The sequence below is a fragment of the Hymenobacter humi genome (assembly GCF_042665855.1).
GTDB lineage: Bacteria > Bacteroidota > Bacteroidia > Cytophagales > Hymenobacteraceae > Hymenobacter > Hymenobacter humi.
The window spans coordinates 1-53,159 of record NZ_JBHTEK010000006.1 but is presented as its reverse complement, the minus strand read 5'-3'; the positions used below and the strand labels follow the sequence as shown (position 1 = coordinate 53,159).

At 63.9% G+C, this 53,159-nt stretch carries 67 protein-coding genes and 7 pseudogenes (1 of these 74 running past the window's edge); 36 read left to right on the top strand and 38 right to left on the bottom strand.

Going from position 1 to position 53,159, the window contains the following annotated elements; all coding sequences use genetic code 11:
* From ACFQT0_RS29965 to ACFQT0_RS29950, 4 genes are all read left to right on the top strand, one after another.
* On the top strand, positions 1-1,261 hold the 3' portion of the coding sequence (locus ACFQT0_RS29965) for an ATP-binding protein (RefSeq protein WP_380207088.1). The gene continues 419 nt to the left of window position 1, outside the view; only the last 1,261 of its 1,680 coding nucleotides appear in the window; the start codon falls outside the window, past its left edge; the stop codon is at positions 1,259-1,261.
* A gap of 479 nt (positions 1,262-1,740) precedes the next feature.
* A complete protein-coding gene (locus ACFQT0_RS29960) occupies positions 1,741-2,496 on the top strand; it encodes a PAS domain S-box protein (RefSeq protein WP_380207086.1) in 756 nt (251 codons plus the stop codon).
* Positions 2,403-2,945, top strand: coding sequence for a sensor histidine kinase (locus tag ACFQT0_RS29955; RefSeq protein ID WP_380207328.1), 543 nt, complete (start codon positions 2,403-2,405; stop codon positions 2,943-2,945). The genes ACFQT0_RS29960 and ACFQT0_RS29955 overlap by 94 nt, the downstream gene beginning before the upstream one ends.
* Complete coding sequence (locus ACFQT0_RS29950; protein WP_380207084.1) at positions 2,927-3,034, top strand: ATP-binding protein; 108 nt, start codon at positions 2,927-2,929, stop codon at positions 3,032-3,034. The genes ACFQT0_RS29955 and ACFQT0_RS29950 overlap by 19 nt, the downstream gene beginning before the upstream one ends.
* 161 nt (positions 3,035-3,195) lie before the next feature.
* Here the strand turns inward: ACFQT0_RS29950 and ACFQT0_RS29945 are convergent, their stop codons facing one another.
* The 3 genes and pseudogenes from ACFQT0_RS29945 to ACFQT0_RS29935 all read right to left on the bottom strand — a co-directional run.
* Positions 3,196-5,739: a type IIL restriction-modification enzyme MmeI gene (locus tag ACFQT0_RS29945; protein WP_380207082.1), complete on the bottom strand. Its 2,544-nt coding sequence runs from the start codon at positions 5,737-5,739 to the stop codon at positions 3,196-3,198.
* Between the two features lie 49 nt (positions 5,740-5,788).
* Positions 5,789-6,580 (bottom strand): annotated as a pseudogene (locus ACFQT0_RS29940) (DNA methyltransferase); the annotation flags it as partial.
* 64 nt (positions 6,581-6,644) lie between these two features.
* A pseudogene (locus ACFQT0_RS29935) lies at positions 6,645-7,073 on the bottom strand (type IIL restriction-modification enzyme MmeI); the annotation flags it as partial.
* A gap of 258 nt (positions 7,074-7,331) precedes the next feature.
* Between ACFQT0_RS29935 and ACFQT0_RS29930 the strand changes: the two are divergent.
* Complete coding sequence (locus ACFQT0_RS29930; protein WP_380207080.1) at positions 7,332-8,249, top strand: magnesium transporter CorA family protein; 918 nt, start codon at positions 7,332-7,334, stop codon at positions 8,247-8,249.
* Between the two features lie 242 nt (positions 8,250-8,491).
* Here ACFQT0_RS29930 and ACFQT0_RS29925 read toward each other — a convergent pair whose 3' ends face one another.
* From ACFQT0_RS29925 to ACFQT0_RS29910, 4 genes are all read right to left on the bottom strand, one after another.
* Positions 8,492-8,716, bottom strand: a complete 225-nt coding sequence (locus tag ACFQT0_RS29925; RefSeq protein ID WP_380207078.1) for a hypothetical protein — start codon at positions 8,714-8,716, stop codon at positions 8,492-8,494.
* Complete coding sequence (locus ACFQT0_RS29920) at positions 8,713-9,066, bottom strand: hypothetical protein (protein WP_380207077.1); 354 nt, start codon at positions 9,064-9,066, stop codon at positions 8,713-8,715. Before ACFQT0_RS29920 ends, ACFQT0_RS29925 begins: the two co-directional genes overlap by 4 nt.
* Before the next feature lie 333 nt (positions 9,067-9,399).
* Positions 9,400-10,332, bottom strand: a complete 933-nt coding sequence (locus ACFQT0_RS29915) for an alpha/beta hydrolase (protein WP_380207075.1) — start codon at positions 10,330-10,332, stop codon at positions 9,400-9,402.
* Between the two features lie 27 nt (positions 10,333-10,359).
* Positions 10,360-10,854, bottom strand: a complete 495-nt coding sequence (locus tag ACFQT0_RS29910; protein ID WP_380207073.1) for a hypothetical protein — start codon at positions 10,852-10,854, stop codon at positions 10,360-10,362.
* Between the two features lie 615 nt (positions 10,855-11,469).
* On the opposite strand from ACFQT0_RS29910, the gene ACFQT0_RS29905 reads away from it, so the two are divergent.
* The 8 genes and pseudogenes from ACFQT0_RS29905 to ACFQT0_RS29870 all read left to right on the top strand — a co-directional run bounded on the left by ACFQT0_RS29905 (position 11,470) and on the right by ACFQT0_RS29870 (position 17,987).
* The gene (locus ACFQT0_RS29905) at positions 11,470-12,267 is read left to right on the top strand and encodes a PAS domain-containing protein (protein ID WP_380207071.1); all 798 of its coding nucleotides are present in this window, start codon (positions 11,470-11,472) and stop codon (positions 12,265-12,267) included.
* On the top strand, positions 12,213-13,856 hold the full coding sequence (locus tag ACFQT0_RS29900; protein ID WP_380207069.1) for a PAS domain-containing protein: 1,644 nt from the start codon (positions 12,213-12,215) through the stop codon (positions 13,854-13,856). Before ACFQT0_RS29905 ends, ACFQT0_RS29900 begins: the two co-directional genes overlap by 55 nt.
* Complete coding sequence (locus ACFQT0_RS29895) at positions 13,802-14,479, top strand: sensor histidine kinase (protein WP_380207067.1); 678 nt, start codon at positions 13,802-13,804, stop codon at positions 14,477-14,479. The genes ACFQT0_RS29900 and ACFQT0_RS29895 overlap by 55 nt, the downstream gene beginning before the upstream one ends.
* A complete protein-coding gene (locus tag ACFQT0_RS29890; RefSeq protein ID WP_380207066.1) occupies positions 14,368-14,769 on the top strand; it encodes a response regulator in 402 nt (133 codons plus the stop codon). Before ACFQT0_RS29895 ends, ACFQT0_RS29890 begins: the two co-directional genes overlap by 112 nt.
* Before the next feature lie 258 nt (positions 14,770-15,027).
* A pseudogene (locus ACFQT0_RS29885) lies at positions 15,028-15,453 on the top strand (PAS domain-containing protein); the annotation flags it as partial.
* A gap of 202 nt (positions 15,454-15,655) precedes the next feature.
* Positions 15,656-16,210, top strand: a complete 555-nt coding sequence (locus ACFQT0_RS29880; RefSeq protein ID WP_380207064.1) for a sensor histidine kinase — start codon at positions 15,656-15,658, stop codon at positions 16,208-16,210.
* 95 nt (positions 16,211-16,305) lie between these two features.
* Complete coding sequence (locus ACFQT0_RS29875) at positions 16,306-16,824, top strand: response regulator (protein WP_380207062.1); 519 nt, start codon at positions 16,306-16,308, stop codon at positions 16,822-16,824.
* Positions 16,825-17,092: 268 nt separating this feature from the next.
* A pseudogene (locus ACFQT0_RS29870) lies at positions 17,093-17,987 on the top strand (cation diffusion facilitator family transporter).
* A 95-nt stretch (positions 17,988-18,082) separates the two neighbouring features.
* On the opposite strand, the gene ACFQT0_RS29865 reads toward ACFQT0_RS29870, so the two are convergent.
* From ACFQT0_RS29865 to ACFQT0_RS29840, 6 genes are all read right to left on the bottom strand, one after another.
* Positions 18,083-18,688: a 3'-5' exonuclease gene (locus ACFQT0_RS29865; protein ID WP_380207061.1), complete on the bottom strand. Its 606-nt coding sequence runs from the start codon at positions 18,686-18,688 to the stop codon at positions 18,083-18,085.
* Positions 18,685-19,269: a hypothetical protein gene (locus ACFQT0_RS29860; RefSeq protein ID WP_380207060.1), complete on the bottom strand. Its 585-nt coding sequence runs from the start codon at positions 19,267-19,269 to the stop codon at positions 18,685-18,687. Before ACFQT0_RS29860 ends, ACFQT0_RS29865 begins: the two co-directional genes overlap by 4 nt.
* Positions 19,229-20,020, bottom strand: coding sequence for a hypothetical protein (locus ACFQT0_RS29855; protein WP_380207058.1), 792 nt, complete (start codon positions 20,018-20,020; stop codon positions 19,229-19,231). The genes ACFQT0_RS29860 and ACFQT0_RS29855 overlap by 41 nt, the downstream gene beginning before the upstream one ends.
* A 188-nt stretch (positions 20,021-20,208) precedes the next feature.
* Positions 20,209-20,607: a cupin domain-containing protein gene (locus ACFQT0_RS29850; RefSeq protein WP_380207056.1), complete on the bottom strand. Its 399-nt coding sequence runs from the start codon at positions 20,605-20,607 to the stop codon at positions 20,209-20,211.
* Positions 20,608-20,917: 310 nt separating this feature from the next.
* Positions 20,918-21,403: a hypothetical protein gene (locus tag ACFQT0_RS29845; protein WP_380207054.1), complete on the bottom strand. Its 486-nt coding sequence runs from the start codon at positions 21,401-21,403 to the stop codon at positions 20,918-20,920.
* Between the two features lie 387 nt (positions 21,404-21,790).
* On the bottom strand, positions 21,791-22,585 hold the full coding sequence (locus ACFQT0_RS29840) for a phosphatase PAP2 family protein (RefSeq protein ID WP_380207052.1): 795 nt from the start codon (positions 22,583-22,585) through the stop codon (positions 21,791-21,793).
* Between the two features lie 384 nt (positions 22,586-22,969).
* On the opposite strand from ACFQT0_RS29840, the gene ACFQT0_RS29835 reads away from it, so the two are divergent.
* The 15 genes from ACFQT0_RS29835 to ACFQT0_RS29765 all read left to right on the top strand — a co-directional run bounded on the left by ACFQT0_RS29835 (position 22,970) and on the right by ACFQT0_RS29765 (position 33,505).
* Positions 22,970-23,665, top strand: a complete 696-nt coding sequence (locus ACFQT0_RS29835) for a molybdopterin-dependent oxidoreductase (protein WP_380207050.1) — start codon at positions 22,970-22,972, stop codon at positions 23,663-23,665.
* Positions 23,658-24,479 (top strand): molybdopterin-dependent oxidoreductase, encoded by an 822-nt coding sequence (locus ACFQT0_RS29830; RefSeq protein ID WP_380207049.1) that lies wholly within the window; start codon positions 23,658-23,660, stop codon positions 24,477-24,479. The genes ACFQT0_RS29835 and ACFQT0_RS29830 overlap by 8 nt, the downstream gene beginning before the upstream one ends.
* Positions 24,391-25,275, top strand: coding sequence for a molybdopterin oxidoreductase family protein (locus ACFQT0_RS29825; protein ID WP_380207047.1), 885 nt, complete (start codon positions 24,391-24,393; stop codon positions 25,273-25,275). Before ACFQT0_RS29830 ends, ACFQT0_RS29825 begins: the two co-directional genes overlap by 89 nt.
* Positions 25,276-25,306: 31 nt before the next feature.
* Positions 25,307-25,762, top strand: coding sequence for a molybdopterin oxidoreductase (locus tag ACFQT0_RS29820; RefSeq protein ID WP_380207046.1), 456 nt, complete (start codon positions 25,307-25,309; stop codon positions 25,760-25,762).
* A 238-nt stretch (positions 25,763-26,000) separates the two neighbouring features.
* Positions 26,001-26,369: a YgaP family membrane protein gene (locus tag ACFQT0_RS29815; protein WP_380207045.1), complete on the top strand. Its 369-nt coding sequence runs from the start codon at positions 26,001-26,003 to the stop codon at positions 26,367-26,369.
* 198 nt (positions 26,370-26,567) lie between these two features.
* Entirely contained in the window at positions 26,568-27,116 is a 549-nt protein-coding gene (locus ACFQT0_RS29810) for a TetR/AcrR family transcriptional regulator (RefSeq protein ID WP_380207043.1), read from the top strand.
* Positions 27,117-27,154: 38 nt separating this feature from the next.
* A complete protein-coding gene (locus ACFQT0_RS29805) occupies positions 27,155-27,574 on the top strand; it encodes a hypothetical protein (RefSeq protein ID WP_380207041.1) in 420 nt (139 codons plus the stop codon).
* Positions 27,565-28,569: a hypothetical protein gene (locus ACFQT0_RS29800; RefSeq protein ID WP_380207040.1), complete on the top strand. Its 1,005-nt coding sequence runs from the start codon at positions 27,565-27,567 to the stop codon at positions 28,567-28,569. Before ACFQT0_RS29805 ends, ACFQT0_RS29800 begins: the two co-directional genes overlap by 10 nt.
* Positions 28,570-28,765: 196 nt before the next feature.
* A complete protein-coding gene (locus ACFQT0_RS29795; protein WP_380207039.1) occupies positions 28,766-29,290 on the top strand; it encodes an HlyD family secretion protein in 525 nt (174 codons plus the stop codon).
* Positions 29,291-29,408: 118 nt separating this feature from the next.
* A complete protein-coding gene (locus tag ACFQT0_RS29790) occupies positions 29,409-30,362 on the top strand; it encodes an ABC transporter ATP-binding protein (RefSeq protein WP_380207037.1) in 954 nt (317 codons plus the stop codon).
* Positions 30,359-31,141 (top strand): ABC transporter ATP-binding protein, encoded by a 783-nt coding sequence (locus ACFQT0_RS29785; RefSeq protein ID WP_380207035.1) that lies wholly within the window; start codon positions 30,359-30,361, stop codon positions 31,139-31,141. Before ACFQT0_RS29790 ends, ACFQT0_RS29785 begins: the two co-directional genes overlap by 4 nt.
* A 7-nt stretch (positions 31,142-31,148) precedes the next feature.
* Entirely contained in the window at positions 31,149-31,544 is a 396-nt protein-coding gene (locus ACFQT0_RS29780; protein WP_380207033.1) for an ABC transporter permease, read from the top strand.
* Positions 31,541-32,260: an ABC transporter permease gene (locus tag ACFQT0_RS29775; protein ID WP_380207031.1), complete on the top strand. Its 720-nt coding sequence runs from the start codon at positions 31,541-31,543 to the stop codon at positions 32,258-32,260. Before ACFQT0_RS29780 ends, ACFQT0_RS29775 begins: the two co-directional genes overlap by 4 nt.
* 127 nt (positions 32,261-32,387) lie before the next feature.
* The gene (locus tag ACFQT0_RS29770; protein ID WP_380207030.1) at positions 32,388-33,389 is read left to right on the top strand and encodes an ABC transporter permease; all 1,002 of its coding nucleotides are present in this window, start codon (positions 32,388-32,390) and stop codon (positions 33,387-33,389) included.
* Entirely contained in the window at positions 33,377-33,505 is a 129-nt protein-coding gene (locus tag ACFQT0_RS29765; RefSeq protein WP_380207028.1) for a hypothetical protein, read from the top strand. The genes ACFQT0_RS29770 and ACFQT0_RS29765 overlap by 13 nt, the downstream gene beginning before the upstream one ends.
* Positions 33,506-33,629: 124 nt before the next feature.
* Here the strand turns inward: ACFQT0_RS29765 and ACFQT0_RS29760 are convergent, their stop codons facing one another.
* The 21 genes and pseudogenes from ACFQT0_RS29760 to ACFQT0_RS29660 form a co-directional block, all read right to left on the bottom strand.
* Positions 33,630-33,878: a hypothetical protein gene (locus ACFQT0_RS29760; protein WP_380207026.1), complete on the bottom strand. Its 249-nt coding sequence runs from the start codon at positions 33,876-33,878 to the stop codon at positions 33,630-33,632.
* Positions 33,851-34,414 carry a hypothetical protein gene (locus tag ACFQT0_RS29755; RefSeq protein ID WP_380207024.1) on the bottom strand — a complete coding sequence of 188 codons (564 nt, stop codon included), beginning with the start codon at positions 34,412-34,414 and terminating at the stop codon, positions 33,851-33,853. The genes ACFQT0_RS29760 and ACFQT0_RS29755 overlap by 28 nt, the downstream gene beginning before the upstream one ends.
* A complete protein-coding gene (locus tag ACFQT0_RS29750; RefSeq protein WP_380207022.1) occupies positions 34,305-34,748 on the bottom strand; it encodes an NAD(P)/FAD-dependent oxidoreductase in 444 nt (147 codons plus the stop codon). Before ACFQT0_RS29750 ends, ACFQT0_RS29755 begins: the two co-directional genes overlap by 110 nt.
* Before the next feature lie 503 nt (positions 34,749-35,251).
* Complete coding sequence (locus tag ACFQT0_RS29745) at positions 35,252-35,689, bottom strand: MFS transporter (protein WP_380207020.1); 438 nt, start codon at positions 35,687-35,689, stop codon at positions 35,252-35,254.
* The gene (locus tag ACFQT0_RS29740; RefSeq protein ID WP_380207018.1) at positions 35,638-36,132 is read right to left on the bottom strand and encodes an MFS transporter; all 495 of its coding nucleotides are present in this window, start codon (positions 36,130-36,132) and stop codon (positions 35,638-35,640) included. Before ACFQT0_RS29740 ends, ACFQT0_RS29745 begins: the two co-directional genes overlap by 52 nt.
* A gap of 23 nt (positions 36,133-36,155) precedes the next feature.
* Positions 36,156-36,407 carry a hypothetical protein gene (locus tag ACFQT0_RS29735; protein WP_380207016.1) on the bottom strand — a complete coding sequence of 84 codons (252 nt, stop codon included), beginning with the start codon at positions 36,405-36,407 and terminating at the stop codon, positions 36,156-36,158.
* A gap of 22 nt (positions 36,408-36,429) precedes the next feature.
* Positions 36,430-36,546 carry a hypothetical protein gene (locus ACFQT0_RS29730; RefSeq protein ID WP_380207015.1) on the bottom strand — a complete coding sequence of 39 codons (117 nt, stop codon included), beginning with the start codon at positions 36,544-36,546 and terminating at the stop codon, positions 36,430-36,432.
* Positions 36,547-36,648: 102 nt separating this feature from the next.
* Positions 36,649-36,912, bottom strand: a complete 264-nt coding sequence (locus ACFQT0_RS29725) for a hypothetical protein (protein ID WP_380207013.1) — start codon at positions 36,910-36,912, stop codon at positions 36,649-36,651.
* Positions 36,913-36,952: 40 nt separating this feature from the next.
* Entirely contained in the window at positions 36,953-37,636 is a 684-nt protein-coding gene (locus tag ACFQT0_RS29720) for a hypothetical protein (protein WP_380207011.1), read from the bottom strand.
* Positions 37,633-38,019, bottom strand: a complete 387-nt coding sequence (locus tag ACFQT0_RS29715) for an OprD family outer membrane porin (protein ID WP_380207010.1) — start codon at positions 38,017-38,019, stop codon at positions 37,633-37,635. The genes ACFQT0_RS29720 and ACFQT0_RS29715 overlap by 4 nt, the downstream gene beginning before the upstream one ends.
* Positions 38,016-38,258 (bottom strand): hypothetical protein, encoded by a 243-nt coding sequence (locus ACFQT0_RS29710; RefSeq protein ID WP_380207009.1) that lies wholly within the window; start codon positions 38,256-38,258, stop codon positions 38,016-38,018. The genes ACFQT0_RS29715 and ACFQT0_RS29710 overlap by 4 nt, the downstream gene beginning before the upstream one ends.
* Positions 38,255-38,401: a hypothetical protein gene (locus ACFQT0_RS29705; RefSeq protein WP_380207008.1), complete on the bottom strand. Its 147-nt coding sequence runs from the start codon at positions 38,399-38,401 to the stop codon at positions 38,255-38,257. Before ACFQT0_RS29705 ends, ACFQT0_RS29710 begins: the two co-directional genes overlap by 4 nt.
* A gap of 12 nt (positions 38,402-38,413) precedes the next feature.
* Positions 38,414-38,893, bottom strand: a complete 480-nt coding sequence (locus tag ACFQT0_RS29700) for a c-type cytochrome (RefSeq protein ID WP_380207006.1) — start codon at positions 38,891-38,893, stop codon at positions 38,414-38,416.
* Positions 38,872-39,468, bottom strand: a complete 597-nt coding sequence (locus ACFQT0_RS29695; protein ID WP_380207005.1) for a c-type cytochrome — start codon at positions 39,466-39,468, stop codon at positions 38,872-38,874. The genes ACFQT0_RS29700 and ACFQT0_RS29695 overlap by 22 nt, the downstream gene beginning before the upstream one ends.
* A gap of 119 nt (positions 39,469-39,587) precedes the next feature.
* Positions 39,588-39,997, bottom strand: a pseudogene (locus ACFQT0_RS29690) (DUF6691 family protein).
* 288 nt (positions 39,998-40,285) lie between these two features.
* Positions 40,286-40,642 (bottom strand): annotated as a pseudogene (locus ACFQT0_RS29685) (class I SAM-dependent methyltransferase); the annotation flags it as partial.
* Positions 40,643-40,660: 18 nt separating this feature from the next.
* Positions 40,661-41,218: pseudogene (locus ACFQT0_RS29680) on the bottom strand (YeeE/YedE family protein).
* A gap of 30 nt (positions 41,219-41,248) precedes the next feature.
* A complete protein-coding gene (locus ACFQT0_RS29675) occupies positions 41,249-41,545 on the bottom strand; it encodes a rhodanese-like domain-containing protein (protein ID WP_380207003.1) in 297 nt (98 codons plus the stop codon).
* Positions 41,546-41,682: 137 nt separating this feature from the next.
* Positions 41,683-43,038, bottom strand: a complete 1,356-nt coding sequence (locus tag ACFQT0_RS29670) for an MBL fold metallo-hydrolase (protein WP_380207001.1) — start codon at positions 43,036-43,038, stop codon at positions 41,683-41,685.
* 56 nt (positions 43,039-43,094) lie between these two features.
* The gene (locus ACFQT0_RS29665; protein ID WP_380206999.1) at positions 43,095-43,913 is read right to left on the bottom strand and encodes a sulfite exporter TauE/SafE family protein; all 819 of its coding nucleotides are present in this window, start codon (positions 43,911-43,913) and stop codon (positions 43,095-43,097) included.
* A 71-nt stretch (positions 43,914-43,984) separates the two neighbouring features.
* Positions 43,985-44,275, bottom strand: a complete 291-nt coding sequence (locus tag ACFQT0_RS29660; protein WP_380206998.1) for an ArsR/SmtB family transcription factor — start codon at positions 44,273-44,275, stop codon at positions 43,985-43,987.
* A gap of 183 nt (positions 44,276-44,458) precedes the next feature.
* Here ACFQT0_RS29660 and ACFQT0_RS29655 point away from each other — a divergent pair, with 183 nt between their 5' ends.
* From ACFQT0_RS29655 to ACFQT0_RS29625, 7 genes are all read left to right on the top strand, one after another.
* Positions 44,459-45,676: a bifunctional metallophosphatase/5'-nucleotidase gene (locus ACFQT0_RS29655; RefSeq protein WP_380206996.1), complete on the top strand. Its 1,218-nt coding sequence runs from the start codon at positions 44,459-44,461 to the stop codon at positions 45,674-45,676.
* Positions 45,676-46,059 carry a 5'-nucleotidase C-terminal domain-containing protein gene (locus tag ACFQT0_RS29650; protein ID WP_380207326.1) on the top strand — a complete coding sequence of 128 codons (384 nt, stop codon included), beginning with the start codon at positions 45,676-45,678 and terminating at the stop codon, positions 46,057-46,059. The genes ACFQT0_RS29655 and ACFQT0_RS29650 overlap by 1 nt, the downstream gene beginning before the upstream one ends.
* Positions 46,060-46,170: 111 nt before the next feature.
* Complete coding sequence (locus tag ACFQT0_RS29645; RefSeq protein ID WP_380206995.1) at positions 46,171-46,791, top strand: VIT1/CCC1 transporter family protein; 621 nt, start codon at positions 46,171-46,173, stop codon at positions 46,789-46,791.
* Positions 46,792-47,092: 301 nt separating this feature from the next.
* Positions 47,093-47,407 carry a hypothetical protein gene (locus ACFQT0_RS29640; protein ID WP_380206993.1) on the top strand — a complete coding sequence of 105 codons (315 nt, stop codon included), beginning with the start codon at positions 47,093-47,095 and terminating at the stop codon, positions 47,405-47,407.
* Between the two features lie 237 nt (positions 47,408-47,644).
* A complete protein-coding gene (locus tag ACFQT0_RS29635; RefSeq protein WP_380206992.1) occupies positions 47,645-47,776 on the top strand; it encodes a hypothetical protein in 132 nt (43 codons plus the stop codon).
* A 253-nt stretch (positions 47,777-48,029) separates the two neighbouring features.
* Positions 48,030-48,197, top strand: coding sequence for a hypothetical protein (locus tag ACFQT0_RS29630; protein WP_380206990.1), 168 nt, complete (start codon positions 48,030-48,032; stop codon positions 48,195-48,197).
* Entirely contained in the window at positions 48,188-48,640 is a 453-nt protein-coding gene (locus ACFQT0_RS29625) for a TlpA family protein disulfide reductase (protein WP_380206989.1), read from the top strand. Before ACFQT0_RS29630 ends, ACFQT0_RS29625 begins: the two co-directional genes overlap by 10 nt.
* Positions 48,641-48,839: 199 nt before the next feature.
* On the opposite strand, the gene ACFQT0_RS31820 is transcribed toward ACFQT0_RS29625, so the two are convergent.
* The 4 genes from ACFQT0_RS31820 to ACFQT0_RS29600 all read right to left on the bottom strand — a co-directional run bounded on the left by ACFQT0_RS31820 (position 48,840) and on the right by ACFQT0_RS29600 (position 52,611).
* On the bottom strand, positions 48,840-50,552 hold the full coding sequence (locus tag ACFQT0_RS31820) for a cation:proton antiporter domain-containing protein (RefSeq protein WP_449272103.1): 1,713 nt from the start codon (positions 50,550-50,552) through the stop codon (positions 48,840-48,842).
* Positions 50,553-51,060: 508 nt separating this feature from the next.
* Positions 51,061-51,498, bottom strand: coding sequence for a PAS domain-containing protein (locus tag ACFQT0_RS29610; protein WP_380207322.1), 438 nt, complete (start codon positions 51,496-51,498; stop codon positions 51,061-51,063).
* A 66-nt stretch (positions 51,499-51,564) separates the two neighbouring features.
* Entirely contained in the window at positions 51,565-51,852 is a 288-nt protein-coding gene (locus ACFQT0_RS29605; RefSeq protein ID WP_380206987.1) for a hypothetical protein, read from the bottom strand.
* Between the two features lie 474 nt (positions 51,853-52,326).
* A complete protein-coding gene (locus tag ACFQT0_RS29600; protein WP_380206985.1) occupies positions 52,327-52,611 on the bottom strand; it encodes a hypothetical protein in 285 nt (94 codons plus the stop codon).
* A 206-nt stretch (positions 52,612-52,817) separates the two neighbouring features.
* Here ACFQT0_RS29600 and ACFQT0_RS29595 point away from each other — a divergent pair, with 206 nt between their 5' ends.
* Positions 52,818-53,027 (top strand): hypothetical protein, encoded by a 210-nt coding sequence (locus tag ACFQT0_RS29595; protein ID WP_380206983.1) that lies wholly within the window; start codon positions 52,818-52,820, stop codon positions 53,025-53,027.
* Positions 53,028-53,159: the final 132 nt, after the last annotated feature.

Sequence of the window (53,159 nt, the reverse complement as noted above, 5' to 3'; positions counted from 1 at the left end):
TCTGAACCTGGTGAGCAACGCCGTTAAATTTACCAGCGAGGGCAAAATCACCGTGGGCGTGCGCCTGCTGGTGCAGGATAAGGAGAAAGTCATCCTGGAGTTTGCCGTGACGGATACCGGCATCGGCATCGAAGAGGCGAAGCTGGACACCGTGTTCGACAATTTCCAGCAAGCCACCAGCGGCACCAGCCGCCTGTACGGCGGCACGGGCCTGGGCCTCGCCATCGTGAAGAACCTAGTGGAGCCGCAGGGCGGCACGGTGAACGTGCGCAGCCGGGTGGGGGAGGGCTCCACGTTCAGCTTCATTCTGAGCTTTCCGAAAACCAGCGAAAAAGCCGCCGCCGACCTGGGCCTGCACATCGACCTGGAAGCGGGCTTCAAAAACGTGAAGGTGCTGGTGGTGGAAGACATTGCCCTGAACCAGCTGCTGATGAAAACGCTGCTCGAAGACTTTGGCTTTGACATGGAGGTGGCCGGCAACGGGCAAATTGCCCTGGAGAAGCTGCGCACCACCGCCTACGACATCGTGCTGATGGACCTGCAGATGCCGGTGATGAACGGCTTTGAGGCCACCGAATACATCCGGAAGGAGCTCAAGCTGAAGGTGCCCATCATTGCCCTCACGGCCGACGTGACCACCGTGGACGTGGACAAATGCAAGGCCGTGGGCATGAACGACTACATCTCCAAACCCATCGACGACAAGCTGCTTTACAGCAAAATCATCAAGTACGTGAAGCTGGCGGGCAGCGACTCGCTCCCCTCCGACGGGCCGGAGGACAGCCCCCAGCCCCCGGCCTTTACCTGCGTGAACTTCGACTACCTGAAGCGCATCACCAAGAGCGAAGCCCGGATGGCCGAAATGATTCGCCTGTACCTGCAGGAGATTCCGCAGGCTGGTGCAGACCATGAAAAAGAGCATAGGCGAGCGCAACTGGGTGGCGCTGAAAATGGCGACCCATTCCATCATCCCCACCTTTGCCACCATGGGCATCGACCCGCAGTACGAGGACATCGCCAAAGCCATCCAGGCCCTGGCCGTGATGCTCATCCTGAAGGACACCGGCGACTGGGCCAGCGACGAAAACATGGCCCGCATCCACACGCTGTTTGCAAAAATCGAAACCGTGTGTGCCCTGGCCGCCCGCGAGCTGGAGGAGAAGCTGGTGCTCCTCACGCAAACCTTACCGGCAGCGCGCTAGCCCGGTTAGCTCAAGGCCGGCTGTTCGTCCCGCCCGGCAGTTTCAGGGTCCGAGTATAGCCAGCCCAGTAGCGCGGACTTTGTAGTCCGCGTCCCCGCGCCGCTTGGGCATCGTTCAGGTTTCCGCCGGGGACGCGGACTACAAAGTCCGCGCTACTGTACAGCAGCTCCCAAACCGCTCTATGCAACGCAATTGCTGGTAGCGGTTGTTGAGCTGTTAAAGGAAGATTCACCGCAACCCCAGCGCGTGTTTGGGAATTTGATTTTCGGGTCGTGCGGCGCCAGATAAAGCAGGACGCAAACGCAAGCCGCATAATATCCCAAAGACGGCCTTGGCCCGACCCGAAGGCCTTTTTTAGCATGCGGCCACTCTTTTCAGCCGTGCTCTTTTACGTCAGTCTGCTTATGACTTTCCGGTCACGAGTTGAGCCACCGCACGAGCTTTCCCTCCCGAAACCCTTATTCCTCGTATGCAGCCATTAAGTGGGAAGGCGTTTTAGTTAGCGTACCATACTGCTCTGCTTCACTTTCCGCATCTGATGTCATTACCTCCCGCTTCCGAATCCGACCAGTCCTCGCTGGCTGTCGAAAACCACGCGCTGCGGGAAGAGGTCCGCTCCCTGCACGCCGCCCGCCAGGAAGCGCGCGTGCTGGCGGACTCCACGACGCGGCGCGACCGCGACCAGGTACGGTTTCAGGCCGTGTTTGAACATTCGCCGCTGGGCCACAAAATCATCGGCCCCGACCTGACCATCCGCCAGGCCAACCCTGCCGTGGCCGCTTTGCTCGGCCTGGATTCGCCCGCCGAGCTGCTGGGACGATGCATCCGCGAGTTTTCCCACCCGGCCCACCACGACGACTGGGCGGCGCTGCAGCAGGCCTTGTGGAAGCACCGCATGCCGTTCTTCACGCTGGAAACCCGCCTGCTGCGCGCCGATGGCGCCGACCTGTGGTGCCGCGTGACGTCCGTGCTCATCCCCGACGAGGTCGGTGAGCTGGGCTTCAGCACGCTGGAGGACATCACGGCGCGCAAGCGCCTGGAGGAGCGGGTGCAGACCCACGCCGACGCGCAGTACAACGAGCCTGGCCGTGCTGAACGAAGAGCTGAGCGTAACCAACGAAGAGCTGCTCGGCACCAACGCCGACCTTTCGCTGGTCAACGCCGAGCCTCGACACCTTCCTCTACGCCGCTTCCCACGACCTGCGCACGCCCATCACCAACCTGCAGGGCCTGCTCGACGCCCTGGCCGACCAGCTGCCCGCCCAGGACCCGGAGGGCGGGGTGGCGCCCCTAATGGCCATGATGCAGGCCTCGGTGGCGCGCTTCGGCGCCTCGCTCGAGCGCCTGGCCGACTTCGGCACCGCGCGGCAGGACGCGGCGAGTAGCCGCGAACGGGTTGCCCTGGCCGCAGCCCTGGAAGCGGTGCGCGAAGAAGTGGCGCCCTTGCTGGCGGCCACGGGCGGGCGGCTGGACGTGGACCTGGCGGGCGACCCGCACCTGTGGGTTTCGCCCCCGCACCTGCACTCGGCACTGCTCAACCTGGTGAGCAATGCCCTGAAGTACCGCCACCCCGACCGCGCCCCGGTGGTGCGCGTGCGCGGCTACCGCGACGCCACCCGCGTGGTGGTGACCGTGCAGGACAACGGCCGGGGGCTGACCGAGGCCCAGCAGGGCCAGCTTTTGGCTTGTTCCGGCGGTTCCACGCCGACGTGGAGGGCACCGGCGTGGGCCTGTACCTGGTAAAGAAAATCATGACCAACGCCGGCGGCACCGTGGCGGTGGAGAGCCAGCCCGGCCATGGCACCAAGTTTACTTTGGTGTTTGCCGCCTAATCCAGACTTGCCGCGACTGCGGCCGGTATGCCAGCGCTGGCGGTGCGGCGACATCGGTGTACGGCCGGGCAGTAGCGCGGACTTTTAGTCCGCGAGTCCGAAGCGTCACGTGCATCGCGGACTAAAAGTCCGAGCTACTGTACACCGACTCCGGAATTGCTCTAGCCCCGTTCCTGGCATTGCTCCTGGCTCAGGAAGCTGCTCATTTCGGCCAGGCGGCGCTCTACCTGGGCCAGCAGGTCGGCCGGCACCGGAACCTGGACGCCGTGGCGCGTGAAGAGGTAGCGCACCAGGGCAGTAAGCTCGCGCAGCTCGGACTGCAGGTGGGCGCGCAGCTGCTCCCAGCGCGCCGCATCGGCCGAAGCGGGCGCCAGGCAGATGAGGCGCACGGCAATGGCCTGGCTGACTAGCGCGGCCAGGTGGTCGAGGACTTGCCGCTCGGCGTCGCTGAAGGTGCGGGCCTGGCGGTCGATGACGCAGAGTGTGCCCAGGGGGCGCTGGTCGGGCAGGCGCAGCAGGGCTCCGGCGTAAAAGCGCAGGCTCGTTGTCGAGAGCGGCCTGGAGGGCCTCGGGGGCAGGGTGGCGCTGGTTTCCACGGCGAGGTCATGGTACACCACGGCGTGCGCCTTCTCGATGGCCGTGGCGCACAGCGCCTCCACGCGGGGCTGGCGGTCGTTGCCGGGCATGCCGTGGTTGGCGGGGTAGAGCACCTCGTCTTCTTCGACCACGGCGATGAGGGAGATGGGCAGGCTGAAAACCTGGGCCGTAAGGGCCACGAACTCATCGAACAGGGGCTCGATAAGCGTCGGCAACACGTCGTGGGCCCGCAGGCTGCGCAGGCGTTCAGATTCGTTGTCGGGCAACAAGGAAGCGGGAGTCTTGGGCATGGGCAAAAGCGGAAAAAGGCACGGCGCGGCGCCGGCAGGCATCGGTTCGGCAAGCATCCAGCGGAAGGCCAAGCCACTACCTTCAGCGAACCGTTGAACGGTGAGGGTAGTGCCTTTTCCACCCGGCTGGCAGCCTGGAAGCGAGGGCGCGAGTTGAGCCACCACGCCTTGCACCGGGTACCTGCCAACGCCGGCGCCTCTGGTGTATGGTGATATACTGAGCTCGCCGGGGTTAAGGAATACGAGCGTCGTGCTTGAAAGGCTATTGCAGCTGTAAAGAAACGAGCGGACCAGATGGTCCGCTCGGGTTGCGTTTGGTAGTAGCAGGAGCAGGAGCGCGGCGCCAGCGGTGTGCAAACGCCAACGCCACGCGGCAGCGCGGGGCTTTACACAGCGCGGGCCCTCGCCCGGGCCTTGGGCGCGGCGCCAAGCACGGGGGCGCTGAGCTGCTGGTAGAGGCCGAAGAGAAACTCCAGCCGGGCCAGGCTCGGAGGGGAAGGGCTGGGGGCGGTAGCAGCGGTCGACGGCGCGGTCGAGGGTGGCGTGGGCGCGGGCCAGGGCCGGGGGCATGGTGGTGGGGTCGTAGAGGGCAGCGAGGCTTTCGCCGGGGAAGGCGGCGCGGGCGGCCAGCACGGCCTCGGCCGCTTCGGTCACGGCCTGGCGCTGGGCCTCGGTTGGCGCGGGCGGGAAGGGGTAGTTGTTGTAGACGATACCCGCTGAATAACTGTAGTCACTTTTCAGTCGGCCGCCGACCTGACGCATCCAACTCATGTGCATGGTCGAGGTGAGTACGCCAAACAAGTAAGGCGAAGCATCTGGCACTAGCCGTAGCTTGTTGCTCGCAATTACATCGGTGCCCAAAAATCCTATGGGAATGTAAGGTCGCCGTTCCGACGAAACTTCGGGAATGGCGAGGTAGGGCCCGGTTGGAATAAATTCAACATGAAACCGCGTGGGCGTGGCGGCGAGCTTCTGCGTCGGCAGACTTTTACTGGCTGCGCGTGAGCGGCGCACGGCTTCAATCAGTTTCCTTGATTCAGGCAGTTTGCTCAATTCGCTTGGCGAAGCATCGCCCAACCACAAGCACCAGCGTTCCGTGCCATTGATGTATTCCTCTCCACCCAACCAACGCTTGAAGAATGGGGCCGCGTCGGGTTCAAGTGCTAAAAACTCGGCCTTGCGCTCGGGAGTAAAGAGGTAGTTGCCATCGTCAATCGGCTTGTTGCCGGATACCATAGCAGGCACAGAATTCAACGGTGTTGAACGACTGTAAATCAATACTTCTGGCCCATCCACTAAGTAAGGATTAATGACTTTGGCCGGCACTTGTTGAGGGGCGCTTCGCGGCGTGGCGTAGTCGAACAAGCGCGGGGCCGCCAGCTTCTCGGCACCGTAGCCGATGATGACGCAGTACACGGCGGCGTTGCCGCGGGCCTCGTTGCTCCAGCGGAAAGTGCGGTGGGCAAACTGAATGTGACAGTGGTAGCGGTTCAGGATTTCGCCCCACAGCAAGCCCACCTGCTCGCCTTGCGTGACGGAATTGGTGGACACAAACGCCACGCGGGTAGTTGAGCTGTGCTGCACGTATTGCGCGCCTTTCAGGTACCAGGCGGCCACGAAATCGAGCACGCCGGCCCCTTTGAGGCCTGAACCGGCCACGGCCAGCAAGTCCTGCCGCTGGCCTTCGCCCATGAGCTTGGAGCCCACAAACGGCGGGTTGCCCACGATGTAGTCCAGCTTCGGAAACTCGGTTTCCCATTCCACGCGCAGGGCGTTGTCGTTGAGGATGCGGGCGCCGCCGGTGAGGGGCAGGCGCACGTAGCGCTGGTCGAAGCGGGCCGACAGGGCCAGGTTGAGCCTGGTGGTCCATGAGCCAGAGGGCCACTTCGGCGATGCGGGCGGCAAACTCCTCCACCTCGATGCCACCGACCTGGCTGACGCTCACCTGCTGGTAGAGGGCCAGGTTGATGCTTACGCCGCCGGCCGCGCCCCGGGCGTGGAGGCGGTCGAGGATTTCGTGCTCGAGCAGGCGCAGCTCGCGGTAGGCCACCACCAGGAAGTTGCCGCAGCCGCAGGCCGGGTCGAGCAGGCGCAGGCCCGCAATGCGCTGCTGCAGGCGCGTGAGGGCCGGGCGCGAGGTGGCGGCCTGAGCCAGCTCCTGGCGCAGGCCATCGAGCAGCAGCGGGTCGAGCACCTTCAGGATGTTGGGCTCGGAGGTGTAGTGGGCGCCGAGGGTGCGCCGCTGCTTGGGGTCGGCGATGCTCTGAAACAGCGAGCCGAACACGGCCGGCGAGATGCGCGACCAGTCGAAGTAGGTGCAGCGCACCAGCCGGGCCCGCGTGCTCTCGGTGAATACCGGAGGCCGGAAGTTCTCGCGGAACAGGGCGCCATTCACGTACGGGAAGCTGGCCAGGTGGGGCGCCAGGGCGCGGGGCCGCTCGGCGGGCGGCGTGTCGAGCACCCCAAACAGCTCCAGCAGCTTGGCGCCGAGGTCGTGGCCGTCGGGGGCGGTGTGCTCTTCGAGGAAGGCCCGGAATTCGTCTTTGTCGAAAATGGCGGTGTCTTCGGCAAACAGGCAGAAGAGCAGGCGGGTGAGCAGCACTTCGAGCGGGTGGCCGTGGTAGCCGTCGGCCAGCAGCGCGTCGTGAAGTTGAGCCATCAGGCTCGGCGGCTTCGGCGTTGGCGGGGTCTTCGGGGCGCTGCTGGCCGGCGGGGCGGTAGCCGGTGAGGAAGCCAAAGAGGTGCAGGCGCTCGGGCAGCTCGGCCAGGGCAAAATCGTGGCGCTCGCCGCTGTCCAGGTCGTGGAGGCGGAAGCGGCCGAAGTCGGACACGAGCAGGTGGCGGGGCAGCTCGTGGGCGGGCAGGTTGGGCAGGTAGTCGAGGGCCTGCTGGTAGGCCTCGTCGAGGTTGCGGCCCCGGGACTTTTGCTCCACCAGCAGCGTGCCGGGCCAGAACACGTCGATGTAGCCCTGCGAGCCGTCCTGCTTCTTCACGCGCACCTCGAAGCGGGCGCGGCGCCGGGCCTGGGGCGTGAAGACGTCGAGGAAGTCGCGCCAGAAGTCCTGGCTTTGGGATTTTTCGTCGTGGGTGTCGGTGTGCTGGCGGGCGAAGTCGGCGGCGCGGTGGCGCAGCTCGGCAAGAGAGAAGGGCATGCGGGCGAAGGTAGGGGGAAGGGCGAAGCGGCCGGGCAAGTTATGGTTAACCCGCCGACTAATTTGTACTGGTTGGTTGCGGCTGGTGGGCAGTAGCGCGGACTCTGTGAGTCCGCGTGTCGTTCGCGCGGACTCACAGAGTCCGCGCTACTGCCCACCAGCCCTGACGCCTAATTGGCGCCGGCCGGGAAAAGAACGTATAGGCGTGCGAAAGGCAGCCGGCACCCGTTGCGCCGCAAGCCTATGCCTCTTCTCCCTATGACCGAACAATTCATCGCCCGGCAGGACTGCCACTTCACCTGGCTCGACATCACCAATCCGGAAGCGGGCGAGCTGCAGGCCGTGGCCGCCGAGTACGACCTGCCCGAGGCCCTGGTGCGCGACTGCCTGGAACCGAATCACCTGCCCAAGTTCGAAACCACCAACGGGCTCAACTTCGTGATTCTGCGCGTGTACGCCCCGCCCCAGACCAGCGAGGCCGACACCATCCAGGAGCTGACCACCAAGATAGCAGTGTTCTACACCCCCGACTCCCTCATTACCGTGCACCGGCGCGCCCACCCGGTATTGAGCCAGCTCAAGGGCCTGGCCCGGGCCCCGGGCCAGGAGTGCACCACGCCAGCCGAGGTAACCATTCACCTGGCGCGCTACGCCCTCAACAGCTACGTGCAGCCGGCGCTGGTGCTCACCAAAGAGCTCGACGACTACGAGGCCGAAATCTTCCTGAAGAAAGAAGTGCCCAACGCGCTGCAGGGCCTGTACTTTCTCAAGCGCAAGGCCTCCGTGGCCAAGCAGATGCTGGTGCTCACGCGCGACATCCTGACCATGCTGCGCCGGCAAACGGCCGCCAGCACCGCCGACGCCCTGCTGATGCAGGACACCCAGGACCTGCAAACCAAGGTAGAAACGCTCTACCAGCAGCTCGACGGCGCGGCCACCAACCTGATGAACTTGTACTTGTCGCTCTCCTCGCAGCGCACCAACGAGACCATGCGGGTACTAACCGTGTTTTCGGCCTTCTTCCTGCCCCTGACCTTTATTGCCGGCCTCTACGGCATGAATTTCCAGTACATGCCCGAGCTCACCTGGAAGCTGGGCTACCCCGGCGTGATGGTGGCCATGGTGCTCATTGCCGGAGGCATCTTCTGGTGGTTTAAGCGCAGAAACTGGATTTAGCCGCCGGGGCGGCGCTGCAGCTTAAGCGGTTGCTGGCTTCAACCTGAGCTATTTTATGGGCGCCGATGTGCCATACCAGCGCTATCAGCACCCGCCGTGTTTCAACCTCCTTTTTGGCCTGGACTTGAGCTGACGCAACGCGGCGCGCTACCGCAACTCTGGCAGGCCCGGCGCAAAGAAAAGCCCTGGGTACCGAGGTACCGGGGGCTTTTCTTTCTAAGGTATGGAAGTGCAGGCTTCGGCTATTCGATTTCTTCGGTGTCAGCTGGGGTTGGGCTAATGCCCTTGTTCTCGCTACGGCGCTTGGCCAGGTAGCCCAGGCCCAGCGAGGCCAGGGCTAGCACGCCCACAGCTTTTGTGGTGGTGCTGAGCTTGGCGATGCCCTTGCCGACTTTGCGCAGGGACTTGCCAGCGCCAGTGGGCTTGGAATTCTTCTTGGCGGCTTTGTTTTTCTTCTTGCTTTTCATGGGCGCTCTTCGCTGAAGGGAACGTGGTGAGTTGGGCTGGCCGGCTTGGTCCGCTGGGGCTTGGAAGCACGGGCGGGTGAGCTGGCGTGGGGAGTTGAAAGCGTAGCGGACGGCGGAGTGGCCTCTCCTAAGTCCGGGGCAGCGGCGGGCGACTCGTCGGGGGAGGAGTTCGTTATGAAGGCGTAGCCAGCGGCCAGCACGGCCAGCCCGCCTACCACTTTCTGGGTGCTGCTGAGCTTGTTGACCTGCCTGGCGAAGCGGCGAAACTTCTTGAGGCCCAACGTGGCCGTATCGAGAAGGTCGCCATATGCTTTGTTCTTTTTGGAACCCTTAGGCTTTTTCTTGCTCATAACGCCTCGGAGTAAGTGGAACAATACAGCAATGGCTGCCATGTGCAGCATCAACGGAATATATCCTTTCGTTAACGGGTAAGAAAAGTTGCCCGACACCCACAGTTTTTGCTGCAGCCTTCGAAGCGGCCGCCTCAGGGAGGGGACAGGACAGGTTTAGAGCGTGTTTGGGAATTTATGAAAATGTCGTTTCCGCCATGCTCATCTGGTGTTCGCTTGTCGCGGGCTGCAGGCCGGCAGCGAGACGTTGCTGGCGTTTATTCCCGAAAAAGCCATGGGGTAAAATCCAGCGGCCAAGCCCGCGCCCGGGCAGGAGACCATCCCTCCGGGTTGCTACCGGGTGAGCCGCAGAGCCATGTCTTCGAAGGCCTGGCGCTGGTTGTCCCGGTCCTGGGGCGTCACGCTTTCCCGCAGGTCCAGCCGGGTAAACACGTGGAGTCGGGAGCCGACCATGCTCACGTCCACGGCCCGGCCGTCGCTCGTTTGCACGCCTTTGTGAATGAGCACGGCGCTCACCGGGTCGGCGGTGTCGTCCTTCTCGGATTTATACACTTTCAGCTGGGTGCCCGCGGGCAGGCGAAAGCCCTGCTGCAAGTCGTTGCGCACGAGGTTGACCAGGGTGCGCAGCTCTTTCAGCGTTTCGTACGGGCGGTAGTGGTACCAGTACTTGTCTTCGCCGGTGGTGTTGTCGGCTTCGATGTAGCCCAGCAGCGGCCCCACCACGCCCACCAGGGTCAGGAGCTTATCCGAGGGCACCACGTTGGGGTCGACCAGCAGCACCTGCCGGGGCGCTTGGTGGCGGCTGAAATACCCACGGGCCAGCAATTCCAGAATCACGGTGCAGCCTGTCGACGAGCCGGCCAGGCTGATGTTGCGGTAGCCGGCCTGCTCCAGCCGTTCGTACTCTTCCATAACGGGCGCCTGCCAGTCCCGCCAGGAAGCGTTTTTGAACGAGTCATAATCCCGGCCGTGCCCGCCCATGAGCACCTGCGAAATAGAAAAATCGGTGCGGCCCCCGGCCCACTGCCGGAGCTCGCTCCACTCAAACGTCGAGGCGCTGTAGCCGTGCACGGCCAGGAGCACCGGCCGCTGGGCTTCGGCGGGGGAGGGGTGGGGGTTCGCGTGCGACACCAGGTAGGTCGCCGGCTGGTACAGCGACGGGTCGAACAGCACCCCACCGTCGAGGGTGTCGGGGCTAATCTCGGGCCGTTTGTCGCAGGCCACCAGGGCTAAGCACAGCAGAAAGAGCGAGGCGAAGTGTTTCATTGGGCGGAGGGGCTACGGCGGACGGGGTTAGCAGCGAATACGTGAGGCTGAGCTGGTAAAAAGCGGAAACAGCGTGCCGGCGCCCTCCATGCCGTCGCCGGTGATGAGGTTGTAGCCGGCCGACGCACCGGCGTTGAGCCGGCGGTTGGTGGGCACCCAAAACCCAGGCTCGGCCGAGAGCACCGGCGAGGTGTTGGGTAGATTCCTGAAGATGTCGGATTCGTAGTCGGCCCGGAACCAGCCGGCGTTGGCCCGCACAAAGGGCTGCACGGTGCGGCGCAGCCGGAACAAGTAGGCCCCGGACACGAACACCTGGTCTTGTTTGATGGCATTGGACCGGAAAGCCGAACCCAGGCGGCTGCTGAGGTAAGTAGCTCCCAGCTGCACCCGATTGTGGGCTAACGCCTCGTGGCGGTAGTGCACCGTGGCGCCGTTCTCGTAATACAGGTTCAGGGTTTTCTGGAAGCGCAGGCCCGCGTCCAGCGTGGCTCCCTGGCCGCGCGCCGCCACCGCGAGCAGCACCAGAGGAAGCAGGAAGAGCACCCCACGGGCCGACAAACGGCGAGGAAGCCGGCGGGAGGAGCCCGGGGAAACCGGGCAGGCAGCAGTACAGGTCGGGGTCATGGCAAGGGACAGGGAAAGCGGCAAAAAGCGGTGGAAGAAGGCGCCCAGGTGGGGCAATGGCTAAAATTAAATAGGCGAATTGCCCATGCAAACTCAAAACAAGCATGCCCCGGACTTTTATTAAATATCCTTTGCTTTATAAGTTATTGTATATCATTTGTTTAATTAAGTTTTAAAAGACTTTATAAACGAGGCTTTAAGCCTGTTTCGGCTGGCCCCGGGCAGCTGCCGCCCGCTCTCGCGCACTGCTTTTTCCCGGACCCTCTGGCCCGCACTTTTCCACCCTATACCTCAACGGGCGGCCAGTCATCCCCTCACCACCAGGCGCTTTTATCCGGCGCAGGGGCGGCAAGGCACAACCCTAGGCCGCGCTACCCGTTAGCCCTGCATCGTCGTTTGCCAAAAGTCGCGCGCAGCCAACCGCCTCTCGATTTGGTTGCCCCACTCCGCCACTTTTGCTCATGCTCCCTTACGCCGCTGCTTCGTCCCCTGGTTTCCACGAGCCTGCTGCCGGTGTTCAACGCCCTGCCCGGGGCCTACCTGCTGCTCACGCCCGAAGGAGTGATTGAGGCCGCCAGCGACGAATACCTCGCCGCCACCCTCACCACCCGCGAGCAGGTGGTAGGCCGGTCCCTCTTCGACGTCTTTCCCGACAACCCCGCCGCGCCCGAGGCCCACGCCACCCGCAACCAGCGTGCATCCATGGCCCAGGTGCTGGCCACGGGCCAGCCCCACCAGATGGCGCCGCAGCACTATGACGTGCCCGACCCGGCTCGTCCCGGCACCTTCGTGGAGCGCCACTGGCTGCCCACCAACCGCCCCGTAGCCGACGCCGCGGGCCGCGTCACCCACCTGATTCACGCCGTCGTCGACATCACGGACCAGCGCCGGGCCGAGCGCGACCTGCGCGCCAGCCAGGCGGCCGAACAAGCGGCCCGGGCCGATGCCGATGCCCAGCGCGAGCGCCTGCACGAGGTGCTCATGCAGCTGCCCGCCCACGTGGCTGTGCACCACGGCCCCGACCAAACCTTTGCCCTGGTGAACCCGGCATACCAGGCCGTGGTACCCAGCCGGCCCCTGCTCGGCCGGTCCCTTCGCGAAGCCTGGCCCGAGCTGGCCAGCCAGGGCATCATCGACGTGCTCGACCGGGTGTATGCCACCGGCGAGCCGTTCGTCGGCACGGAAGTGCCCCTGCAGGTGGACCTCACGGGCACGGGCCGGCTGGAGCAGCTGTATTACAACGCCTTTTTCTGCCTTTGCGCGATGCCCAGGGCCACGTCAACGGCGTCCTGGATTTCTCTTACGACGTGAGCGAGCAGGTGCAGGCCCGCCAGCAGCTCCAGCAGCTCAACCAAGAACTGGAAGCCCGCGTGCAGGAGCGCACCCGGGAGCTGGACGTGGCCCGCGCCCAAGCCGAGGAGCAGCGCAACCGCCTGCTGCGCCTGTTTGGGCAGGCCCCGGCGGAGATTAACCTTTTTGCCGGTCCCGAACACGTCTGGACCCTGGTACACCCCCGCACCCGGGAGCTGCTGCAAAACCGCCCCCTGCAGGGCCTGCCCCGCCGGCAGGCCCTGCCCGAGCTGCCCGAGGCACAGCACGAGCTGTTTGACAGCGTGTACCGCACCGGCCAGCCCGTGCACGCCCTGGAAACCACCCAGCGCTTCGACCGCTTCCACAACGGGGAGCTGCACGATGAGTATTTTGACCTCACCCTCCAGCCTAAGTTCGACGCCGGCGGGCGGATAGAAGGGGTGATGAGCTTTGCCATCAACGTCACCGAGCGCGTGCGCAGCCGCCAACGGGCCGAGGCCCTGCAGGCCGACTTGCTCACCGCGGCCCGTCGCCAGGCGCAGGAGCGCGCGGCTTTCCACAACGTTTTCGAGCAAACCCCGGCCCTGATTGCCCTGCTTCGCGCCCCCGGCCACCGCTTCGAATACGTGAACCCTGCCTACCAGGCGCTGCTTCCCGGCCGCCCGCTCTTGGGCCTCGACATGGCCGTGGCCGTGCCTGAGTCTGAGGAGCAGGGGTTTGTGGCTCTGCTGGACCGCGTGTACCAAACCGGCGAGACATTCTTTGGCGCAGAGCTGCCCTTCGCGCCGGAGCCGGTAGACGGCGGACCGGCCCGTACCTGGTACTTCAATTTCACCTACCAGGCTTACCGCGAAGACGGCCAGGTTGCAGGGGTCACCATTTTCGCCTTCGACGTGACCGAGCAGGTGCTGGCCCGCCAGCAGCGCGAAGCCGAGCGCCAGCAGCTGCACAAGCTCTTCATGGAGGCGCCGGCCCCCATCGTCATCCTCGATGGGCCCGACCTGGTGTTTCAGCTCGTCAACCCCGCCTACCAGCGGGTATTCCCCGGCCGCGCCCTGCAGGGCAAGCCTGTGCTGGAAGCCATGCCCGAGGTGGCCGGCACGGCCATTTACCACAGCCTGAGGGGCGTGTACGACACCGGCGAAACCTTCGTGGAACAAGAGCTGCCCCTGATGCTGGCCCGCTATGACGACGGCCCGCTGGAAGAGATGTTCTTCACCTTCACCTACCAGGCCCGCCGCAACGCCCAGGGCGAAATCGACGGGGTGCTGGCCTTTGCCCACGAAGTGACCGACCAGGTGCAGGCCCGGCGCGTGGTGGAAGAGGGCGGCGCCCAGGCCCGCGCCCTGGCCGAGCAGCTCCACACAGCCAACGAGCAGCTCACGCGTACCAACGTGGACCTGGACAACTTCATCTACACGGCCTCGCACGACCTCAAAGTCCCCATCGCCAACATTGAAGGCCTGCTGCAGGCCCTGACCCGGAGCTGCCCCCGGTGGCTTTGGTCGGCGACGTGCCCGAAATGCTTGGGCTCATGCAGAAGGCCACCGAGCGCTTCCGGCGCACCATCGAGCAGCTCACCGACGTGAGCAAGCTGCAGCAGGCGCACGGCCAGCCCGTCACGGAGGTGCAACTAGCCGCGGTGGTGGAGGAAGTGCGCCTCGACCTGCTGCCGCTGGTGGAGCAAACCCAGGCCCGACTCATCGTCGATGTACCGCTCACCGCTCACCTGCCGTTCTCCGAGAAAAACCTACGCTCGGTGGTATACAACCTGCTCAGCAATGCCCTCAAGTACCACCACCCCGACCGCGCGCCCCACATACAGCTCAACTACGAGCGGCAGGAGCAGTACCACGTGCTGCGCGTGCAGGACAACGGCCTCGGCCTCGACCTGGGCAAGGCCGCGGGCAAGCTGTTCGGCATGTTCCAGCGCCTGCACTCCCACGTCGACGGCTCGGGCATCGGCCTCTACATGGTCAGGAAAATGGTCGAAAACAGCGGTGGGCGCATCGAGGTAGCCAGCCAACTTGGCGAAGGCAGCACCTTCACTGTCTTTTTCCGGTACACCCGGCTTCCTGATTCCTTTCCCCGCCTGTCTGCATGCCCAATCTGCCCCGCATTCTCCTCGTCGACGACGACTACACCAGCAACTTTCTCAACGCCAAGCTGCTGCAGCACCTCGACCCGGCCGTGCAAGTGCTCACGGCCCTGAACGGCCAGGAAGCCCTCGACGTGCTGCGCACGCACTGCCAGCCGCCCACGCCCGGCTGCCCGGCCCTCGTCTTCCTCGACATCAACATGCCGGTGATGAACGGGTTTGAGTTCCTCGAAGCCTACCAGCACCTACGCGGAGCCCAGCCGCAGGACGTGGTCATCGTCGTGCTCACCACCTCCGTCAGCCCCCGCGACATGGCGCGCATCCATGACCTGCCCATCAACGGGTTTCTGTCCAAGCCCCTCACCGAAGAGAAAATCGCCCAGGTGCTGGCCGACAACTTTTAGAACCGCCTGCTGCGTCGTTGTCCCACCGGGGCTCTTTCGGGCGTGGTTTCCTGGACCGCTACCAGCGCGACCAGCCTCAGCAGCCGGCTTTTTCATAGCGCCTTGGGCCAGGCCTGCTTCGTCCTGTCTTCCCGAGCCAGGCAAACGCCCTCAGGCTTGCTCGTTTCCTTAACACTTTGTGTATGAAAAGCTGGACGGTTTTTAAATCCCGTTCTTTGCGGATAGATCGCTTACACCCAACACACTGTTCCCCGCTACATGTCGAACGCGTCCACTCCCGACCAGCCTGCTCCCTCCTCAGCGGCTGACAACGCCGCGGCCCTGCGCGGAAAGCCGGCCGACCCCGGCCAGCCCCTCGACCGCTACGAGCAAAGCCAGGTCCGTTTCCGCACGGTGTTTGAAAACGCCCCGCTCGGCCAGAAAATCATCACCCCCGACCTGACCATCCGGCAGGCCAACCCGGCGGTGGTCAAGATGTTGGGCTGCGCCGGTGTGGACGACCTGGTGGGGCGCAAAATCATCGAGTTTGCCCACCCCGAGCACCGCGCCGATTGGCAGGACCTGCAGGAGCGCCTGTGGACGCACAAGATGCCGTCTTTTACGCTCGAAACCTGCATGTTGCGGACCGACGGCTCCTCGTTCTGGTGCAAAGTTCATTCGGTACTTTTTCCCGACGACGACGGCGAGTTGGGCTACACTATCCTCGAGGACATCTCCGACCGCAAAAACCTCGAATCCAAGCTCAAGCGCGTTTACGACGCCCAGGAAACCATCCTGCAGCTGGCCACCCACGACATCAAGGGACCCATCGCCCACATTGAGCTGCTCACCGACCTGCTGCAGCGCGAAGTGGACAGCCGCAGCGGCGAAGCCCCCGCCGCCGGAGATGGTGCACTACCTCGACCTCATCAAGGCGTCCTGCGCCCACGCCCACGCCCTGCTGCAGGATGTGCTCTACGTGGGCGACCTCGACGAGAATGGCCTGCAGAAACGGCCCACCGACTTACCCACCTACCTCGCGGCGCAACTGAACCTGCACCGCCTCGCGGCCCAGGAGAAAGGCATCGCGCTGGCCCTGGACCTGGCTCCCGAACCCAAGCAGGTACGGCTGCACCCCGAAAAGTTTGGCCGCGTGCTCGACAACCTGCTCCACAACGCCCTGAAGTTTACGCCCGCTGGCGGCACGGTGACCGTCGGCGCAAGCGAGTACGAGGGCAAGGTGCGCTTCACGGTGCAGGACACCGGCGTGGGCATCCCCGGCAAGCTGCACAACAACCTCTTCGATAAGTTCAACCCCACCCGCCGCGCCGGCCTGCACGGCGAAACCACTACGGGCCTGGGCCTGTTCATCGCCAAGCAAATCGTCGAGCTCCACGGCGGCCACATCTGGCTCGAAAGCCGCGAGAAGCACGGCACTACCTTTTTCATCGAGTTAGCCTGAGCGGTGGGGGTGGCTAACTTTGTGCGGCCGAGGTGCAGCGGGCAGCTATTGTCTCCGGCCTGCCATTCCTCCTGGTACAGTGTATCGCTTCACTTATGATAAAACTCTCCAGTGTGCTGCTGGTCGATGATGACCCGCGCACCAACGACCTCAACGAACGCCTGCTCAAGAAGCTCGGCGTTGCCGACCGCTACCTCGCCGCCACCGACGGCCTGACCGCCTTGGCGGCCCTGGAAGACCTCGCGGCCGATGCTAATCCCAGCAGCCCGGTGCTGGTGCTGCTCGACGTGAAGATGCCCGGCATGGACGGCATGGCCTTCGTCGATGCCTACCAGCGCCTGCCCGCGGACCGGCAACAGGCCGTGGTCATCGTCCTGCACACCGCGTCCATGAGCTCCGTCGACCTGGGCCGCATCGACTCCCTGCCCATCGCCGGCCTGGTCAGCAAGCCCTCACCAAGGATAAGCTCGACACCATCCTCAAGCTGCACTTTCAGCGCCAGTTCCTGGCTTAGGACGGTACTGGCCGGCCTCCATTCCAGCAAACCACAACGAGCGGACCATGCGGCCCGCTCGTTGTGGTTTTTGCATAAGCGCGTGATTGAGATTCTCTGAAAATGCCGTTTCCGTCATGCTCATCTGGCGTCCGCATGTCGAACCGAAGGTCGGCGTAGCCAAGCATCTGGCGTGTAGCAGTAATCAAGTCAGCTCAACGAAGCTGGCGAGGTGCTTGGCTCCGCCGACCTTCGGTTCGACTAGGGGACGCCAGATGAGCATGATACAAAATCAGATTCCCAAACACGTTCTAAGAAGGCGGTGGAGGTCCAGGGCGTGAAGTTTTGACGACTTTTGCCGACAGTTCCATCCTGCTTGTTCCTCATTAATGGAAGTAAAACCATCTCCCACTAACCGCGAGCGGGCCGAGCGCGGCCAGACGTCTACGCTCTGGGGCATCGGGGCCAACGTGGCCCTGGTGCTGGGCAAGGGCACGGCCGGCGTACTCGGCAACTCCTACGCCCTCATTGCCGATGCCATCGAATCGGCCACCGACATTGTCAGCTCCGGCATCGTGTGGCTCGGGCTGCGCCAGGCGGCGCGGGAGCCCGACGAAAACCATCCATACGGCCACGGCAAGGCCGAGCCTGGCGGCCATCCTGGTGGCTGTCGCGCTGATGGGCGCGGCCGCCTTCATCGCCTACGAAAGCATCCTGCACATTCAAACGCCCCACGCCCTGCCCGCCCGGTTTACGCTGGCGGTACTGGCCGTCATCATTGCCATCAAAGAAACCCTGTACCGCCGGGTGCTGCGCGTGGGCCAGGAAGTGGACAGCGCCGCCGTGAAGGCCGACGCCTGGCACCACCGGGCCGACGCCATCACCTCGCTCACGGCGTTTGTTGGCATCAGCATCGCGCTGGTGGGCGGCCCGGGCTACGAGGGCGCCGACGACTGGGCCGCGCTGGTGGCCTGCGGCTTTATCGTCTACAACGCCTACCACATTTTCCGTCCCGCGTTCGGGGAGATAATGGACGAGGCCCCGGAAGGCAACTGGACCGAGGACATCCGCGCCCTGGCCGAGTCCGTACCAGGCGTGGTGGGCACGGAGAAGTGCTACGTGCGCAAGATGGGCCTGGAGTACTTTGCCGACCTGCACGTGATTGTTGACGGCGCCATCAGCGTGCGCGAAGGCCACGCCATCGCCGGAGCCGTAAAGGCTACCATTAAGCAAGCCCGGCCCGCGGTTTACAACGTGCTCGTGCACATTGAGCCAGCTGAGTAAGCCGGCCCTTAGCCGTTATCCTGCCGTCATGAAATTACCCTCTTTTGCTTTCGCTATGATGATGGCCGGCCTGGCCTGGTTTGCATTTGCCTGGTTTACCGTGGCCGCGCTGCTGGTGGCTCAGGCCTAGATGCGCACCAGGCGGACAGGAACGGAGTGATATCCCCTGAAAACGTCAGCGTGAGCCGGTGCATGGCCCGGGTGCAAGCCACGTAAAGCATGCTCTTATCAACGTCCGTTTTGTAAGTGCGCGCACCGGCAAACGGCACAATGACTTCATCGAATTCCAGCCCCTTCGCGAGATGAGCCGAGGTGATGATGACCCCTTCCTGGAAGGTCGTGGACTCCTCGGTGAGCAAGTGGACGCCGGGGCCTTGCAGCGCCTTGTACGCCTGTTCGGCCTGCCGGAGCGTCTTGCAGATAACCCCCAGGGAATGATTGCTCGAACTCCGGAAGGTCGAAATCATCTCCTGGATGGCCCGCAGCTCCTCTTCCGGGTTGCCGAAGCGCGCGACGACGGGCTCGGGCCCGTGCCGTTCCAGGGGGATGATGTCCGGATTCGGGGTGATACGCTGCGCAAACGCCGTAATCTCCATGGTCGAGCGGTAGCTGCGGTACAGCCGGACCACGTCGGCCTGCGGGAACACCCGCTCGATGGCTTCGGCGGAAGACGCGCTGTAGGGATTCACCGTTTGGCTCACATCCCCGAGAATGGTTTTGCGGCAAGTGAACAGCCGCGACAGCACCGCGTACTGCACGGGGTATAGTCCTGCATCTCGTCCACGAGCAGGTGCTTGACGTGGTCGTAGGCACTGAGGCCTTCCAGGCGTATCCGCAGGTAAATCAGGGCAAAGACATCGGCGTACTCCAGGTTTTGGCGCTGGTCGATGCGCAAAAGCCCGGGTTGGCCAATCCAGCGGTAAAAGTCCCGGTAGAGGTCCAGTACCTGGTTGAATTTGAACAGGCGGGGAATGGCTTCCCCAATTGTTCCTTTCTCCTGGCCGGTCAGCTTGCGGCGCACTTTGTCGCGCACGTAGTTCCTCACATCCTCGGCCACCAGCGCGAAGCGCTTTAGAATCGGCACCCGGTGGTAGCCTTTGAACTTGCCCAGGATAAACGCCCAGGGAACCACGGTTGCGCCGACGCGCAGGTCGCGGCCGGTGAAGTAGTTATTCTCTATGTAAACGAGGTACTGGTTGAGCTGGCTCAGGAATTCAAACGAGGACTTGAACCGGATGCGCTCAATGAAGGCGGGGTCGTGGTTTTCCAGCAGCGCAGACACCTGCTCGAAGAAGGTCTGGAAGGGGTACTGGGTGCCGAGTAGGTCGGCCGCCAGGCTCGTCCATGCCCAGCTCGGGGATGTGCTCTTCCCCAAGCTCGGGCAAGACGTTGGAGATGTAGTCGGCGAAGACCTTGTTGGGCGAGATAATGAGGATGTCCCTGGCCGCGATGGTTTCGCGATACCGATACAGCAGGAAGGCAATGCGGTGCAGGGCAATCGATGTCTTGCCCGAGCCGGCCACCCCCTGGATGACCATCACCGCTGCCGTCTCGTTGCGGATAACCGCGTTCTGGTCGCGTTGGATGGTCGCGACGATGTTCTTCATCTTGTCGTCGGAGGACCGGGCCAGCTCGCGCTGCAGCACGTCGTCGTGGATGTTCACGTCGTTTTCGAGCATAAACTCCAGGCGCCCGTCGCGGATTTTGTATTGCCGCTTGAGGGCGATGGTGCCCGCGATGGTGCCGGACGGGGTGTTGTAGGAGGCTTCGCCGAGCTCGAAGTCGTAGAACATCGAGGCGATGGGCGCCCGCCAGTCGTAAATCAGCCCCCGGCGCTGCCGCTCGTCCATGAAGGAACCCACGCCGATGTACACCGTCAGCGGTTCCTGCTTCCGCGAAACGAAATCAATGCGGCCAAAGTAGGGAGACTGCACCAGCTTGAGCAGCCTGCGCTTGCGGGCCACCGCGCCTTCGCCCGTAAAGGCCATGCGGTCGATGGACTGGCCGGCGGCGACCATGTCGGCGTCGTCCATGCCAGACTGGTGCTCGTGGATGTACTGCTTTTTCTCGCGCAGGCTCGTCGGAAAACTGCCGGACGGTGTCGTCCACCCGCCGGATGGCCAGTGTTAGCTGCTCCTTGATTTCTTCCAGGTACTCTCGCTCTTCCTGCTCCGTTGCGTTCATCCCGGTCGGCTCGTTGATATGAACCACAAAGGTCAGCTCAATTTCCGTTTTGCCGAAGCATCGGGTCTATTTCATGAGCGTGGGGCGCAAGGCGCCCGGCGCAGGGCAATGGTAGGTTTCTTAGTCCACCAGCATCACTCCGTCGTTTTGCCGTCGAAGGGGCCTCATTCTGCGTGGCCTCCTGCTTGGTAGCCCGAGTTATGCCGTCGCGGTGCTGGGGCGGGGCGTACAGGGTATAGAGCCGCAGGGGCTTGTCTGTGCTGGTGTTGATGACGTTGTGCGTGGAGCCTGCAGGCGCGACAACGGCGTCGCCGGCCGACACTGCGAAGGAGCGGCTGTTGATGACGCACTTGCCCGTACCGCCCTCGATGCGAAAAAACTGGTCGTGCGTTTCGTGCACTTCGCTGCCGATTTCCTCGCCGGGCTTCAGGCTCATGAGCACCAGCCTGCAGGTGCGGGCCGGTGTAGAGCACTTGCCGAAAGCTGGGATTTGAGCGCGTGGCCTGCTCGATGTTGATGTGAAAGCCCTTGAGCTGATTGCCGGGCGTAGCGGATGTAGCGGCCGTAACGGGGCGGCTGGATTCCTTGGTCTTGGCTTGGCCGGCCGCCTGGTTGTCGGCCGTGGAATCGGTGGTGCAGGAGGCGAGGCAGGCCAGCGCTAAGCCGGCTGCCACGGGGATGAAAGCATGCATGGGAATGGGCGTTAGGGGTTAACAAGCGAGGGAAAGTGCAAGCGGAGCGCCGCCTCAGTCGTCGTCTTCATGCGCCTCCCCGGCGGGAGCCACGAAAGTGCTGCGGGCTTCGGGGTGCATAATCTGCCCGCCCAGGTAGCCGGTGCGGGCCATCAGCCCAAAGCTGGCCACTGCGCCGGCCAGCGTCAGGTAAGTCACGCGCCCGGATTGGCGGTGGCCGCGGGAGAGCAGCAGCAGGCTGACCACGGCCAGGGCTCCCGTGGCTTCCATGGCCCACAAGCTCAGCTCGGCGGCTTCCTCGTGCTCGTGAATGAGCGGCTCCGACACGCCGGGCTGGTCTTCGACCACTTCCTCGGCGCCGTCGCCCGTCAGCTGGGTGGGAATGGTGAGCAGGGCTGCGACAATCAGCGTCACCAGGCCGGTGCGCAGCAGCACGGGCTGCAGGCGGAGCGCCACAGCCAGTAGCAGCAGCACCAGGCCGAAGAGGCTCCCGAGAATGGGAGCGTGGTTGAGGAGCAGGTGCCAGTGAGCTTGGTTCATGGGGTTTGCAGAAACATAAAAAAACCGGCCTTGGCTCCCAAGTGCAGGCACCCGGTCTACCTAGGGATAAAGCTAAATGTACTTTTAGGCTTATTAAATGCATATTAACAAGCTTCCTTATGACTTTCATCATTGCTATCCACCCGTATTTGCGCAACCTGGACTACTGCTAAGCAGCACCCCTCTGCACCTTTCCAAGGGGCTGCCGGCCTCGGAATGGAGGCAGTGAGCAAATGCTGGCTTGAGCTTTAACAGGAACCGCGAGGCGTGAATCCGGACTCCGCTTTAGCAACTTCACTGAGCTGCCATCAGGACATGCCTTTGAACAGTAGGGCACCATCGAAGCAGTAGGGCATGATATTCCAGCCACGGTTTAGCCGACGACCATCAGGCCGGAGCCTTGGAATCGGTGTTTTTGCGTTCCAGGCGGTCCGCCGTCTGCCCGTACCAATAGAGGCGCGTCTCTCCCCACATCCTGCGCAGCTCCACAAAGTAGCGGGAGTATAACAGGTGCAAGCCGCCAACCCAGCCCAGGGAGCCCAGCCAGCCGGCCAGCACGTCGGAAGGAAAGTGCACGCCTAGGTACATGCGCGACCAGCCCATACCCAGCGCCCAGAGCATGCCCAGCAGCACGGCCAGCCAGCGGGCCCGGGTATTCCAGAGCAGGATGCCAATGGCGGCGGCCAGGGCGGCCGCGGCCATGGCGTGGCCGCTCGGAAAGCTGTAGGACGGTTCCGGGGCCGGCGACTCCCAGAACGCAGGCCGGGCCCGGCCCACCATCACCTTGGCAAACAGGTTGAGCAGGCCCGAGCCCCCAACGGCCAGCAGGAAGTACAGGGCGGCCCGGCGCTGGCGGCTAAGCAGCAAGCCCAGGCTTAGCAGCCCTTCCAGCGCCGGCATCACCCACGGCCCACCGGCCAGCGCGAACCAAAGGGCTACGCCATCCTGGCCGGGCGTGGCGTGGCCATGCAGCCATTCAAGTATCATCCGGTCGCCGCGAAAGCCTTCGTGCTCCCACACCTCCCCGGCTAGCTTCAGAAAGAGCAGCCACGGCAGCAAAAAGCCAAAGACCACGCCCAGCAGCAAACCCAGGTGGTTGCGCAGCACGCGGCGTGCTACCATCCAAAAGGAAAGCAGCAGCGAGGTAACATAAGACCGAAATATTTTGCCAGGAGCCTTCATGGCAAAGAAAGTCAGGGAGTTACTGATAACGATTCCACACCATTACGGAACGGGTACGAGCGACATTGCATCGGAGGGCAATTGACTTTCCCAGCCGCGCACAAAACCGAATCAGTAAGAAAGCCGGTGCGAGAGGCCTGCACAATTATTCGAAGAACTTTTTGTGGCCCGCAGGAGAAAGAGTCCTGGCTGTCAGAAGTTGAGCTGAATTCCTGACATTAAAATAAAATTAAAATCGACGGAATTTCTCTCTACTTTTTCATTCGGGCTTCCGTAGTACCTGCAATCGCGCCGGGCCGGGAATCTAACTGATTCGGCGGCCGGGCTGGCCGTTGCGCGTGCCGGGCTACGTACAGCTGCCATTCACTTCTGCCCCTTGCCAGCATGGAAGAAACCCGCGACAGCATCCACGACATCTGGGGACCCCGCACGCCGCACCAGGGGCACTGGCCCGTGCGCGTAGACGAGCGCACCACCGAAGAGCCCGACAACTGGGTGCAGTCGGCCTGCGTGCTGTGCTCGAACTGCTGCGGCATGGACATCGGCGTGAAGAACGGCCGCATCGTGGGCGTGCGCGGCCGGGCCGTCGACCGCGTCAACCACGGCCGGCTGGGCCCCAAAGGCCTTCATGCCTGGGAAGCCACCCACAGCCCCGACCGCCTCACCACGCCCCTCATCCGGCGCAACGGAAAGCTGGAGCCCGCCACCTGGGACGAGGCTATGGCGCTCATCGTCGACAAGTCCAAAGAGCTGCTGGCCGAAGGCCACAGCAGCGCCATCGGCTTCTACACCTCGGGCCAGCTTTTTATTGAGGAATACTACACGCTGGGCGTGCTGGGCAAGGCCGGCCTGGGCACCCCGCACATGGACGGCAACACCCGCCTGTGCACGGCAACGGCCGGCGCCGCACTCAAGCTCTCCTTCGGCACCGACGGCCAGGCCGGCTCCTACGCCGACCTCGACACCACCGAGGCCGTGCTGCTGGTGGGCCACAACATGGCCTCGCAGCAAACCGTGCTCTGGGCCCGCATCCTCGACCGGCTGGCCAGCGTGAACCCGCCCCAGGCTCGTCGTGATTGACCCGCGCCTGACTTATACCGCCCAGCACGCCACCGTGCACCTGGCCCCGCGCGCCGGCACCAACGTGGCCGTACTCAACGGCCTGCTGCACTTTTTGATTGAAAACGAGTACGTCAACTACGACTTTGTGGGGGAGCACACCGTTGGCTTTGAGGAGCTGGTGCGCACCGTGGGCAAGTGGACGCCCGAGAGGGTAGAAGCCCTCACCGGCGTGCCCGCCCACAAGCTGCAAGCGGCGGCCGAAATCCTAGGCACCTGCGAGTCGCTGGTATCCACTGCGCTGCAGGGGGTGTACCAGTCCATGCAGGCCACCGCGGCAGCCGTGCAGGTCAACAACATCAACCTGATTCGCGGCCTCATCGGCTCCCCGGGCAACGCCATTCTGCAGATGAACGGGCAGCCCACCTCGCAAAACACCCGCGAGTGCGGGGCCGACGGCGACCTGCCCGGCTTCCGCAACTGGGACAACCCCGACCACATCAGGGAGCTGGCCCGCCTCTGGAACGTACACGAGGACAAGATTCCGCACTGGGCCCCGCCCACCCACGCCATGCAAATCTGGCGCTACTGCGAAACCGGCTCAATTAAGCTGCTCTGGATTCAGGCCACCAACCCGGCGGTGAGCTTGCCGGAGCTGGCCCGCATCCGTAAGATTCTGGAGAAGAAAGACCTGCTTGTGGTGGTAGAAGACGCCTTTATGACCGAAACCGCCCAGGCTGGCCGACGTGGTGCTGCCCGCCGCCATCTGGGGCGAAAAAACCGGCACCTTCACCAACACCGACCGCACGGTGCACCTGTCCTACCAGGCCATTGAGCCGCCCGGGCAGGCCCGCTCCGATTTCGACATCCTGCTGGACTATGCCCACCGCATGGATTTCCGCGATAAGGACGGGCAGCCGCTCATCAAGTGGCGCACGCCGGAAGAGGCATTTGAGGCCTGGAAGGTGTGCAGCAAGGGCCGCCCCTGCGACTATTCGGGCATGAGCTACGCCAAGCTCACCGGCGGCTCGGGCATACAGTGGCCCTGCAACGAGCAGCACCCCGACGGCGCCGCCCACCTCTACACCGACCACGTCTTCAACACCCATTTCGACTACTGCGAAACCTACGGCTACGACCTGGAAACCGGCGCCGAAAAGCAGCCCGAAGAGTACCAGGCCAACGACCCCAACGGCCGCGCCGTGCTGCTGGCCGCCGACTACGAGCCGCCCCACGAAGCGCCCGATGAGGCCTACCCGCTGTGGTTTACCACGGGCCGGCTGGTGTACCACTTCCACACCCGCACCAAAACCGGCCGGGCCCACGCGCTCAACCACGCGGCCCCCGAGGGCTTCGTGCAGCTGTCGGAAGAAGACGCGGCCCGCTACGGCATCGCCACCGGCGACCTGGTGGAGGTAACCTCGCGGCGCGGCCACGCCACCGAGCCCGCCCGCGTGGGCGGCATCGAGCCGGGGCTGGTGTTCATGCCCTTCCACTACGGCTACTGGGACGAGGCTAAGGACGCCCGGCCCCGCGCCGCCAATGAGCTCACTATTACCGAGTGGGACGCCGTCAGAAAGCAGCCGCACTTCAAGTACGCCGCCGTTCGCATCCGCAAAGTCCACGCCTAGCCCAGGCCCCGCTTAATCCTCCTCCTCCGCCATGCACCTCAGCAATTACCTCGGCCTGCTCGAAAACAGCGAAAAACAGCTCACCGACGCGTTCGAAAAGGTTTCCAGCAAACACAAAGACGAGCCCGATATCGAGCAGATGTGCCAGAAGCTCTCGGCGTGGTCGCGCGAGCACCGGGGCCGGGTCATGGGTTTCGTGAATAAGTATTCGGAAGAACGGGAGTCGGAGCCCAAGGACCTGAAGCGCGTCTTGTTTTCGGAAAAGCGCAGTGGCAGCCTGGCCCTGATGCGCGACTTGCATGACCTCTGGCTGCTCACCCAGGAAGTGCAGCTGTGCTGGACGGTAATCCGGCAAGCCGCCCTGGCCCTGCGCGACGAGGACCTGAAAGCCGCTTATGAGTTTTGCAATGCCCGCACCAAACGCCAGACCGAGTGGCTGCTGGGCCGCATCAAGCAGGCCGCTCCCCAGACGCTGATAGTCGGGTAGGAGGAGAGCGTATCTTCAAGGAACATGCTCAACAAATAACTTAGATATCTGCCAATACTATATTGACAATCAGTATTTTATTGCGATGTTTAAAATTTTAATCATCGAACCATTCGCGTAGTTCCCACCGCCCTATCCGGTGGCGTCCCTGGCGAAACCGCCGCGCCCCTCGAATACCCCGGCCCGGCTGCCATATACCCTTTGCTTAGCAGCGTACCATCCTCTTAACCCTTTAGCCATGGATAAGCTTCTGCGTTTTCTCGCCTCACCCGCTGGCCGCCTCACCCGTGTGGCCGTGGGCTCTTCGCTAATAGCAACCGGCCTGGCACAGGACCGCAAGAACTGGGTTCTGGCGACGGTCGGCTTGGTGCCGCTCACCATGGGCGCGTTTGACTGGTGCCTGCTGGCCCCTTCATGGGCCTGCCCTTCGACGGGCCCCGCCTGCGCGCGGTTCTGGGGCCGGGGCCCGCCGCCGGCCTTCAGGGTGCGTTGTAGAACCTTGTATGAGGCGGAAGCTGAAGTCAAAGATGAACTGCGATTATACATACGCTTGCTTATCAACCGTATATATAGCAAACAGCTCAACCGGCAAACTCGGTGTTACTAACCCGACGGCAGTGCCCGCGCTTGGGCTGCGGAAGAAATTATGTCCCAATTCAGGTAAAAAGGTTGTTGAAGTAAACGAACTTGGCTGTTACTTTGTCTGAAATTAACCAAATGGTTAATCCGTCATGTTAAAACCTCCGCCGGCCGCCTCTAAAACCAGCACCGAAGAGCTCATTCTGTCGGCGGCGCAGCAGGTTTTTTGGAAAAGGGAATGAGCGGCGCGCGGATGCAGGAAATTGCCGACCGGGCTGGCATCAATAAAGCCTTGCTGCACTACTACTTCCGCAGCAAAGAGCAGCTCTTCAAGCTCATCATCGGGCGGGCCGTGGGCAACCTGCTGCCCCGGGTGCTGGCCCTGCTGGAGGCCGACGTGGACCTGTTTGAAAAAATACGCCACTTGGTAGGCGAGTACATCACCTTTGTAAGTGCCAACAGCTTCCTGCCGCTGTTCGTGGTGAACGAGATAAACCGTGACCCGCAGTTTTTCTTCAAGTCCATGGTCAGCAGCGAAAAACCCCGGCTCGCCGGGTTTCGGCGGCAGGTCGACGAAGCGGTAGCGCAGGGCCGCATCCGGCCCATCAGCGCCACGCAGCTGCTGATGAATATTATGTCGCTGGCCATCTTCCCATTCATGGGCAAGCCAATTTTCAAAGCCGTTCTGGAGCTTTCCGAAGCTGATTTCCAAGCGGAAGTTGCGCGTCGCCGCACCGAAGTCGCTGAATTTATTATCCGGGCCATTCAGCCCTGACATTTTTTACCTCCTGTTTAACCAAACAGTTAAATCGCATGGATAAGTCCCGAGGCATCCTGCTGGCCCTGCTGCTTTTGGCCCGCGGGGTGCTGGCCCAGCCCGCGCCCGCCGGCGGGCCGCCCCTCACGCTGGCGGCCTGCTACGAGGAGGCCCGGCAGCACTACCCGCTGCTGCGCCGCCTGGCCCTGCACGACCAGCAGGCTGCAATCAGCGTGGCCCGGCTGAAAACCCTGGAGCAGCTCCCGCAAGTGGCCCTCGGCGGCCAGGCCAGCTACCAGAGCGAGGTCACCCGCGTGCCGCTCGAGCTGCCGGGGCGGGCCCTGCCCGCTATCGCACGCGACCAGTACCGCCTCTCCCTGGACCTGAGCCAGAACCTCTACGACGGGGCCTCACCCGCCGGCAGCAGGAGCTTGAAGAACTCGGCCGCCAGACTAGCAATCAGCAAGTGGAAGTGAGCCTGTACCGGGTGCGGGAACAGGTGGAAAGCCTGTTTTTCGGGGTGCTGCTAGCCGACGAAACCACTCGCCTGCGCCAAAGCCTGCGCGCCGACCTGCGCACGCGGCGCACGGCCCTGGCCGCCCGCCGGCGCTACGGCACGGCCACGGGGCAGGACCTGGCCCGCCTGGATGCCGAAACCCTGAGCCTGGACCAGCAGTGCGCGAGCCTGGCCCTCACCCGCGGCCAGCTGCTGGCCCAGGCTCGGCGTGCTGCTGGGCCGCGCGGTGCCGCCGGATGCTGTGCTGGAGCTCCCCGTAGCGCTGCCCCCGGCCCCCGCCCGGCCCGAGTGGGCGCTGTACAAGGGGCAGCGCGCCCAGCTCGCCGGGCAGGTCCGCCTGCTCAACGCCCGGCTGGCCCCGCGCCTGAGTGCCTTCGGGCAGGCGGGCTACGGCCGGCCGGGGCTAAACTTTTTCGCAACGACCTGCACGCCTACGGCCTCGGCGGTCTGCGGCTAAACTGGGCTCTGAGCGGCTACAGCACCCGCCATCAGGACCGGGAGCTGCTGCGGCTGGGCACAGAAACCGTGGCCGTGCAGGAGCAGCTTTTCGAACAGAGCCAGCGCCTGGCCCTGGCCGGCCAGCAAGCCGCTATTGACCGCTACCGCAGCCAGCTGGCCACCGACCAGGAACTGATTGAGCTGCGCGAACGGATACGGGCCACGGCGGCCGTGCAGCTGGCCAACGGCATCATCGGCTTTGCCGACTACTTCGCCGATGCGAGCCAGCTCAACCAAGCCCGGCTCAACCTGCAGCTGCACCGCCTGCAGCTGCTGCAAGCCCAGGCGGCCCTGCTCACCGCGCAGGAGCCGCCACTGCGGCCCCTCAACCTTAACCTTTTACGCTACTCAAGCTATGCGCCCCGCCTTGTTTACGCTGCTCCTGCCCCTGCTGCCGGCTCTGCTCAGCGGCTGCCAGCCACCCGCCCCCGACTTCGATGCTTCGGGCAACTTTGAAACCACGGAGTACGTGGTGGCCGCACAGGCAGGCTGGCCCGCTGCTGCGTTTGGCAGTGAGAGAAGGCGACGAGCCTGCCGGCGGGCCGGGTAGTGGGCCTGGTGGATACGCTGCCCTTGTTTCTGCGCCGCGAGCAGCTGCTCGAAAGCGTTCAGGCCGTGCGCGCCCAGACCCCCGACGTGCCCGCCCAGGCTCGTGGCCCTGGAGCAGCAAACGGCCAACCTGCGGCGCGAGCGGCAGCGGGTGCTGAACCTGGTGAGCGCCGATGCCGTGCCCGCCAAGCGGCTCGACGACCTGGACTACCAGATTGCGGTGGCGCGCAAGCAGGCCGCCGCCCAGCGCGCCACCCTGGGTACCCAGGCCCGGGGCACCGCCGCCCAGGCAGCCCCGCTGCGGGTGCAGCTGCGCCAGCTCGACGACCAGCTGCGGCGCTGCCGTGTGGTGAACCCCGTGGCCGGCACCGTGCTCACGGTGTACGTGGAGCCCAGCGAGGTGGTGAGCTACGGCCAGCCCCTGTACAAAATCGGCGATACCCGGCAGCTGGTGCTGCGCGCCTACGCCGCCGGCGACCAGCTTACCCGCGTGAAGCTGGGGCAGGCGGTGAAGGTGTTGGTGGATGCGCCCGCCGGCGGGCAGCGCGAGTACCCCGGCCGGGTGCAGTGGGTATCCAGCAAATCGGAATTCACCCTAAAGTTGTGCAGACCAAGGAAGACCGGGTGAGCCTCGTGTACGCCCTGAAAATCGCCGTGCCCAACGACGGCAGCCTGAAAATCGGCATGCCGGCCGACGTACGGTTTTAAGCTCGGCAGCACCCGCTTCTTCTTTTGCTTTTCCCACCATGGACGCCCTTGTACTTGACCACATCAGCAAAAGCTACGGACCCGTGCGGGCGGTGCGCGACGTGAGCCTGCGTGTGCCGCGCGGGGAACTGTTTGGTCTTATCGGGCCCGATGGGGCGGGCAAAACCACCCTTTTCCGCATTCTGGCGACGCTGCTGCTGCCCGACGCGGGTACGGCCACCGTGGCCGGCCACGACACGCGCACGCGCCAGGGCATGCGGGCCATTCGGGAGCTGCTGGGCTATATGCCGGGCCGGTTCTCGCTGTACCAGGACCTTACGGTGGCGGAAAACCTGGACTTTTTCGCGGCCCTGTTCCGCACCACGGTACCTGCCAACTACGAGTTGATTCGGGACATCTACGAGCCGCTGGCGCCCTTCCGGGACCGCCGGGCCGGGGCGCTCTCGGGCGGCATGAAGCAGAAGCTGGCTTTGTGCTGCGCCCTGATTCACAAGCCCGAAGTGCTGCTGCTCGACGAGCCCACCACGGGTGTGGACGCGGTGTCGCGGCAGGAGTTCTGGCAGGTGTTGGCGCAGCTCAAGGCCCGGGGCATCACCATCCTCGTCTCGACGCCCTACATGGACGAGGCCGCCCGCTGCGAGCGGGTGGCCCTGATGCAGGAAGGGCAGGTGCTGCGCGTGGATACGCCGGCCGCGCTGCAGGCCGCCTACCCGGGGCCGCTGTACGCGGTACGGGCCCGCGGCGGCCTGTACCCGCTGCTGCTCAGCCTGCGGGCTTACCCCGACACGCGCACAGCCTACGCCTTCGGAGAGGAGGTTCACCTGAGTTTGCGGCCCGCCCCGCCCGCCGCGGCCGAAGCAGAACTGCGCGGCTACCTAGCCCGAGCGGGCCACGCCGGGGTGCAGGTGCGCCGGCTGATGCCCACCATCGAAGACACGTTCATGGAGCTGCTGGGCACCCGCCCGGCCGCCATTGCCCCCGCCGCCCCATGAGCCAGGCCGAAGCAACCCGGGCGCCAGTGGCTGGCGCGGCGGCCCTACCGGTCATTTGGGCCGAGGGGCTGAGCAAGTCCTTCGGGGCGTTCACGGCCGTCGACGGCATCAGCTTTCAGGTGGAGGCCGGCGAGATATTCGGCTTTCTGGGGGCCAACGGGGCCGGCAAAACCACGGCCATGCGCATGCTCTGCGGCCTGCTCACGCCCACGGGCGGCGCGGCCACAGTGGCGGGCTTCGACGTGCGCCGCGAGCCGGAGGCCATCAAGCGGCGCATCGGCTACATGAGCCAGAAGTTTTCCCTCTACGAAGACCTCACCGTGCGCGAAAACATCCGCTTCTACGGCGGCGTGTACGGGCTGCGCACGGCCGCCATTCGGGCCAAAACCGGGGAGCTGCTGGGCCGGCTGGGCCTGGCGACCGAGCGCGACACGCTGGTGGGCAGCCTGCCGCTGGGCTGGAAACAGAAGCTCGCCTTTTCCGTGGCTCTGCTCCACGACCCGGCCGTGGTGTTTCTCGACGAGCCCACGGGCGGCGTGGACCCCATCACGCGCCGCCAGTTCTGGGACCTGATTTACGAAACGGCCGCGCGGGGTGTCACCGTCTTCATCACCACCCACTACCTCGACGAAGCCGAGTACTGCGACCGGGTATCCATCATGGTCGATGGCCGCCTGGATGCCCTGGGCACGCCGGCCGGGCTGAAGCAGCAGTTTGGGGCGGCCACCATGAACGACGTATTCCTCCACCTGGCCCGGGGTGCCAAAAACCGCGAATGAGCCCGCTATGAAAGCATTCATCATGTTCGTGCGCAAGGAGTTCTACCACATTTTCCGGGACCGGCGCACCCTGCTCATTCTCTTCGGCATGCCGGTGGCCCTGGTCACGCTGTTCGGCTTCGCGCTGACGAACGAAATCAAGAATGCCGACGTGGCCATTCTCGATTTCGACAAAGGTCCTCACGCCCGCCAGGTGCAGGCGCGGCTGCTCTCGTCGGGCTATTTTGGCCTGCGCCACTACCTGAACTCCTACCGGGAGGTGGAAGCCGCCTTCCGCCAGGGGCAAGTGAAGCTGGCGGTGGTGTTTCCGGTGGGATTTTCGCAGGACCTCGACCACCTGGGCCACGCGCAGGTGCAGCCGTGGCCGATGCCTCGGACCAGAACACCGCCACGAGCCTGGTGACCTACGCTACTAGCATCGTGCGCGACTACGCCCGGCAGGAGCTCGCCCCGGCTCCCGGCGCGGCCGGCCCGCAAGTGGAGGCCGTGACCCGGCTGTACTTCAACCCCAGCCTGGAGGCGTCCTTCACCTTCGTGCCGGGCACCATGGCCTTGATTCTGCTGCTCGTGTCGGCCATGCTCACCAGCATCACCATTGCCCGCGAAAAGGAAACCGGGACTATGGAGGTGCTGCTCGTGTCGCCCATGCGGCAGGGGCCCGTCATCCTGGGCAAAATAGTGCCCTACTTCTTGCTTTCCTTCGTCAATGCCCTCGTGATTCTGGGTTTGGGCGTGTGGGTGCTCGGCATGCCGCTGCGGGGCAGCCTGGCGCTGCTGCTGCTCGAAACCCTGCTTTACATCTTCGTGGCTTTGGCGCTGGGCGTGTTCATATCTACCCGCTCGAGCACGCAGCAGGGGGCCATGCTTTTCTCCATTCTGAGTTTGCTACTGCCCACCGTGATGCTGAGCGGCTTCCTGTTCCCGCTCGAAAGCATGCCCGCGCCCCTGCGGGCGGTGTCGCACCTGATTCCGGCCCGCTACTACATCAGCATTCTGAAGGGCATCATGATTAAGGGCCAGGGGCTGCGCGACCTGTGGCGCGAAACCGCCACCCTTATGGCCCTGGCTGCTGGGCTGCTGCTGCTGGCCTTCGGCTCGCTAAAAAACCGGCTGGAGTGAAATTAATGAGTGAATGGGTGAATGAGCGAATGAGTGATTCGCTCTTGTGCACGCCACGAACCTTCGACGAACTGCTTCGACAACTCCATTCCCTCATTGCCTCATTCACCCATTCACCCATTGCCCTATGCGCACCGTTTGGTTTCTGCTCGAAAAGGAATTTCACCAGTTGCGCCGCAACCGCACCCTGCTGCTCCTGCTGCTGCTGGCCCCGGTGGTGCAGCTGCTGGTGCTCGCCAATGCGGCCAACTACGAAATCCGCAACCTCAACCTGGTGGTCGTGAACCATGACCACAGCCCGGCTGCCCAGCGGCTTATTGATAAGTTTCAGTACACGCCCTACTTCCGGCTGGTGGCCGTGCGCGCCTCCGTGCGCGAGGCCGAGCAGGACCTGCTACGCGACCGGGCCGACCTGGTGCTGGTGGTGCCGCGCCACTTCGAGCGGGCCCTGGTGCGCGAGCGCCGGGCCGGGGTGCAGCTGCTGGTCAATGCCCTCAACAGCGTGAAGGCCGGGTTGGCTGGTAGCTACGCGGCCAGCATCGTGCAGGCCTACCAGGACGAGGCCCGGCCCGCCACGGTGCAGGCCGCCCTGGCCGGGCGCGGCGGCCTGGAAGTGGTGCCCGCCTACTGGTACAACCCGCACCTGAACTACAAGACCCTGATGGTGCCAGGGCTGATTTATCAGATTATGACGCTGATTGTCATGTTTCTGGCCACGCTCAACATCGTGCGCGAGAAGGAGCTGGGCACCATCGAGCAGCTCAACGTCACGCCCATCCGCAAGTGGCAGTTCATGCTGGGCAAGCTGCTGCCGTTCTGGCTGGTGGGCTTCTACCAGCTCAGCGTGGGGCTGCTGCTGGCGCGCTTCGTGTTTCAGGTGCCGCTGGTGGGCAGCCTGCCGCTGCTGTACGCCATCACGGCCCTGTACCTGACCGTGCCGCTGGGCATGGGCCTGCTCATTTCGGCCAGCAGCCAGACCCAGCAGCAGGCGCTGTTCGTGGCCTTTTTCTTTCTCATCATATTCGTGCTGCTCAGCGGTTTGTTCACGCCCATCGAGTACATGCCGGCCTGGGCGCAGGCCCTGGACCGGCTCAACCCCTGGCCTACATCATCCAGGTGTCGCGTATGATTCTGCTCAAGGGCAGCACCGCACGCGACGTGGCAGGCCAGGTGGGCGCCCTGCTGTTGCTGGCCGGCGCCGTTAATTCGCTGGCCGTGTGGCGCTATCGCAAAACGTCGGGGTAGGGGTCCCCGGTGCATTTGGCAGGCTTTTATCCCGCGTCGCCGCATCCAAAAAGCCCAGCCAGCTCAATCGCAGCGGATTACACCACGAACGTATCGTGCGGGTGCACGACCAGGGAGCCGGCGCTTAGGCCTTGCCCGTCAGAATCTTGTTCCAGTACATCCACGGCAGGCCGTAGCGCTTGAGCAGCCACATGGAAAACCGCTCCTTGGTCTGGTCGAAGGGGAAGGTGGGCGTGGGCTTGTTGTCGTAGTCGAACTCGGCCAGAATGAGCTTGCCGTAGCCCGTGATGAGCGGGCAGGAGCCATAGCCGTTGTAGGCGTTGTCGGGGGCCAGCACCTTGCTTTTCAGCAGCGACAACAGGTTTTTGACCACCACGGGTACCTGCTTGCGCACGGCCGCCCCGGTTTTGGCATTGGGCGTGGAGGTGGCGTCGCCCAGGCCGAAGATGTTGGCGTAGCGCACGTGCTGCAGCGTGTGCTTGTCCACGTCGACCCAGCCCAGGGGTTGCCGGGTACGGCCAGCGGGCTGTTCTTGATAAAATCCGGGGCGCTCATGGGTGGTACCACGTGCAGCAGATCAAATTTCAAGGTTTCCTCGCCCACCACCTGGCCGTCTTTATAAACGTCGTACACCGCCTCCTGCTGCTCCCCGCGGATTTCCTTGAGGTTGTGCAGAAAGTCGGTTTTGATGCCGTAGCGGTTGACCACCTTTTGCAGGGCATCGGCAAAGGACTTCACCCCGAAGATGACGCTGCCGCCGGAGGTGAGCCGCACGTTAGCCTTGTCCAGCACGCCGTGCTTACGCCAGTAGTCGCTGGCCAGGTACATGATTTTCTGCGGCGCCCCGCCGCACTTGATGGGCGTGTTGGGGGCCGAAAACAGGGCCGTGCCGCCCTTGAAGTTCTTCACGCACTCCCAGGTATACGGGGCCAGGCTCGTAGCCGTAGTTCGAGCACACGCCGTTTGTGCCCAGCGCCTCCTTCGCGCCTTTAATCTTGTCCCAGTCCAGCTGGATGCCTGTGCAGACGACAAGGTAGTCGTAGCTCAGGCGCTGGCCGCTCGCGGTGACCACGGTATTGGCATCGGGCTCGAAGCTGGCCGCCGCGTCCTGCAGCCATTTGGCGCCCTTGGGGATGTAGTCCGCCTCGGCGCGCTCGGTGTCTTTGATGTCGTAGGCCCCGCCGCCCACCAGCGTCCAGGCCGGCTGGTAGTGGTGCTTGGCTGAGGGTTCGAGGATGGCCACGTCGAGGCGGTGGTCGGCCCGCAGCAGGCTGGGCCGCGAGCGAAAGGCCCGCGTTGCCGCCGCCCACCACGAGCAGCTGATGGTGCCGGGAAACAGGAGATGCAGTCATGGTCGGGAGGGGTTAGTGAGGGAGTGAGCGCAAGGCACGCATGAACGTATTAACACGTGAACACTTATTCATGTAACTTGAGTTCTCTCACCAATTAGTTTCCTCCCGCTTTGTCGCCAATAGGTTGTTAGCTCCGCCAACGCCTAACATAAAGTGTTGGGGAACAGTATTTAGGCAACTCCGGAAGCAAGAAAGCTTCCCTCAGGAGCGGGGCCTTTAAAGAAGACTTTCTCTACACGAATGGCCGCCTCCCAGCTTGATGTTGTGCGGCAAATAGCAGCCGGCTCATACCAAGCCGAACGGCGCCGGCCGGGGCAGCTGCCGGCGCGGGCCCTCGTATCGGTCACGGGCGGGCAGTACATGCGGCGCTGAATAACCAGTGCCGAAACCACCGTCAGCCCCCAATGGCGGCCAGTGCCGTCGCTAAGCCAAAGGCATCGGCCAGCAGGCCGGTGAGCAGGGCGCCGATGGCGTAGCCCGCGTCGCGCCAGAAGCGGAAGATGCCCACGCTGTGCGCCCGCTGCGGGAGCGGGGCGTACTCGGCTACGGCCGCCAGAAACGTGGGATACACCAGGGCCGTGCCCGCCCCCAGCAGGGCCGCCAGCAGCAGAAAGGCGGGGTAGGCATCGGTGAACAGCATGGCCAGCAGCACCACGCCCTGCAGCAGCATGCCCCAGAATAGCAGGTCTTTCTTGCACAGTCGGTCGGCCAGCGGGCCGGTGATAAGTTGGCCCAACCCCCACACGGCCGGGTACACCGCGGCCACGGTGCCAATCTGCGTCAGCGTAAAGCCCTTGCTGCCCAGCAGCATCGGCAGCAGGCCCCAGACCATGCCGTCGTTGAGGTTATTAACCAGGCCGGCTTGTGTGACCGAGCCCAGGTTGGGCTGGCGCCAGGTAACGTCCCAAAACGAGAGGGCGGCCCGGCCGGAGCGGCCGGAAGCTGCGCAGCCTCCAGCGCGACGTGGTGGCGGGTGTCGCGCACCCCCAGCGAGCTCAGCAGCCCCAGTACGGCGATGCCGATGCCCAGGTAAAAAGGGTAGGGGCGCAGGCCGTACTCGGTGGCCAGCCAGCCCGAGGCAAAGGCCGTGGCGGCCACGGCTAGGTAGCCGGCCGACTCGTTCAGGCCCATGGCCAGGCCGCGCTGCCGGGGACCGACGAGGTCAATTTTCATGACCACCGTGCTCGACCAGGCCAAGCCCTGGTTGAGGCCCAGCAGCACATTAGCGGCAATCACCCAGCCCCAGCTCGGCGCCCAGAGCAACAGCAGCGGCACGGGAAGGCCAAATAGCCAACCGATTAGCAACAGGTTTTTCGCCCAATCTGATTCGCCCAGGCCCCGGCGTAGTAATTGGCCACGGCCTTGGTGAGGCCGAAAACCACGATAAAAGAGAGAATGGCCGAGCGAGCCACCAGGTGAAACTCCTGCTCCGCCAGCCGGGGCAGTATGCTGCGCTCCAGCCCCACCATGCCGCCCACAAAGGCATTGACCAGAACCAGCAGGCTGAACTGCCGCCAGTTTTCGCGCAAACCAAGTTGAGGAGTGCTCATGAAAAGAATGGAATGGGGTGTATTACGGATGCACGATGGCCCAGCCCTGGGCCTGCCGGATAATCAGCTCGCCATTGCCGCTGGGCACGAAAGAGAGGAAAGGCCACAGCTCCTCCTTGGTCACCTTGCGCTCGCGCATGGTGTTCAGGCACTGGGCCAGGATGACGCCCTTCTCCTTCAGGGCCAGGCTCGGCTTCGTAGGGCTGGTCGCGGCGGAAGACGGTGATGCCGCCGCCGAAGGCTACCACCAACCTGCAGCTTGCCCTTGAGGCGCGGGTCCTGCAGCGCGTTGCTGATGTTGCGCAACGTCATTTTTATCAGCTTGGGGTCGTCGCTGTCGAGCCTGGTAAATGGCGTTGTACTGGGCTTTGTCGGCCGTGGCGCCCTGAAACGTGCCTTTCTGGAAAGCAAGCTGGTCGGCGCTGGGTTTGGCCGTTTGGGCGGTGGCGGCGAGCGTCGCGCCGGTCAGTAGCAGCGCGGTTAGCAGGGGGCGAAGAGTTAGCATGGCAAAGGTGGAATGTGGGTGGATGGGAACAGGCCGGGGCCTAAAAATCGTAATTCAGGATGAAGTTTAGCTGGTGAAAATCAACTTTGTTCACGATGTAGCGGTCATCGCCGTAGGTCTTGCCCAGGGCCCCCTTGTATACGTAGAGCAGCTGCCCCCGCAGGCCCCGCGCCCAGCCTGCAAACGGGTAGCTGAGCGAGGAATTGAGCTGGCGATAGGAAGGCATTCCGTACTTATTCAGGGCAACTTCGCGCACATCGGGCAGGTAGTAATGGCCGTAGCCAACCTCCGCTTTCAGCCCCGGCACCTGGGCAAACGTGCGGCCGGCCAGCAGCGCGGCCGCGTCGAGCCCGCCGTAGCCTTCTTCCCGCTCGCGGGGCAGGAAGGTGTAAAACGCCTCGCGGCCCCATTCGCGTGGAAACAGGAAGCGCCCGGTCCGGGTAATACGGGAGTAGTTGGCGCTCAGGCTCCAGGGCCCTCGCTGGTAGCCCAGGCGGGCGCTTAGGGCGTGGGCCTGGCGGCCGGGAGAGCTGTAGGCCCGGCGTGGGTCGGCGTTGCCGCCATTGCCCACCGTGCGCTGGTAGTGGTACTGCGCGCCCAGGCTGAGCTGGCCCGCGCCCACCGCCCGGCCGGTGGTGGCTTCCGCGAAAGAACTGTTGAACAGGTTGTCGGCGTAGTAGTTCCAGGCCTGCAAGCGGGTGCGCGGCCCCACTTGCCGGCTCAAGCCCACGATGCCCAGCCCCGGCTGCTCAGGTGCCCGGCGTAGCCGGCCCGCTGGCCGGTTTCGTCCACGCCGGTGGGGTACAGGCCAATGGAACTGGCCGCCGACGCCCAGTCCGAGGTGGAACGCGTGGCAATCTTCGTGAGCCAGCCGGCCGTGAGGGCGGTGCTTTTCAGCTCGTTGATTTCCAGCCACAGCCCTTGGGCATAGTTCGGGCTCAGGCGGCCATCCTGCGGGTTGAGCAAAGGCATCACCAGCAGCTGCCGTCCAAAGGTGGCGGTCGAGTGCCGCCAGCGGTAGCGCACGAACAGCTCCTCGGGCCGGCCCGTGAGCTGGCGGCGCCCGGGGTCTGTCACATCAAACAGGCCCGCCTCGAAGCGGCTCACGGCTCCCGTGGCGGGCTCGGGCGTGGCCAGGTCGTTGGAGGCCAGGTTCGCCCAGAAAACCCGCCTGCTCCCAGCTGAAAGCCGTGCAGCGGCGCCGTCTCAAACCGCGCCCCGGCCCCGAGGCCATTGGCGTAGTAGTCGGGACCGTTGCCCCGATTGACGGTGGCCATGAAGTAGTTGCGCACCCGCCCATGCCACTGGCCGCGCACAAAAGCTTCGGCCAGCGTATGCGCTTTCACGGTATCGGCCGAAGCCGGGGGTAGGTCAGGAGCTGGCTACGCCCGGTGATGGGTCGCGCAGGGGCGGGCTCGGCCTGCTGCGCCCGTGCGGCAACCGAAACCAGGAGCAGGCCGGTCACGCAGTAACGCAGGAGGCGGGTCATCAAAATGGATGGTTAGTTGGCCTTGGCGGGCTGGGGGTGGGCGTCCTCTATGGGCTGATAGGGGCCGTACTTGTGCTGCTGCTCGGAGAAAGCATCGGTATAAGGCCCAAAGGGATGGTCCACCGGTTTTTTGCTGATGTCGGGCCAGTCGTGCGGCGTTTTCAGATGGGGGCGGGGCTGCGAGTTGACGAAGGCCGCCACGTCCCAGGCCTGCTTGTTGGTGAGCTGCGGGTGGTCAAACGTGGCCCCGAAGGGCATGGCCGCTTTCACGTACTTGGCCAGGTTGCTCACCCGAAACAGGCCCGCGCCGTCGTTGTAGCTGTCGGGGCCCCATAGGGGTGGGTACTGGTAGCCGGTGTTATCGGCCAGCTTCTGGCCTTGGCCAGATGGGCCGTGGCAGCTCTGGCACTTGGCCGCAAACACGGCTTTGCCAATGACCGGGTCGGCGGCCCGGTCGAGGTAGGGCAGCTTCACGAAGCCTGTGCCGTACACCTTTTTCCTTTGGGAATGCCCTGGCCCAACCACTTGATGTAGGCCACAATGGCTTGCATCTCGCGGCTGCTGTCGGGCACGGCGCGCCCGTTGAGGCTGCGCTCCATGCAGTCGGCCACCCGCTTTTCAATGCCTTCTACCGAGCCCGAACGAGCGCGCATTTTGGGGTAGGTGGCGGCCACGGCCAGGTAGTTGTTGGCGAAGCCCTGGGTGCCGGCCTGCAGGTGGCAGTTCTGGCAGTTCATGCCGTTGGTGAGCTGGGCCACCGAGCCGCGCAGCCCCAGATACTGCGCTGTGTGGGCAATCAGCTCGCGCCCGTAGCGAATCTGGCGGCCGGCCGCCGTGTGTGGAATGGTGGCCGTGTCCGGCGCCGGCGTGGCCGGGCGGTGGTAGCTGCCCGCCGGGGGCGGCCCCTGCGTCGCTTCATCCTCCACCGCTACCGGCGCGGGCGGGGTCTTGGGCCCGTAGAGCTGTGTGATGACAACCACGACAACCAGCACCACGGCCGCCGTCAGCAGCATCAGCAGGCGCACCAGTTGGGGCAGCTTGAGCCCCCGTTCTTCCGTGGGTTCCATGGCGAAGGCTGTGAGAAGGTTTGAATGTTGAGTGTTGAATGTTAAGTTTTGAATGTTGAATGGATTTCGTTTTTCTCCAACTCATCCCTCAAAACTCAACACTATAAATCATCACTATTTTAGTGGGGCAGTTTTTCGCGCAGGGCGCTGTAGGTCCAGGTGCCGGCCAGCGCGGCCAGAATGAGTATGGCAGCCGAGCCGACGCCGCTGCCCGCTGGGCAAACAGGGGGCCGGGGCAGGCGCCGGTCAGGGCCCAGCCGAGGCCGAAGATGATGCCGCCTATCCAGATGCCGTGGTTGAACTTCTTGTCGGCAATGACGATGGGCTCGCCGGTAATGGTCCTGAGGTGGTTGCGCTTGATAATTTGGATGGAAATCAGCCCCACCAGGATGGCCGAGCCGATGACCCCGTACATGTGGAAGCTCTGGAAGCGGAACATCTCCTGAATCCGAAACCAGCCGATGACTTCACTTTTGGTGAGGATGATGCCGAAGAGCGTGCCCAGCACCAGGTATTTGAGGTATTTCATATCGAGTAATTGAGTTCGGGGTTGGAAATGCGGGTGGCCCGCAGGCGCACCACGCTGGCCGGTCCGGCGTGGCAGCGGCCTTCGTGCAGCACCACACCCACCTCGTGGTTTTCGAGCAGGGTCAGACTGGCAAAGTCGCCGGCCAGTGTGGCCGGCTCGTAGAGCAGCTCCGCTGACTTGGGGCCACCCGAAGGCAGGCCCAGGCTGCCGGGGGCCGAAGGCCTCGAGCAGCAGGTGTCCACCGGGGGCCAGGCTAGCGGCGGCCGCGGCGTGCACGGCCTGGCGGTCGGCCGGCGGCAGGTGGGCGTAAATCAGGCCCACGGCGTCGTAGTAGCCGGGGCGCTGCCAGCCCAGGGCCGTGAGGTCGGCCACCTGGTAGTCGAGGCGCACGCTCTGGGCAATGGCAAGGCGCAGGGCCTTGGCCCGGCCCTCGTCGCTGAAGTCCACGGCCGTGACCTGCCAGCCGCGCCGGGCGGCGTACACGGCGTTGCGGCCCTCGCCCTCGGCCAGCAGTAGCAGGCGGCCGGGCGGCAGCGTATCGAGCTGCTGGCGGAAGTAGGCGTTGGGCTGGGTGCCGTAGGCGTAGGCTTCCTCCGAGTAGCGGGCGTCCCAGAAATCGACGGCACCCGGGGCAAGAGCTTCCATAACCTGTGATTTAAAGAGTTAAAACATCAAAGGGTAAATGACCCACGTCATAAGCAGGCCGCCGGCAAAAAAGCCAATAACGGCCACCAACGACACCCACTGCAGGTTCGAGAGGCCCGAGATGGCGTGGCCCGAGGTGCACCCCGGCGTAGCGCGTGCCGAAGCCGACGAGGAAGCCGCCAAGCACCAGAAACACCCAGCCCTTCCAGTTGGCGAGGTTCTCCAGGGCAAACAGCTCGCGCGGGAGCAGGCCGGTGAAGTCGGTGAGATGCATCTGGGCTTTGAGGTCACGCACGGTTTCCGGCGAGATGCCCACCACGTCGGGGTGGCCCATGAGCCGGTAGCCGATGAAGCCGCCCAGCGTGATGCCTAGCACGAACACCAGGTTCCAGAGCTCGGCCCGCCAGTTATAAGTCAGAAAGGGGATGCCGGCCGGCAGGCAGGCGGCGCACACGTGGCGCAGTGAGGAGCTGATGCCCAGGGCCTTATTACCCACGAGCAGCAGGGCGGGCACCGTCAGGCCAATCAGGGGCCGGCCACGTACCAGGGCCAGGGTTGTTGCAGGAGTTCAAGCATGAAAATTAAAGTCGTAAGCAGATAAGCTGATTATTTGGTCGTTAGTGGCTCCGGCCAGTCGAGCACCCCGCCAAGCAGGTTGGCTACCTGCGCGAAGCCCGCCGTGGCGAGCTGGCCGGCGGCGTTGGCCGAGCGGGCTCCGCTGCGGCAGTACACGTAGGTGGGCCGGGTGTTGTCCAGCTTCGCGATGCGTTGGGCAAAGTCGGGTGCAGTGACTTCGATGTTGACAGCCCCGGGCAGGTGGCCGGCGGCGAATTCGTCGGGCCGGCGCACGTCCAGCAGCACCGCGCCGGGTTGGCGCAGGCCCTCGGCAAACTGCGCGGACATCAGGTTTTGAAAAGCGGGGGCGGAAGATTTACGAAAACCGAACATGGGTAAAAGCATCAGAAGTGAAAGGGAAAGCGTGAGCAGCAGGCGCCTGGGTCCCGGCACGGCGGCCGGGACCCAGGCGCATACCCATCCGCTTAGTGCACCAGGGCTGCTGGCTGGAAGGACTTCACCGCCTCGCTCAAATCGAGCACCTTGGTGCCGGGCAGGGCATTGGCTACGATGCTGCACCCTGCCGCCGAACGGTAGCCGCCGGCGCAGTGTACCACCACGGGCTTAGCGGTCGGAATTTCCTTGGCCCGCTCGCGCAGCTCCGGAAGTGGAATGTTGAGCGAACCGTCGAACAGCGGCTCGTCGCGGTGTTCGGTGGCGCTGCGGATGTCCACGACGGTATAGTTTTCAGGGTGCTGGCGGAAGGCGTCCACGTCCAGCACGGGCAGCGTCGCCGCGGTGGCCGGCGTGCCGACCAGGGCTCCCTTAATAAGAGCTTCGTAGCCGATTTTGGCAGTTTTCTGAATCAGGTCTTCCCGCGTGGCCTCGTCGGCCGCGATGAGATAGAACGACTCCTGCGGCCCCACCAGTGAGCCCAGCCAGGTTTCAAACTTGCCGCCCTGCTGGATGTTGAGGGCGCCTGCCACGTGGCCTTTTTGAACTCGGCTTCGGGGCGCGTGTCCACGACCACCGCGCCGGCTTCCAGCGCCGCACCGGAAGCCAGACGCCGCACCTGCTGCACGCTCGAAGCGTAGGCCGGCGCGCCGGCTTTGTTGAGGGCCACGTCGTAGCCGAAGTACTTGGGAATGAAGGGCTGGTCGGCGAGCAGGCTCGTTGACAAAGGCTTCCTCGCTGAGCGGGCGCAGCATGGGGTTACCGATTTTCTCGGCCCCGATGGTGCTGCTGTTGGCCCCGCTCAGGGCCTTGCCGCAGAGCGAGCCCGCGCCGTGAGCCGGGTACACCAGCACGTCGTCGGCCAGGGGCATGAGCTTTTCGCGCAGGCTGTGGTACATCTGCTTGGCCAGCTCCTCGCGCTTGGCCATGATGTTGCCGGCCTTTTCGCGCAGGTCGGGGCGGCCCACGTCACCGATGAAGAGCGTGTCGCCGGTGAACACGGCCACGTCTTTGCCCTCGCGGCTGAGCACGATGCTGATGGAGTCGGGCGAGTGTCCGGGGGTGTTCAGAGCCCGGAATGTCAGCTTGCCCACCGTAAAAGAGTCGCCCTCGTCGAACGCCTCGTGAGCGTAATCGGCCCCGAGCAGCTTGCTCACGCGGATGGTGGCGCCGGTGGCCTGGGCAATTTCCAGGTGGCTGCTCACGAAGTCGGCGTGGGGGTGGGTTTCAATAACGCTCACAATCTTGGCGTCGTGGGCCTTGGCGAAGTCGTAGTAGGGCTGCGGGTTGCGGGCGGGGTCGATGAGCACGATTTCGCGGGCGCACTCGCTCAGGATGGCGTAGGAAAATTGGGCCAGGCCCTTGTCTTCAAACTGTTCGACTTTCATGGTTTTCAACGAAAAAGGGTGAGAGAAGCGGGTGAGAAAAAGCGGGAAACCGGTGGTTAAACGTGGTGAAACAGCAGCTCTTTGGCGAGGATGAACGTGCCCATGGCCAGCGTGAACCACCCGAAGGCCGGCTTGAGCTTGGCCCCGGGAATGAAGCGGGCCAGGTAGGTTCCTAGTACGATGCCGACCAGGGCAAAAGACAGAAAACCAAGCAGAAAGGTCCAGGCAATGGGCGTGCCGGCGCTCAAATCGCCGGTGAAGCCGATGAGCGAGTTCAGGGCGATGATTGCCAGGGAGGTGCCCACGGCCAGCTTCATGGGCAGGCGCGCCCCGAGCACCAGGGCCGGGATGATGAGAAAACCGCCGCCCGCGCCCACGAAGCCCGTGAGCGTGCCCACCACCAGCCCGATGGTGAGAATAAGCGGGTAGTTGAAGGCATGCGGGAAGTGCAGCTCCTCGTCGAGCACTTCTTCGGCCTGCTTGCTGCGAATCATCGACGCCGCGGCCACCACCATGAGCACGGCAAAAGCCACGAGCACGAGCAAGTCTTTGGTGAAGACGATGCTGCCGGCGGTGAACAGCACGTGCGGGATGGCCGGCATGAGCACCTTGCGCACCAAGAACACCGCCAGCAGCGAAGGAATCAGAAAGACCACGGCCGTTTTCAGCGACACCAGGCCCTTGCGGAAGTAACCCGAGGCGCCCACCACCGAGGTGCTGCCCACCACAAACAGCGAGTAAGCCGTGCTCAGCACCGGGCTCACGCCCATCAGGTACACCAGCACGGGCACCGTGAGGATGGAGCCGCCCCCGCCCATGATGCCGAGCGAAAGGCCAATAAATATGGCAGCGAAATAGCCGAAGTAGTGCAGCATGGAAAAGAGCAGAGCGAACGTATGAATTTATGATGGGGTGTTCATGTATTGCGGCAAAAAAGCTGCACCCCTTACAGGAAGGTACACCCGGCCAGGCACTGAATCACGTCGATGACCTCGCGCATCTTCAGGGCATAAAAGATATTCTTGCCCTCGCGGGTGCTGCTCAGAATGCCCTTGAGCTTCATGCCCGAGAGGTGGTGCGAAAGCAGGCTCTGCTCAACGCTGAGCTTTTCGCTGATTTCCGACACCGACAGGCTTTCCTGCGCAGCCAGCAGCTGCACGATGGCAATGCGGGTAGGGTGGGCCGTGGTTTTGAGTATAAAGGCCACCTTCTCCATCTTCTCGATAGAGAGGCCCATATCAACGGAAACGGGGGAGGCAGCAGGCATCATAACGGGGTCAAATGTATGAACAACTTTTCATACGTACAATCGTAAGCCCCCAATAAGTTCACGGACTTCCAGCATTTTCTTTAAAGCCTGCTCTTTATAATCAGCATGAAAGACACCCCGCGTTGGGCTAAAAGGCCCTTGGACTGCCTGATGGCAGCTTTCGTGCTCGGGGGAGCGAGCCTGCTGCTGGCGGGCTGCGACCCGGCTCCGCGGCAGCAGGAAAAAGCCGCGCCGGCCGCGCGCCGGGCTTCCGGCAGCTTCACCATCCTGCACACCAACGACATCCACGGCCGGCACCAACCCTTCGCGGTGGCCCCCGGCAACGCCACGGCCCAGACCGGCGACCCCGGCCGCCCGCCGAGTTCGTTTGAGCTCGCGGGCACTGTGGGCGGCTTTGCCCACCTGGCCACGGCCATCGCCCGGGCGCGGGCGCAGCGCGGGGCGGCCAACGTGCTGCTGGTGGACGGGGGCGACACCTTCGGCGACGACCTGCTGGGCAACCTCACCAGGGGCGAAGCTGTTATTCGGCTGATGAACGCCCTGGGGTATCAGTTCATGGCCCTCGGCAACCACGACTTCGAGTACACAAGCGCCCGCACCCAGGAGTTGCAGCAGCTGGCCCATTTCCCCATGCGCGGGGCCAACGTGACGGACAAGGCCACGGGCCAGCCCTTCCTCGGCGACCCCACCACGGTGATTACCGCTGGCGGGGTGCGCGTCGGGCTGCTGGCCCTGGCTTACCACAACACCCACCTGACCGGCAACCCCACCAACACCCAGGACCTCGCCTTCGGCAGCGGGCTGGAGGCCGCCCGCCGCTGCCTGCCAGCTCTGCGCAGCCGCGCCGACGTCGTCGTTGTGGTCTCGCACCAGGGCACCAGAGTGGACGAGCAGGCTGGCCCGCGAGGTGCCTGGCATCGACCTCATCGTAGGCGCGCACTCCCACGACCGCATCACGCCCCCGCGCCGCATTGGCTCAACGTGGATAGTGCAGGCGCTGTCCGACGCGGCCGTGCTCGGCCACCACGGTGCGGGTGCAGGCGGGCAGGATTACGAAAGTGGAGGGGTGGCCCCACGCTCTGGGCCACCGAATACCCGGCTGACCCCGCCGTGGCCCGGCTGGTCGATTCGCTGCGGGCCCCGCACCGCGCCCGGCTGGAAGAGGTTATCGCCACCGCCACCGGCCGCATTGGCCGGCATTATAAGTCGGCCAGCCCCTTCGACCAGCTGGCCGGCGAGCTGCTGCGCGAGGCCACCGGCGCCGAGCCTGGCCTTCCTGCCCGGCGTGGGCTACGGCGTATCATTGAGCCCGGCCCCATCACCCGCGAAATGCTCTACACCCTGCTGCCGCACCCTCCAAGGTGGTGATGCTGGAGCTGACCGGCGCGCAGGTACTACAGCTGCTGGAGCAAACGGCTACCAACCAGAACCCCAGCAATGACCTGGCCCGAGTGGGCGGCCTGCTGCAAACCAGCGGCCTGGACTGGTCGGCTAACCTGAACCGGCCCACAGGCCAGCGCGTGGATGGAGTACAGGTAAACGGAAAGCCGCTTGACAGACAGCGCCGCTACCGGGTCGTCACCCACAACGGCATGCTCAGCGGCATTCACCGCTATGCCACCTTTGCTCAAGGGCAGCACATCCAGAAGCTGAGCCAGGGCGTGACGGAGGTAGTGGAAGCCGGGCTGCGCCGGCGGGGCTCAATAAGCCCGCCCGTAATGGCGCGGGTTCTGGTTGTGCCGGCGAAGTAGAAAAGGTAACTTAGACCAAGGCGCTTTTTATCCCGGGCTTTGGCGCGGCTTGTTAGCTCGTATTTTTCGTACCCCTTGGCATCCGAAATCACACCCCAATTCACTTTCCCCATGAGACACCTGGAGCAGCATCGCACCCATCGGATTGGCTGGCTGCGGGCCGCCGTCCTCGGCGCCAATGATGGCATTATCTCGACGGCCAGCCTGGTCGTGGGAGTCGCCGCGGCCCATGCCTCGCGCGATAGTGTGCTGGTGGCCGGCGTGGCGGGGCTGGTGGCGGGGGCCATGTCGATGGCTACGGGCGAATACGTCTCCGTCAGCTCCCAGGCCGATACCGAAGCCGCGGACCTATCGCGCGAGCAGGAGGAGTTAAAAAACAATTCCGCCTTCGAGCACCAGGAGCTTGCCGCCATCTACGTGGAACGCGGAGTGGAGCCGGCCCTGGCGGAGAAGGTGGCCGCCCAGCTTATGGCCCGCGACGCGCTGGGCACCCATGCCCGGGAGGAGTTGGGCATTTCCGAAACCATGACGGCCAACCCGATTCAGGCCGCGCTGGCGTCGGCCGCCACTTTTACCGTGGGTGCGGCCCTGCCGCTGCTCGTTATCCTGGTGGCCCCAGCAGCCTACCTAAGCTGGACGGTTTCGGTTACCTCCCTGTTGTTTCTGGGCGCGTTGGGCGGGCTGGCAGGTTACGTAGGGGCTCCAGCGTGCTTAAATCGGCGGTTCGGGTGACCTTCTGGGGCGTGCTGGCCATGGCCCTGACGGCATTGGTGGGTACTTTCTTCAACGTGACGCCCTAACGGGAATGAAAAATGGAGGGGCGGAGGGTCCGGATTACTCTGCCACTTGGTGCTCAACAAGCGGCTTTTTCGGGTAGGGGCTCCCCGCCGGGCGGCCTCTATTCCGTCAGCCTTTGTGCCTTTGGCTTGGTTGCATTTCAGCAATAGGGTGCACCTTTGCATCCAGTACCGCTGTCTATGTCCCGTTTCCTGTCCCATTTGCTGTTGCTGCTCTATGCGGGGGTTTACCTGCATTGCCAGCCCCTGCCTGCCCGGGGCGCAGCAACGGAAACGGACTTCGTAGCCCCCAGGGACAGTCCCGCACCAGCTTCTGCCAAAAGAAGCTGCAAACCGAGCAGGTGGCCCCGCAGGCGGCTAAGCAGCAGGTGTCTCAGGAAAAGCTGCCGCCGCTGGATCTGGCCCTTGGCGCTGACTTCGGAGACCTGTATTTCGGCCTGCTGTTTCCGGCCGGGCAGCCCACCATCAACCCAGCCCGTGGCCCCGACTTGGCCCGCGCGCAGGCTTTCGCCAACCACCCCAACAAGGCTCCGCCCGTCCGCTTTTCTTAGGAAAGCGTGAAGTGGAGCCGGGTCTGTACCCGGTTAATTGCCCCAAGGTGTTGGGGTGATAACCGGTTTTTTACGCCCTGACCGGCCCGCCGCCTTGTGTGGCACCCTTAGTTGTCGCGACTCCCGGCCCGCCGGGCAGCCCCGCCTTTTCCTGAGAGCCCCAGCAAATCTGCCTTTCAACTGGCCGGCTACCCCCTGCGTACCCGGCCCGGATTTCTGTCCTGACTTCTCGCAGCCATGCTTTCTTCTTATCACCTGACCCGCGGGCATATGCCACCTAGCCGCTGGCTGCTGGGCGCCACGCTATTGCCGGCGACGACGCCCCGGTGCCGCCTGCCCACTGCGGCCGTATTTGCCCGCCTCGACTAGGCCCCCAGAGCCAGGTTATCCGGGTGCACGACGGCCGCACTCAGAGTGTGCCACTGCGACGGGGCCAGGCTGCTGAGTCGCTACACAGTGTAAGTTCTCGGCCCGCTCAATCCGGGCGATGCACTGCTGCGCGAAGCCTCCGACCAGGTGGCTGACGGTCAGCCCGTCACCGTGGCCCCATCCAGGCCCGCAGGCCCTTTACAAATGAAACTTTGTTCATATTAACTTTGTCACCCTTTAAAATCCCCTAACCATGAATCGCAAGACCCTCACCTCCTGGTTGCCGCTGGCATTGTTCGCCCTCGTCCTGCTTACGCCACTGCGCCCCATCGTGCTCGGCGGTGTGCAGCGAGCTCTGCTGGCCACCGGCCTCTGGAAAGCCGAAGTGCCCGCCACTACGCCCCCGCCGACATGCCGGTGATACTTACCGGCGGAGCCTACCCCCACAACCTGCCCCTGGTCACGCTCGACGGTAAGGCCGTGAACCTGAGCGACCTGAAAGGCAAGGTGGTATTCGTGAATCTGTGGGCCGCCTGGTGCCCGCCCTGCCGCGCCGAGATGCCCGGCATCGAAGCCTTATATAAGAAGGTTGATAAATCGAAGGTGGCCTTCTTAATGCTCTCGCTTGACGACGATGCAGCCAAGGCCCGGAAGTTCGTGCAGGCTCAGGGTTACACCTTCCCCGTGTATATGCGCACCGGCGACCTGCCCGCCCCTTTGACTCCAACGCCATTCCCTCCACCGTCATCCTTGGCCCCGATGGGCAGGTGGCAGCGCGCCACGAGGGCATGGCGGAGTATGATACGCCCGAATTCAAGGCCTCGCTGGAGCAGCTGGCCAAGTCGGCCCGCTAGGCTCTTTTAAGCAGGAAACTTCCTCAACCGGGCGGGGTGGCAATGGCTGCTCCGTCCGGTTTGCGTTAGGTGGGTGCCCCCCTCTGAAACACGACCCAAACAGCCCGCTGGGCCATTTGCCTGCTCGGAGAGTTAGCGTGCAGGGGGATTGGTAATCCGCGGTTTTGTTGACCGTGGAAGTCCATTTGCCACGCGAAGCCGCTCATTAGTCATCTCCTCCGTATTTTCTGCAGAGTTTTACTTTTCGTCGAAGATGAGCCCAGGCTGGTTTCGTTGCGGGCCACCCGGACCTGCGCCGAGCACCGGGCCACCAAGGCGCCGATGCCGTGCTCCTTGTGCACTACGCCCGCCGCCTGGCGGGCCAGCGTTAGCAGCCCTTCCTCATCCAGGCTTTGTACGTAGCCGGTGGCCCGGGCCGGAACCAGCTGGCTGCGTAGCACTTCGGCCGGCTCGGGTAGGCTCTGCGCCGGCTCCGGCTCGGCGGCCTGCGTCAACTGGTTGGGGAAAAGGCGGCTAATGGCCGCGGCCACCATGAGCGTCGGCACAAACCACAGGCTGGCGTTGAAATTCTGCCACAGGGTGCGGAGTTGGTTCATGTCTGCATAGGTACTGCCGGGCCCGAGTAACGTTGTAGCACCCGGCCGCCGGTCGCGGTTTAGTGCCCGCTGTCGGCGGCGTCCTCGCCCGTGCTCAACCCCAGCTTTTTGACAAGCGGCCCGATGGTCAGGCCCTGCACGATGATGCTGAAGACAACCACTACGTAGGTGACACCCACAATCAGGTCGCGGGGCATGGAGTCGGGCAGCGATAGGGCCAGGGCCACGGAAATGCCGCCCCGCAGCCCACCCCAGGTCAGCACCCGCAGGGTTTGGCGGTCGAAGGTAGCGGCGGCGCAGCAGCGTCAGCGGCAAACCCACCGACGCCCACCGCGCCGCCAGCACCACCACGATGGTGACCACCCCCACCAGCAGCGTGGTGCGGCTGATGTCGAGCACCAGCATTTCCAGGCCGATGAGCACGAAGAGCACCGCGTTGAGTATCTCGTCGAGTAGCTCCCAGAACTTGTCGAGGTACTCGCGCGTCTCGTCCGACATGCCCAGCTCCCGGCCCTTGTCGCCCACAATCAGCCCCGCCACCACAATGGCCAGCGGGCCCGAGGTGTGTAGAGCCGCGGCCAGGGCTGTGCCGCCCATTACCAGGGCCAGGGTAATCATCACCTCCACCTGGTAGTTGTCGATGCTGCGCAAGGCCCAGAACGTGACGTAGCCCAGCACGGCCCCCAGCAAGATGCCGCCCACGGCTTCCTGCAAAAACAGCTGGCCGATGACGGCGGGGGTGGCGTGCTCCGCCCCGAATTGAGCAATCTGAAACAAGCTCACAAACACCACCACGGCAATGCCGTCGTTGAAGAGGGACTCGCCCACAATGCGCATTTCCAGGCGCTTGTCGATGCGGGCGGCCTTGAGAATGCCGAGCACGGCAATCGGGTCGGTGGGGGAGATGAGCGCCCCAAACAGCAGGCAATAGATGAAGTTGGTGGGCAGCCCGAACAGCGGCAGCAGGTAGTAAAATGCCGTGCCAACCAGGGCCGTGGAGAGCACCGTGCCGGCCGTGGCCATGGTCCCCACGGCCAGACCCTCGCGGCCCAGGGCGCGCACGTCGACGTGCAGCGAGCCGGCAAACAGCAGAAAGCTTAGCATCACCTGCATGAGCACGCTGTGAAAGTCAATGGCCCGCACCAGCCGGCTGGCGGTCAGCACCCAATCCACCCCGAGCTTGCCCAGCCCAATGGCCAGCAGCGACGACACCAGGGCCAGTACCATCAGCCCGATGGTGCCCGGCAGCTTCAGAAACCGGTGGTTGATATAGCCAAAGACGGCCGCTATCACCAGAAGCAGGGCCAGGGTATTGTATAATTCCATTCAAGAGTTACCGATGAGCTACCCGCTAAGACGCGGATAGTAGCAGGAGGGTTGGAAAGTCCCCGCGCGCAGTCCGGCCTCTCAGTCAAAGGCGTGCGCTGCAGCCGATTTTTGTGCAGATACCGGAAGCGGCCAGAGCCGAAATAACCGGGGCCTGGCACGGAAGCCAAAGCTACCCTTCAGGCGGTCCCGTTAGCTCAATTTATTGCCCTACTCTGCCTGGGGTATCTCCACGGTGAACGTGCTGCCGCTGCCCTCGGCGCTCTGCACCGAAATCGTGCCGTGGTGTCAGTCGACGATGGTCTTGCACAAGGCCAAGCCCAGGCCCGTGGTGGGCTTCCCGCTCAGCCCTGGGCTGCGGGCCTTGCCGAAGCGCTCAAACAAGTGGGGCTGCAAGTGGGCCGGAATGCCTATCCCTGGTCGCGGACTTGGAAGCGCACGCAGCCCGGGCACTCTTCTACCTGCACGCCATCGGGCGTGAACTTGAAGGCATTGCTTACCAGATTGGTCAGCACCTGCACATCCTGGCGGGTTGGCTACCCGCGGGCACGGCAACTTCTTCTGCCAGGAACTGCGCAATCTGCTGCACTATTGCGAACGAGCCGCTCAGGTAGTAGGACAGGATTTCCAGCACCGCATTTTTCCGCGCGTTGAAGGCGTCCGCGGCGTGCTGATGGCGCTTTGCGGCGCTGATGTCGCGCAGGGACCCAATGACCATCGGGCGGCCGGAGCCGTTGCGGCGCTGCAGGCGGGTTTCCAGCGCGAACGACGTCAGGGAACGGTACCAGAGAGCTTCATGCAGCGCCGCCCAGTCGTCGCGGTGGGCGGGGTGGGCGGGGTGGGCAAGGTCCCGGATGGGGCGCCCCACCAGGTCCTCGGGCGCCTGCAGGCCGAGCATGGCGACCAAGGCGGCGTTGGCCTGTTGAATCAGTAGGTTGGCGTCGATGATATTATGGCCGAGCGGCTAGAATGGGTGTGCTCGCCTGGCCTGCTTTCGAGCCCACCCGAAACACTATAAGGCAGCCTCTACTAATGTACCGGCTGGGCCGGCTTTGCGGGTACTCTGGTTCGGCCAGTAGCCTTGGTGCAGGGCCCTGATAAAAAACACGATGGGCTGCATGGGGGAGGCGTCGCCCAGGGCGTTGAGCAGGAACTCTCCCTCCTTGGCCGTCAGGGAAACCGAATCCACGCATCGTCCGGCCCGGAGGATGACGATGTCCCAGGGGTGAACCGACTGCACCAGCAGCGCGGTGTAGTCCCGGCTGAGGTAGGCTTCTAATTTTTGCAGGGTCCTGTGCATAACCGAGCGAAATATAATGGCCTAAAATTACAGTTCAGCTAGCATATATATAAATATTTCTCATTCTCCGGGCTTAAGGCTTCGTTTACTTGGAGACCATAACATATCACTCGAATAATACAAAAAATGCCCGCTCTTTTGAAGCGGGTATTGCCTTAGAAAATCAGTGTTACTGACTTAATTGAGTCGTACGGCGGCGTATTATATTGCTTGAGTACAGGAACCGATTCTCCCATTGTAGCTGGTTGTTTAGGGGGTTCATGACGCCAAATGCCAGAGTGGTGTATGCTCGCGCGCGGAAGATAAAACGAGCGCTGACCCGGGCCATGGATAGTCGCGAAACGCGCCGCTCGGATTTCGGTCTTTTCAAGCTGATGGGCTGACACCGGTCCATTCCTGAAGTGGGGCGGAAAACCCGGCCTACCGCGCGCCGTTTCCGCGTGAAATCGGAAAGCCACGCGCGAAAACCGCACCTTACTGGCCCCGCTGCGAAAAAGAGGCCCGGCTGTGGGCTGCCGGTCCGGGCAGGGGCAGGCCCAGTCGGGCGCAGTGCGCGCACTCGAGCCAGCCCCAGGGGATGCCAGCGATGCGTTGGGGCTCGGGGATGGCGTGGGCCACCGGGCATTGGGCGTGAGAGTGATAGACCACTCCGGCGTTGCGGTTGCGCGAATAAAAGGGTAGGAGCGAGCCATAGCGTCTACTACGGGCGGGGTACTCGTTTAGTTCGAGCAGGGTGGGGGCACCTCCTTGCTTTGTCATCTATCACCGAGTCGGGCTGGGGTCGTGCGGGAACGGTTACACGGCGGCGTACAGCCCCGGCTGGGCGCCCGGCAGACCCCTCAAATCAAAACGGCATCGTTTTCCAGCTACCTGCGTATTTCCCTTTCGTTACCTGAAAAAGAGGCGTGCCGATGGACCGCTCCTATTTTGCTCCTCCGGACGCCTCCCTGCCCGAAACTTAGCCAATGGCACGCGCCAGGCGGCAGCGCCATGCCGAGTGGGGCATCGCCATTGCGCGCCTGGGCGGCACCGAGCCTACCCCAAGCTTGCTGGCCGAATTCCAGGCCTACATCGACGGAACCGGGCGCCTGGACGAGTTGCAGCAGGAAAGCCTCAGGTGGGCCCCGCGCAGCGTGTACTCCGCCGTGTCCCATCGCGAACAGTTCGCCGGGTAGCACCAGGCTGGTCTATCCGGGAGTCCTGAGATTAAAAGCTGCCCCGGCTTCAGTGGGCCTCAGTGCCATGATAGTGGTGCGGTGCAGGCAATTCTTGGGCAGACGTTGCGGAGGGTCTTCACTGCCAGGTGT

What these genes read in the sequence shown, in the direction of transcription:
- ACFQT0_RS29930 (WP_380207080.1), top strand. Translation starts at nt 7,332, where the DNA reads ATGACCGAACAATTCATCGCCCGGCAGGACTGCCACTTCACCTGGCTC.
- ACFQT0_RS31820 (WP_449272103.1), bottom strand. Translation starts at nt 50,552, where the DNA reads ATGGAATTATACAATACCCTGGCCCTGCTTCTGGTGATAGCGGCCGTC.
- ACFQT0_RS29730 (WP_380207015.1), bottom strand. Translation starts at nt 36,546, where the DNA reads ATGCGCGAGCGCAAGGTGACCAAGGAGGAGCTGTGGCCTTTCCTCTCT.
- ACFQT0_RS29705 (WP_380207008.1), bottom strand. Translation starts at nt 38,401, where the DNA reads ATGACCCGCCTCCTGCGTTACTGCGTGACCGGCCTGCTCCTGGTTTCG.
- ACFQT0_RS29735 (WP_380207016.1), bottom strand. Translation starts at nt 36,407, where the DNA reads ATGAGCACTCCTCAACTTGGTTTGCGCGAAAACTGGCGGCAGTTCAGC.
- ACFQT0_RS29820 (WP_380207046.1), top strand. Translation starts at nt 25,307, where the DNA reads ATGCACCTCAGCAATTACCTCGGCCTGCTCGAAAACAGCGAAAAACAG.
- ACFQT0_RS29835 (WP_380207050.1), top strand. Translation starts at nt 22,970, where the DNA reads ATGGAAGAAACCCGCGACAGCATCCACGACATCTGGGGACCCCGCACG.
- ACFQT0_RS29745 (WP_380207020.1), bottom strand. Translation starts at nt 35,689, where the DNA reads ATGGTCTGGGGCCTGCTGCCGATGCTGCTGGGCAGCAAGGGCTTTACG.
- ACFQT0_RS29785 (WP_380207035.1), top strand. Translation starts at nt 30,359, where the DNA reads ATGAGCCAGGCCGAAGCAACCCGGGCGCCAGTGGCTGGCGCGGCGGCC.
- ACFQT0_RS29670 (WP_380207001.1), bottom strand. Translation starts at nt 43,038, where the DNA reads ATGAAAGTCGAACAGTTTGAAGACAAGGGCCTGGCCCAATTTTCCTAC.
- ACFQT0_RS29840 (WP_380207052.1), bottom strand. Translation starts at nt 22,585, where the DNA reads ATGAAGGCTCCTGGCAAAATATTTCGGTCTTATGTTACCTCGCTGCTG.
- ACFQT0_RS29845 (WP_380207054.1), bottom strand. Translation starts at nt 21,403, where the DNA reads ATGAACCAAGCTCACTGGCACCTGCTCCTCAACCACGCTCCCATTCTC.
- ACFQT0_RS29855 (WP_380207058.1), bottom strand. Translation starts at nt 20,020, where the DNA reads ATGGACGACGCCGACATGGTCGCCGCCGGCCAGTCCATCGACCGCATG.
- ACFQT0_RS29915 (WP_380207075.1), bottom strand. Translation starts at nt 10,332, where the DNA reads ATGAAACACTTCGCCTCGCTCTTTCTGCTGTGCTTAGCCCTGGTGGCC.
- ACFQT0_RS29645 (WP_380206995.1), top strand. Translation starts at nt 46,171, where the DNA reads ATGAGACACCTGGAGCAGCATCGCACCCATCGGATTGGCTGGCTGCGG.
- ACFQT0_RS29635 (WP_380206992.1), top strand. Translation starts at nt 47,645, where the DNA reads ATGCTTTCTTCTTATCACCTGACCCGCGGGCATATGCCACCTAGCCGC.
- ACFQT0_RS29595 (WP_380206983.1), top strand. Translation starts at nt 52,818, where the DNA reads ATGGCACGCGCCAGGCGGCAGCGCCATGCCGAGTGGGGCATCGCCATT.
- ACFQT0_RS29780 (WP_380207033.1), top strand. Translation starts at nt 31,149, where the DNA reads ATGAAAGCATTCATCATGTTCGTGCGCAAGGAGTTCTACCACATTTTC.
- ACFQT0_RS29960 (WP_380207086.1), top strand. Translation starts at nt 1,741, where the DNA reads ATGTCATTACCTCCCGCTTCCGAATCCGACCAGTCCTCGCTGGCTGTC.
- ACFQT0_RS29790 (WP_380207037.1), top strand. Translation starts at nt 29,409, where the DNA reads ATGGACGCCCTTGTACTTGACCACATCAGCAAAAGCTACGGACCCGTG.
- ACFQT0_RS29605 (WP_380206987.1), bottom strand. Translation starts at nt 51,852, where the DNA reads ATGCACAGGACCCTGCAAAAATTAGAAGCCTACCTCAGCCGGGACTAC.
- ACFQT0_RS29770 (WP_380207030.1), top strand. Translation starts at nt 32,388, where the DNA reads ATGCGCACCGTTTGGTTTCTGCTCGAAAAGGAATTTCACCAGTTGCGC.
- ACFQT0_RS29650 (WP_380207326.1), top strand. Translation starts at nt 45,676, where the DNA reads ATGCTGGAGCTGACCGGCGCGCAGGTACTACAGCTGCTGGAGCAAACG.
- ACFQT0_RS29815 (WP_380207045.1), top strand. Translation starts at nt 26,001, where the DNA reads ATGGATAAGCTTCTGCGTTTTCTCGCCTCACCCGCTGGCCGCCTCACC.
- ACFQT0_RS29850 (WP_380207056.1), bottom strand. Translation starts at nt 20,607, where the DNA reads ATGAGCCTGAAGCCCGGCGAGGAAATCGGCAGCGAAGTGCACGAAACG.
- ACFQT0_RS29805 (WP_380207041.1), top strand. Translation starts at nt 27,155, where the DNA reads ATGGATAAGTCCCGAGGCATCCTGCTGGCCCTGCTGCTTTTGGCCCGC.
- ACFQT0_RS29890 (WP_380207066.1), top strand. Translation starts at nt 14,368, where the DNA reads ATGCCCAATCTGCCCCGCATTCTCCTCGTCGACGACGACTACACCAGC.
- ACFQT0_RS29630 (WP_380206990.1), top strand. Translation starts at nt 48,030, where the DNA reads ATGAATCGCAAGACCCTCACCTCCTGGTTGCCGCTGGCATTGTTCGCC.
- ACFQT0_RS29600 (WP_380206985.1), bottom strand. Translation starts at nt 52,611, where the DNA reads ATGACAAAGCAAGGAGGTGCCCCCACCCTGCTCGAACTAAACGAGTAC.
- ACFQT0_RS29655 (WP_380206996.1), top strand. Translation starts at nt 44,459, where the DNA reads ATGGCAGCTTTCGTGCTCGGGGGAGCGAGCCTGCTGCTGGCGGGCTGC.
- ACFQT0_RS29920 (WP_380207077.1), bottom strand. Translation starts at nt 9,066, where the DNA reads ATGAGCAAGAAAAAGCCTAAGGGTTCCAAAAAGAACAAAGCATATGGC.
- ACFQT0_RS29725 (WP_380207013.1), bottom strand. Translation starts at nt 36,912, where the DNA reads ATGCTAACTCTTCGCCCCCTGCTAACCGCGCTGCTACTGACCGGCGCG.
- ACFQT0_RS29895 (WP_380207067.1), top strand. Translation starts at nt 13,802, where the DNA reads ATGCAGAAGGCCACCGAGCGCTTCCGGCGCACCATCGAGCAGCTCACC.
- ACFQT0_RS29660 (WP_380206998.1), bottom strand. Translation starts at nt 44,275, where the DNA reads ATGGGCCTCTCTATCGAGAAGATGGAGAAGGTGGCCTTTATACTCAAA.
- ACFQT0_RS29695 (WP_380207005.1), bottom strand. Translation starts at nt 39,468, where the DNA reads ATGGAACCCACGGAAGAACGGGGGCTCAAGCTGCCCCAACTGGTGCGC.
- ACFQT0_RS29925 (WP_380207078.1), bottom strand. Translation starts at nt 8,716, where the DNA reads ATGAAAAGCAAGAAGAAAAACAAAGCCGCCAAGAAGAATTCCAAGCCC.
- ACFQT0_RS29675 (WP_380207003.1), bottom strand. Translation starts at nt 41,545, where the DNA reads ATGTCCGCGCAGTTTGCCGAGGGCCTGCGCCAACCCGGCGCGGTGCTG.
- ACFQT0_RS29665 (WP_380206999.1), bottom strand. Translation starts at nt 43,913, where the DNA reads ATGCTGCACTACTTCGGCTATTTCGCTGCCATATTTATTGGCCTTTCG.
- ACFQT0_RS29880 (WP_380207064.1), top strand. Translation starts at nt 15,656, where the DNA reads ATGGTGCACTACCTCGACCTCATCAAGGCGTCCTGCGCCCACGCCCAC.
- ACFQT0_RS29875 (WP_380207062.1), top strand. Translation starts at nt 16,306, where the DNA reads ATGATAAAACTCTCCAGTGTGCTGCTGGTCGATGATGACCCGCGCACC.
- ACFQT0_RS29625 (WP_380206989.1), top strand. Translation starts at nt 48,188, where the DNA reads ATGCCGGTGATACTTACCGGCGGAGCCTACCCCCACAACCTGCCCCTG.